Here is a 50,163-nt window from a genome sequence, read left to right as displayed (position 1 = left end):
AAACTAAGTCATTAAGATTTAATTTACCATTTCTAATATTTTGACTCCTTAAAAATGGTATGCCTTTGTTTGTATAGTTTTCACTTCCACCTTTGGGAGTCTTTCCACTACCTATTTTGGTAGTAAGGTCCCCTAACTTCTTCTCTTCCCATTCGCCTTCAAACCCTGGGAACCTCAACTCTGGCACATTTTTCTTTTGTGTATTACTCATCTTTCAACACCCCAAGTTCTTTCAGGTATGCATTGATTTCTTGTTCAACTTCTGCGATTTCTTTGTCGATATTTTTCAAATCTTGTTGGACTTGATCTAAATCAATCGGTGCTTCTTCTTCGAATGTATCGACATATCTCGGTATGTTTAAGTTGTAATCGTTATCGGCGATCTCTTGTAATGTCGCACTGTAGCTATATTTATCAATTGTTTCCTTACGCTTATATGTGTTAATAATGCGTTCGACTTGGGCATCGGTTAAATGGTTTTGATTTTTTCCTTTTTCAAAATCATTGGATGCATCGATAAATAATACATAGTCTTCTTGTTGGCGACATTTTTTAAATACTAAAATACATGTTGGAATACTTGTCCCATAGAAAATATTGGCTGGTAAGCCAATCACGGCTTCTAAGTAGTTCTTTTCTTCAATTAAATAACGACGAATGACACCTTCTGCAGCACCACGGAATAAGACACCATGTGGGAGTACAACGGCCATGGTACCTTCATCGTCTAAGTAATGTACCATGTGTTGAATAAAGGCAAAGTCTGCTTTGGACTTTGGCGCAAGTTTGCCGTATCCGCTGAATCGTTCGTCATTTTCAAATTTTGAATCTGCTGTCCATTTCGCACTGTATGGTGGGTTCGCAATAACCGCATCAAATGTATGTCCTAAAAAGGCTGGATTTTCCAACGTGTCATCATTACGGATATCGAAATTTTCATAACGTACATCATGTAATAACATGTTCATGCGTGCTAAGTTGTAAGTGGTATTGTTACGTTCTTGACCGAAATAACGATACACTTGCGTTTCTTTACCAACACGTAACAATAATGAACCGGAACCACATGTTGGGTCGTACACATGACGTAATTTATCTTTACCGTCTGTGACAATCTTCGCCAGTATCTTAGATACTTGTTGTGGTGTATAGAACTCGCCTGCTTTTTTACCTGCTGTCGCCGCAAAGCGCCCAATTAGGAATTCATATGCATCACCTAACATATCAATTTCCATATCACTGTGAACAAATGGTAAATCGTCAAGATTAACCATGACTTTAGAGATTAAAGCAGTACGTTCTTTGACATTGTTACCTAGTCGCGTTGAACTTAAGTCCATATCGCTGAACAGTCCGATAAAGTCATTTTCACTTTCTTCACCTAATGTTGATGTTTCAACTTTACGAATTGCCGTCGCCAGATGTTCGATATCGAAATCTTGCGTTTCAATTTCACGAATCATCGCACTGAATAAATCTTGTGGTTCAATGAAGTAACCGACTTGATCAATTAATTCAGCTTTTAAGTCTTCACGATATTCTTCATCTGCCCATGTCTCTTGATACGTGATATCTTCACCTGCCAACGCATCTGCATATTCTTGTTCTGCTTTTTCGGATAAGAAGCGATAGAAAATCAAGCCTAAAATGTAATTACGGAATTCACTCGCATCCATGTTCCCTCTTAAATCATTCGCAATCGACCATAATTTTTTATGTAATTCAGCTTGTTGCTGACGTTGTTTTTCAGTAATAGACATGTGATTCCTCCGCCTTTGAATAAGTAATTTATCTCTTTGTGTAATAGATTTATTATAACATTTGGGTATGTTGCGATGTTGAGAATTTTGATGTTGGTGGTGGAATTTTTATATTTATGAAAATTGGGGTAGAATCCATGAAACGTAAACCAAAACAGCTTAACGACGATATCGATTGATGCATCCTTTTGGTAAGGTATGCGCATCAATTTACTTTTCATCGTTAAGCCGCTTCAATTACTTTTTATTATTCGTAATTATTTACTTTAAGTTAACTTCAATATCTTTAATTTGTTTGCTTTCTATGACTTCCCCCATATATTTGAATTTTAATTTAGATCTTAAATCAAGGTTATAAAAACTGCCATCTTTCAAGCTAATTTTGACCCTACCATCTTTTGAGATTGTTTTATAAAGTCCATATTTTTCGATTAGATGCTTTCTCAACTTATAATCCAGCTCTTTTAGTGTTATTTTTTCTTTTTTAATGTAATAAGGGTAACCTTTCACAAAAGCATCTTCACCCTTTTCTTTTGAAATATTTAATATTGGTGCACTGACAACTCCAGATGTTTTATTATTCTGTATTACACCACCAACAGTATAAAATATATCGTGCTTATCTCTTTTTTCTTGAACAAAAAACACATCTAACCCCTCATAACTACGCTGTTGAAATTTACTTTTATCATTTCCAGGCAGTAAAACTTGAATCTTAATACCTCTAAACTTAAAACGCAAGTTATTTTTACCATGTTTCAAAGCACTAATATTTTTCATTTCCATAGTCTTTCCAGTGTAGTATCGGTATAATGCTTCCTTGTCATGTTTATTTACTGACTTTTGATTTTGTTTTGCATGACCTGAATGAACTTCTGTTGTTAAAGTTCCTGTTGTTAAAATTCCTAAAGCTAATGCAGCTTTAGCTATCGCTGTTAATTTCATATTGTTTTGCTCCAATCTTAATATATTGGATTGTTTTCATTACGTAATTTGAATCATACATTTTTATTATAACGTGCATCGTTTCATACGATAATTAACCTCGATTTAAATATACTTGAATTATTCTTAATGAAAAACAAATATATTTTAATGTTCAGGTTAAATGAATTTCATTATTTCATTTAGTTGTTTTACTAGATTATCGTTTACTACAACTGATGATGTTACTCTGTTCTGCTCTTTGAAACGCAAAAAACAACTTAACAACAGTAATGTATTTAACACAGTTCCTTATTTAAGGACATGCATGTCAATTCACATTTTGTCGTTAAGTCGCTTCTTAAGTTATTATACTTAATTAATTCAAATTCACTTCAATATTTTTAATTTGCTTACTATCCATTACATCAAACATACGATCAAAACTTAATTTTTCACTTAAATCAATTACATATTTCTTTTCGTCTTTCATATTAATAACGATTCTACCTTTATCTGACGCGCCTTTATACAATCTATATTTTTCGACTAACATTTTTCTTATTTTAAAATCCAGTTCCTTCAACGATACTTCTTCCTTTTGAATAAAGAACAACTCATTTATCGAAAAGCCATGTTTAGGATCGATTTTTTTAACTTGTAGACTTGGATTACTTACAAATCCAAACACTGATCTCACATTTTTCTTTGTTATACCGCCAACGCTATATATGCCACCTTTTATATCTATTAATTCAGGTACTGCAAAGACATCAAGGCCATGTGTTTTTTCTTTATATTTATTTTTATCGTCACCAAGTAAAAATACTTTAAAAGCTTTATTTCGTTGTTTAAAGTTTAAAACGTTAGAGCCATAGTAATCTTCGCTTTTAACACTAATATTTGTTGGTTCAAAACTTTCTTCAGAATAGTATTGATGTAGCATATTGATATAATATTTGCGTTGTGTCTCATCAAGTTCTACTTTCGCGTGAACAGCTTTACTTTCTGTTGTAAACACACCTGTAGTTAATATTCCTAATGCTAATGTTGCTTTTGCTAATGCTGTAAATTTCATATTTATTTGCTCCAATCTTGATATATTGGATTGTTATTATTACGTAATTTGAACTATCTGTCTTTATTATAAGGTGCATCAAAACAGACTGACATTAACGCTCATTTAAATAAACTTGAATCATTATTAATGAAAATCAAACGTATGTTAACATTCGTATTAACTGATTTTTAATAGCAACATAAATTTTTTTAGGGGAATCATTGTTCTTTCCGATTAGTTTTAGATCTTAAGTTATTCGATACAAAGTGTACAAAAAAGCAGCTTAATAACGTAGTCAATGTTCGATATGTTTTTATTATTAAAACACGTATCAAAATCATTAAACATGGGATTATTAAACCGCTTCTTAAGCTTTCATTCTATATATATCATTGATTATTTCAAATTCACTTCGATGTTTTTAATTTGTTCACTATTAATGACATCTGCCATACGCTCGAAACCTAATTTATCACTTAAATCAATTTCATACTTATTTTCATCTTTCATATTAATAACAATTCTACCTTTATCAGCTGCCCCTTCATACAATTTGTATTTTTTAATTAACAGTTTTCTTATTTTGAAATCAAGTTCCTTCAATGATACTTCTTCCTTTTGAATAAAGAAAAATTCATCATACGAAAAACCGTCTTTATCGTCTATTTTTTTAACTAGTAAGTTCGGCGTTCTTAGAGACTCAAATATTGATTTTACATTTTTCTTTGTTACACCACTAACACTAAATATTCTTCCATCTAAATCTACTAATTCCGGTACCGCAAAGACATCTAAACCATGTGTTTTTTCTTTGTATTTATTTTCATCTTTTCCCAATAAAAACACTTGGAACTTTTGATTTTGTTGGTTAAAAAGCAAAACGTTAGAGTCATAATAACCTTGACTTTGGCCACTAACATTTGTTAACTCATAACTAGGTCCTGAATAGTATTGATGTAACTTGTTTGTATCATATAAACGGTTCATTTTTTCATACTTTCCTTTTGCATTAACCGATTGATTTTCTGTTATCATTACACTTGTTGTTAATATTCCTAATACAAATATCGCTTTAGCTATCGCTGTAAATTTCATATTCATATGCTCCAATCTTAATATATTGGATTGCTTTTATTACGTAATTTGAATAATACACATTTATTATAAAGGGCATTGAGACAGACTGACATTAACACTCGTTTAATTAAAATTAAATCATGGTTAATGAAGAACTAATTAATATTCAATGGACATCACTTTCAGAAGTAATGTGAATTTTTAGTACGCTCATACCCTGCGTTATAAAACGTAAAAAAAGCCTAACGACAAGGTTGTTTTAAATACGCTCCTTTATGTAAGGTGTACGTATCTATTCAACATTTCATCGCTAAGCTGCTTCAAATTTATTACTTTAGAGTCATTGATTACTTACTTTAAATTTGATTAATAGTCACTGCTATATTTTGAATATCCTTACTATTCAACACATCGCCCATGTGCTCGAATTGCAATTTATCACCTAAATCAATTTCTTGCTTTTCTCCATCTTTCAAATTGAAAGTGATCTTACCGTATTTAGTCGTACCTTTATATAAACCATAATTTTTAACTAAATGTTGTCTAATTTTGAAATCAAGTTCTTTCAGTGAAACTTCTTCTTTATTAATTAAAAATGATTCAATTGATGCATCTAAATTTCCGCCATACACTTTTTTTATAAATAAAGGTGTATTAGTTTCAGAAGATTGGTTATTTTTCTTCGTTACACCACCAACAGTAGATAGTCTACCGTTTGGATCAATTAATTCTTTTACCACAAAGACATTCTGGCCTTCAAGGCCTTCTTTATATTTATCTTTATCTTTTCCTGATAAGAATAATTGGTGATTTTGATTTTCTTGGTTAAAGCGTACAACGTTAGAACCGTTATAATTTTCAACCTTACCACTAATATTACTGAATTCAAAACTTTCTGATGAGTAGTATCGATGTAAGTCTTTAATATCATATAAATGTTGTACTCTCTCTTGCTTTTCTTTTGCTTGCACTGCTTGGCCTTCTGATGTAATCACACCAGTAGTTAATAAGCCTAATGCCAATGTTGCTTTAGCTAACGTTTTTAATTTCACAGTACTATTCTCCCAATCTATTTATAAATTTTGTCTTAATATATTTTTATATGATTAATTCAATTACGTAATACGAACAATCTACTATCATTATATAAGTGAGATACTGCGCTATGAATTAACCTCTTTTTAACTATTTTTGAACCAACGTTAAGTTAGTTAATGAAATCCTAACAGTATTAATTATTTTTTATAACACAATACTAATTTTTTAACTATTCACACTTTCCCTCAATTTAATTATGTTTTCCACATTGTTTCATGTCACGAAAAGGACAACGCGCGACTATAAGTATCAACCGTTTTTCCAAAAACTTGATCATAAACCCGCTCCTTTTTTCATCATAACAAAACAAAAAAGAAGCTAAGCAATATGTTATCGCTTAACTTCCCTACAATTACTAGTCTGCTTGTCCAAAGATTATTTATATTCTAGCTCAACATTAATTTCTTTGATTTTGGTACCATCTATCGTGTCACCCATGCGATGCGGTTGTAATTTTTTTGTAAGTTCGAAAGTATAAAACTTATCATCTTCCATTTTAACTACAATTTTACCTTTTCTATGGTTAATTGCATCGTATAAATTCTCTTCTTTCATCAATTTTTGTCTTAATTTAAAATCTAACTCTTTTAACGAGATTTCTTCTTTTGTAATTTTAAATTTACTATCTTTAGTTGATGTAGTATCTCTGTCTGCTTTTCTTGTTACTTTAACATCGACTTCTCTTTCTTTAAATTCTTTACTATTTGTCTTACTTATACCGCCAATTGAATATTGTCTTCCTTTAACAGGTTCTTCTTCTATGACTAAAAATGCATCTAGGTCCCCGTATACATCTGATTTGAATTTCTTACTATCTTCACCTAGTAGCCCAATATAATAATCTTTAAGGTTTTTCCATACATATGCACCTTTATCAGTTAAATGTTGTCTATACAGACCATCTACATTTATTAACTCTATACTTGGCTTGCTATAGTAGTATTTTAATGATTTATAATTGTGTTGACCTTGAGTTGATTCTGCCGCTTTTACTGTTTGACTTTCTGTTGTTATTACACCAGTAGCTAACAATCCCAATACTAATGTTGCTTTAGCTAACTCTTTTAATTTCATAGTACTATTCTCCCAATCTATTTATAAATTTTGTCTTAATATATTTTTATATGATTATTTCAATTACGTAATACGAACAATCTACTATCATTATATAAGCGGAATACTAAGCTATGAATTAACCTCTTTTTAACTATTTTTGAACCAATGTTAAGCTAATTAATAGAATCCTAACAGCGTTAATCTATTTTTTAAACTTAACGCAGCTTTTTTAACTATTCACACTTTCCCTCAATTTAATTATGTTTTCCACATTGTTTCATGTCACGAAAAGGACAACGCGCGACTATAGGTATCAACTATTCCCACAAGTTTTATTGGTGTTTTTATTATTCATCGATACGCTTCTTTTTCATCTCTCCAACACAAAAAAGAAGCTAAGCAACTTATGTTGCCTAACTCCTCTATACTATCCATATTTTACTATTATCCATATTTCATTGCATTATCTAATGTTGGCTTCTATTTTTTCAATATTTCTACCGTCAATGACGTCACTCATGCGATTTGTTTGTAATTTTTTATTAAGTTCAAACGTATAATAGCCGCCATCTTTCATTATCACTTTTATCTTACTATCTTTAGGAAACTTTTTATACAGATCAAAATTTTGAATTAAATACTGTCTCAATTTAAAGTCGAGTTCTTTAAGTGAAATCTCTTCTTTATAAATGTAGTGTACTCTACCGTACGTAGCAATACCGTCACCTTCATCTCTCTTGATTTGAAATCTTGGTGCGTTTATATAATCATAATAAGCGTCTTGATTTTTCTTAGTGACACCACCATATGAAAACACTGTGCCATTACGGTTTTCCGCTTCTTTAACAACAAATATGTCTAATCCCGGATTTTTGCGTGCTTTAAATCTTTCTATATCTTTACCAAAAATTTGTATTCTAGTGAACTTTTGATGTTTATCAAAGATAAGGTAATGCTTGCCACCTTTGCTATAACGATAACCAGTAACATTTTTAAGTTCCTTACTTGCGCCACTATAGTAATCTCTTAAGTCAAAGATATCTTTTGTCACATTTTCATATTTTGCTTCATGTTCACTCGCATTTACAGTTTGATGCAATGACGTTATTGTTCCTGTTGCTAAAATACCTAATGCTAAACTTGCTTTCGCAATTGCTGCCATTTTCATAGTTGTATGCTCCATTCGTAATTATTAGATTTGTTCGCTTACGTCTATTGAATCATACAGCTTTATTATAATTGGCGTATTTGACCTTTCACATTAAACCATGTTTAATAATCATTGAATCATTATTAAGTAAATTAAGGAATCTATAATGTTCGTTAAATAAAACTGATTCCGTTGTGCTCCACACCCGATAGATAGGGATTTACAGATAAATTCAGGACTCTTCCACGTCATATTTGGACCCATCGAAAATTCGGGTTCTCAAATCATCGAACATAACAAAAGAAGCTAAGCAACATGTAGGCCGTTGTCACTTAACTTCTTGTTTTTCCGATGACAGCTTCTATTTAGAGAATGTCATGATTATTTTATATTCACTTCAATGTTATCAATATTAGTGCCATCTATGACATCTGCCATGCGATTTTCTTGTAATTTTTTGTGCAATTCAAACGTGTACTTTCCACCGTTTTTCATTTTAATAACAATTTTACCTGAACCAACGTTACCGTACAGATTATTTTTTTCAATAAGTTGTTTTCTCAATTTAAAATCAAGTTCTTTCAAGGAAATCTGTTCTTTAGTAATCTTGAATTCTGAAACATCATGAGAGATTGTACCTTTATTATCTTCCTTAGTAATTCTTACTCCTGCTTTGTGATCAACTTTTTTACTATTACTCTTTGTGATACCACCGACAGAATATTTTTCGAGATTGTAATTATTTTCTTCTAAAACGACAAATACATCGACATTCCTATGTACTCCTTCACCATATTTTTTATCATCTTTACCAACTAAAGCAATTTTATATATGAAATAATCTGGGACAACATTCATAAATCTTATTGTCGTCCATTTTTTTAAAATAATACCAATCTCATTTTTAAATTCTAAACTTGGTTTCGTATAATACGCTCTTAAATCTTTAAATTTAGGATTTATTTCTGTTGGTACTTGTTTTGTGGTTGGCGATTGTGGTGGTGATGTGTCTACATTAGACGAAGGTGGTGTTGTCGCGTTTGCTGCTTGTTGCGGTGCTTCCACTTTAGTTGAAGATGGTGTTGTCGCGTTTGGTTTTGATTGCGGTGCTTCTACTTTAGTTGAAGATGGTGTTGTCGCGTTTGCTGCTTGTTGCGGTGCTTCCACTTTAGTTGAAGATGGTGTTGTTGCATTTGCTACTTGTTGCGGTGTTTCCACTTTAGTTGAAGGCGGTGTTGTCGCATTTGCTGCTTGCGTTGTCGTTGTGATTACACCTGTTGTTAAAAGGCCTAGTGCTAAACTTGTTTTAGCAATTGTTGTTATTTTCATAGTTGTATGCTCCATTCGTAATTATTAGATTTGTTCGATTACATTCATTGAATCATACAGCTTTATTATAGATGGCGCATTGCTCCATTCACATTAAACCTTGTTTAACTATATTTGAATCATCGTTAAGTAAATTAAGAAATCCATAATGTTCGTTAAATAAAAATGATTTTGATGTGATTCAACACTTGGCACATTTGAAGTTTCGTCACTTTTAAGACATAGAAATGCCACTTTTACAAACAAATGAATATTCGTCTTTTTACATCATTACGCATAATAAAAGAAGCTAAGCAACATGTAAACCGTTGTCACTTAACTTCTTGTTTTTCCGATGACAGCTTCTATTTAGAGAATGTCATGATTATTTTATATTCACTTCAATGTTATCAATATTAGTGCCATCTATGACGTCTGCCATACGATGCTCTTGCAGTTTTTTGTGTAATTCAAACGTATATTTCCCACCGTTTTTCATTTTAATAACGATTGTTCCTGAACCCATGTTACCGTAAAGATTATGTTTTTCAATAAGTTGTTTTCTCAATTTAAAATCAAGCTCTTTCAAGGAAATCTCTTCCTTAGTAATCATGTATTCTGAAACATCGCGTGAAATCATACCTTGATTATCTTTTTTAGTAATGCTTAATTCTACTTTGTGATTAACTTTTTTACTATTAGTCTTCGTGATGCCACCGACAGAATATTTTTTCAATTGATATTTATTGTCTTCTAAAACGATAAATACATCGATATTATCGTAAGGTCCATCTTTATATTTTTTCTCATCTTTTCCAACTAAAGCTATTTTATAGATGAACCTATTTGGAATAACATTCATAAACCTAACCGTCGTCCATGGTTTGAGCAAAAATCCAAACTGCTTTTCAAATTCAAAACTCGGTTTCGTGTAATACGCTCTTAAATCTTCATATTTAGGAGTCATATCTGTTTGTGCTTGTTTTATGGTTGGAGATTGTGGTGTGTCTGATTTAGTAGATTGCATTGGTTGTGGCGTGTTTGTTGATGGAGGTGTTGTCATTTTAGTTTGCTGCGTTGTAGATTCGGTTGTCGTTTGTGATTGTTCTTGTTTAGGCGCTGGCGTTGCTGATATATTAAGCGTTTTCTGCTCTTCTTGTTTAGGTTGTGATATTTTTTCTATTTTGGAAGCTGAGGTTTTTTCCTCATTAGTATTTGGTGCCTTTTCGAGTTTAGGCGTGCGTTCTTGTCTTGTGTTAGCTGCTTGTGTTGTCGCTGAATTTGCACCTGCTGTTATGTTTATCATTGCTAATCGCTCTGCTTTAAGCGTTGGTACTTTGTCAACTTTAGTTGATTGTATTTTTTCTGCTTTGACCGATTGCGTCGTTACTGTAATTGCGCCTGTTGTTAAAAGCCCTAGTGCTAAACTGGTTTTAGCAATTGTTCTCATTTTCATAATTGTATGCTCCAATCTATATTATATTCGATTGTCTTTTTACGTAATTTGAATCATACAACATCATTATAGATGGCATTCTAAGATAATCACATTAAACCCCTTTTAACAATTATTGAAGTATTATTAAGTAATTTAAGCAAAAAATAATGAGTGATTATGAGGTTAATATAGCGTTTCTATGTGCCTTTGAAATGATTTTTAAGCATTAAAAAGAAGTTAAGCAACGTTTGATCGTCACTTAACCTCTCTATTTCAATTTCAAATTATTTCGTCGTCAAGTATGTGTGTTATGCTTTTCTAACTTTGATTTCAATTCTATCAATATCTGTGACATTGATAACATCGGACATCCGGTCTTCTTGTAACTTTTTATCCAATTCAAATGTATACTTTCCGTAGTATTTCTTTTTGACGGTAATTTTCCCTGTACTCATTTCACCGTAAAGACCATAATTATCAATAAGGTATTTTCTTAATTTAAAATCAATCTCTTTCAATGACATTGCTTCTTTATCTATTTTAAATGGGAAAAAGTCATAATCATATTCACCAATATGATCTGCTTTAATAACTCTTGCTTCTGCTATTAGGTCGACAGCTTTATCGTTTGCACTCGTGATACCGCCAATGGAGTACTTTGCACCTTCAAATCTCTTATCCTCATTAACGTAAAATATATTAAGATTACGATGTACACCCGTATGATAATGTTGCTTATCTTTGCCAATTAAAGCAATATTATTAACAGAATTACCATCTATGATATTCATAAATTTAATACTTGGTTGAATGAAACTGATATAACCTGTCACATTTTTATATTCAATACTAGGTTGAGTATAATAAGCTTTTAATTTTTTGCTATTTTCACTTATTACAATAGGTTTCTTTTCGGCATGAACTGGTTTTTCCGTTGTAGTGTTTACACCTGTTGCTAATATTCCTAATAACAAACTTATTTTTACAATTGATTTCATTTTCATAGCTGTATGCTCCAATCTATTATAATTAGATTGTTTTATTACGTAATTTGAACCATACACCCATATTATAGGAGCTGTATTCAGATATTCACATTAACCTGTTTTTAACTATTCATAAAATATGATTAAGCTATTTAAGCAAAAGATAATGCGTGGTGCGACTGTTTGTGTGAGTTTTGTAACTTTTCCCCTCAAAAAAAGAAGCTAAGCAACAGTACGTCGCTTAACTTCCATATATTTCCATAACAAGCACTATTCAACATAGCGCTTTGTTGTTAGAAAGTATTATTTCATTTCTACTAGAATTTTTTGTATTTGTCTGCCATCGATAGACTCGCCCATACGTTCTTTTTCAAGTTTTTGACTTAAATCGATTGTATGTGTTGTGCCATCATTCATTGTAATTGTAATTTGACCTTGTTTAAGACCATTTGAATACAAGCCACTTTGACTAATTAATTGCTTTCTTAATTTAAAATCAAGTTCTTTTAGTGAGATGTCTTCTTTATAAATTTGGTATAGACTACTTTGTGGTTCTTCTTTACCTTTCTTGATTTCAAGGATTGGTGTGTGTATATAGTCATAATACACTCCTCTATTAGTTTTTGTTATGCCACCAATCGAATGATTATCAGCTTGTCTACCGTTTCCTTCTCTAACGACAAACACATCTATATCTGGGTTAACTTCTTCATTATATTTATCTTTATCAGAACCAACTAAAGATATTTTATTATATTGTCCATTGTATATAAAATCAATAAATCTATCTTTACCTTCAATAAATCCATATCCAGTTACTTTTTTATATTCAAAACTTGGTCCATTATAATAAAGTTTTAAATCAGCCTCACTTTGTTGTTTAACTTCTGTTTTCGCTTGTACTGATTGTACATTCGATGTAATTACACCTGTTGCTAACATTCCCAATGCTAAACTTGCTTTTGCTATCGCTTTAAATTTCATAATTTTTAGCCCCAATCTATTTAAATTTGATTTTTCAATTACGTAATATGAACAATCTACCTACATTATATTGAGGCGCTATCCCCTTTCAAATTAAACCTCATTTAACTAAACTTGAATCATTGTTAAGGTAATTAATAAAATGCTAACTGTTATTAATCAATTCTTATCCGTCGAGACTCTTTTTTATACAAATCACACTTTATACCATTTTTATTTTAAAAACTGTAAAACTTTCAGACACAAAACAGACATCATATTGTCGTAGTACCTGATTAAAATTTCCAAAGATATTAGTGATACACATCAACTAAAACGCGTCATTACGGTATTTTCAACATTAATAACATATACGTATTTACTATACACAGCGATAATAAATACAGATTACAATTTTTTATAAAATCAAATGTTTTGAAAACAATCGAATAAGTATTATGTTATGTATATAAAGATTAGGAGATGAAGTGAATGAATATTATGTTAACAGGTGCTACAGGTCATTTAGGCACACATATTACAAATCAAGCCATTGCAAATCACATAGATCATTTTCACATTGGTGTTAGAAATGTTGAGAAAGTTCCAGAAGATTGGCGCGGAAAAGTTCCTGTTCGACAATTAGATTATTTTAATCCCGAAAGCATGGTAGAGGTATTTAAAGGAATGGATACCGTTGTGTTTATTCCAAGTATTATCCATCCATCATTCAAACGTATTCCAGAAGTGGAAAATTTAGTATATGCGGCAAAGCAAAGTGGCGTTGCTCATATCATTTTCATAGGTTATTACGCAGATCAGCATAATAATCCATTCCATATGAGTCCTTATTTTGGTTATGCAGCACGTCTATTGGCAACAAGTGGTATTGACTATACCTATGTAAGAATGGCAATGTACATGGATCCACTTAAACCATATTTACCAGAATTGATGAATATGCATAAACTGATTTATCCAGCTGGTGATGGTCGTATTAATTATATTACTAGAAATGATATTGCTAGAGGTGTCATTGCTATTATTAAAAATCCAGATACTTGGGGCAAACGCTATTTATTATCAGGCTACAGTTATGATATGAAAGAACTTGCTGCAATTTTATCTGAGGCATCAGGCACAGAAATTAAATATGAGCCCGTTTCATTAGAGACATTTGCAGAAATGTACGATGAACCTAAAGGCTTTGGTGCATTATTGGCATCAATGTACGACGCAGGAGCAAGAGGACTATTAGACCAAGAATCCAATGATTTCCAACAATTAGTCAATGATCAACCACAGACACTGCAATCATTTTTACAAGAAAATATTTAATAATAAAGGAGCGTTACAGTGAATATCATCTCAACAATTTTAATCATATTTGTGGCATTAGAGTTTTTCTATATTATGTACCTTGAAACGATTGCTACAACTTCCAAAAAGACTAGCGAGACATTTAATATAAGCGTCGATAAATTGAAAGACAAAAATATTAACCTACTTTTGAAGAACCAAGGCGTATATAACGGTTTAATCGGAATTTTGCTAATATACGGTTTGTTTATCAGCAGTAATCCAAAAGAAATATGCGCAGCTATTTTAGTGTATATCATTGGCGTTGCTATTTATGGTGGCCTTTCAAGCAATATTAGTATCTTTTTCAAACAAGGTACATTGCCAGTATTGGCACTCATATCAATGCTTTGGTAAATATTGGTGTTTGGGGGTTTGGAGGTTTGGAGGTTTGGAGGTTTGGAGGTTTGGAGGTTTGGAGGTTTGGAGGTTTGGAGGTTTGGAGGATGTGAGCGAATTGGGTGTGGACTTTAGACTCAGAGTATTTCATCCTAATTATTTCAAGCAGAGGTGACAGTAACGTTGCCTCTGTTTCCTTATAGAAAAATTATTTAATGACGAAAACCCATATCTGATTTAATTTTTAGCTGATAAATACTAATAGCTATAAACGTCTGTAAAGTAGAAGATGCGTTTTAAAAAAATTATTATTTAAATAGTTGATTTAAATAAAATTTAAATTTTTCATCACAAGTACGCCTACCATCAATGTGTAATGACAAGTTGTTTCTAATATCTGCCCCTAAAGAATCTAATACAAAATCAATTCCTTCTGTTCTTGCTAGTTTAGCAGCAGGTACAAAATCGCTATCACCAGCTATTAAAATAATTTTATCTACTTGATGTTTAAATGATAATGAAGCTATGTCTAAACCTATTTTCATATCAACACCTTTTTGTTGTAATGATAGGGAAAAATCTTTTTCTTTCAAATCATTTAAATCGATACTTCCATTTAATAATTTTTTTGTAATAGAGTATTTTAAGTTGTATTCAACTGAATACTCACTCAACTCTCCTAACCTCAATGCTACCTTTCTTTTTTTGCTCATTTCTTTGAAAAAGTCTTCTGTCCACTTTTTCGTATCAGTATTGGAAAAATTTACATTCTTTTTTAATAAGGGGTGATAAACTATCTTATCAATAGGAGGACAATCATAGTAAAATATTCTGTATAATTTATTATATATTTCTTCTTTGAAATGTGTCTCTTTTAAGTGTCTATTGCAATAACTATATAACTCGTCAGCTCTTTCTTTCGCTGTAACTTTTCCGTAGACTTTTGCGCTTATCTTTCTATAGTATCCACCATCTACTAAAATGGCTACTTTTTCCATTACATCACTCCTTTATATCAAAAAATCCATGATTTCGAAATTCCCGTATGGTGGGGTTCCTACTCTCATGGATCTGTTAACAAAATTATCTGTACCGATATATTATCACAACTTGAATATCATTTCAACGATTTTAAAAAATATTTTATAAAGTATCTTACAACTTAAATGTTTGGTTTATTACGTATATCCTCAATACTTACTTTTCATGTACTATCGTTTCATTCATGTTTTGGTCAAAAAACGTATTTTCATCATAAACTTTTATACCTTCATTAATGAGTAAAGCAGTTGCCACACCTACACCCTTTTTCTTATTTCCTGTAAAATTCCCATCATATATCTCTTGTGATCCACATGATGGGCTATTTGCTTTTAAAATAACTGTATCACATTGATATTTTTTCAAAATTTTTAATGTAACTATTGCTCCATGTTTATAATCGTCAGTTACGTCTTTGTTCGAAATAGTAACAACCTTTGCAGCGTCATTCCATACATCAAAACCATCGCCACCAATAATTTCTGCAGGTTCTCTAGGAATTAATAATCCACCAAGTAATTCTGGACATGCGTGAATAGCTTTTCCGCTGTCTATTAATTTTTTCAATCTAACATTCAATTGATTACCACCATCGTATCTTACATTATCGCCTATCAAACACGAACTAATTAAAATCATCCCAACCACCTATAAATCTATTTGTTTTAATTTATTTGTCGTATCGCTAATGCCCCTTATGCTTCTCTTTTGCTTTAACCTTTTTAATTTCTCTTTTTCTTTTTTGAAATGCATCACGTTTTTCTTTATAGCGCTTCCGCTTTTGCTTTTTCTTTAATTCTAATTCTTTCTTAATAGCTATTTGTGCTTGGGTAGAATATTTAGGTTTCTTTTGCTCCTTAGCAATTTGTCGTTGTAGTTTTTTCGGGTTTACTTTTCTAGAAATATTTTTCGTATAAACAATAGTTTGCACATCATCAATCATTTTCATTAATTGATGATGAATAAAATCCAATACCTCTATATCATCAGGTTCATTCCCAAATGTGTATTGGATAAATTTAGATTTATTTTCCATTTTATATTCTACCAATGCTACAAAAAATTGCCCATTGTAAAAAATAGATAGCTCCATGCTATCCCTCCTCTAGTTTTATTAGAAATGACGGACGACCCGAGGAGGAAGGTTACTGACAGTTTTAAAACTGCATTGGGACTACCAACCCAATTGTGTTTTTACACTTCTATATACAGAATATATTGCACAACGTTACATGTAAACTGTAATTTTAAAAATTCACATTACAGAAGGTATATGTAAATAACGCTAATAAAATATTAACAGGGAAATACTTACACCCCATTAGTGTTGATTGGCATTGCATAATGCTTTTAAACAAATAATTTGGTAACAATAAGAAACGATTTACACAAAGGTAATTGTATAGTAAAATTATTTTATAATACTTAAATTGAATTGTACAAGGAGTGAATATCATGGTACCAGAAGAAAAAGGTTCTATTACTTTGTCAAAAGAAGCAGCTATCATATTTGCAACTGCAAAATTCAAACCATTTCATAATAGAATTAAAAATAACCCACAAAAAACAAATCCATTTCTTAAATTACATGAAAACAAAAAATCTTAATCACTTTATTTATAGCATTTCTGATCTCAGAAATGCTATAAAGGACAACGCCCTCTTTCATAACTATATAAGTCAAGAAACCAAGAAATTCCAAACATCTTTAAACCCTTCAATAGCACATTTCCTAAAACATAAAGCAATAAAAATGAACGATCAAAATTCCATACGTACGTATTTAATTATAGATAAATCAGACCTTGAAATAATGGGATACTTCTGCTTAAAAATTGTAAATATAAAGCTTGAAAAAGACGTTAGTGGAAAAACGAAAAAAGATATTGATTTAGATAAAAATATTCAATATGATTTGAATACTAATACTATGGATGATAAGGGCAGATACGTCGATGAAAATGGAAAACTAATAAATAAGGATTATGACGTTTTCGTAGAACAATTTGAAAATGAAGAATATGAAGCTACATTAATCGACAAAGAAACTGGCGAAATAATAAAATTCAACTCAATTGAAGCTAAATCTTCTGCATTGCCATTAGTAATATTAGCTGCAGTAGCTGATACGGAATAAACTATGCAATTAAAACATATGGAAAAAAAGCAACTCAAACCGCTATCAAAACAAAGAGTTTTGGTAAATTTTTACCTTCTGTAGCCAATCTAGGAGCTAATAAAAGAAAACATATTCTTGCTAGTAAACATAATTGGAATAAAGTTACTAAAAACAATTGGAAAGATGTTTCTAAAGTAATGTCGCATGTTATGAGGTATGGAAAGCAAAGCCGATACAAAAAGTCCGCATACCAAAAAACACTTGTCATGAGTGATAGAACTGTAGTCATAACTTATACACGAAAAAATGGCAATATATATATCGAATGGATGGGTTAAATAAATGAAAAGCGTTAACATTCTATTAAATTTATTACCAACTGAATTAAAAAATATGTTAGAGAATAAAGATATGGAGAATATTCTAACATACTTTATGTCGAACGAAATTTCAGATGAAAAATTAGTATCATATTTATCAAATCTTGCGAATCAAATAAATACAATTGAATATCATGAAATGGTCGCAAGCATCTATCACTTTCATTTCAATTACATAGATAATGCCTATGATTTAGCATACTATCATTATTGGCAATCGTTAGAGATTTCGCAATTTAATAATGCTAATTTATTATACGAATTTTTAGAAATCCTTGGAGAACCAGACTTTAATATGATTTCACATGAGAATATTCAATTGGTCGCAAATAAAATTCTTGAAAGAGACCCTAATAATAAGTTAGCAATTAAATATATTAACTAAAAAACTACTAGGCATAAGGAATGATGGACATTTAATTTCATCGTTCCTTTTGTATTTCTAATATGCTTCGTTGTATCCATCTACAAATATTTCACTTCAAAAATCCAATATTATTTCACTACCTTTAAAAAATAAAACCATACAGTACTTGCTATTACAATAACTACGAAATTGCTAACAAGTCAAATTCTATAACAATTCACAACATACTAATACTACTTGTTTTATATATCATTTTAATATATAAAATTACTCCTTTTTTACCTTTAAAAATGACCTCACTCTTAAATTAATAGGTGCTGTGGTTTGGTCATTTATATTATTATATAAAAATGGCGACCAACAAAGGCCGCCTAAACAATTAAAACAATCTATCCATCGTATCAAACAATTAAATGATGCCATGATTCAATTAGCACAACAACTCAATTATTTTAAAAATATTCATTCGATACCTGGTATTGATATCAATCAGGTAATACACACTTTAAAGATACCATCAACTAGCGTGATAATAAAAAGCAAGATATATCAAACTTATTTATATAATTCTCTAACAACTTCTTCTATTAATTTATCACCACGATTTTTGATCATTTTTATTAAACTATCATATTTTTCATCAATTATATCTATTTCAATAGTATCTATTGTTCTTTTATCTGGATAAAAACTGTTGTTAACATACTGATTTTCTATAGTTCCCGTAATAGATGCCTTATCAATATCTATTGCTGAATAAAGAAATTTTTCTTTTTTTCTTCTATTAATACCAGAGTCAAGTAACATGATGTTACCTAAAGATCCAGCAGGGATTATTGCATTACCTTTATGCAGCTTGTATAATTTTCTTGAAAAAATATGTTCATAATCTAAATTATCATTCAAAGATGAATAGAAGCTTCTAAATTTATTAGCAATAAAAGTAATGATCATCTTCTCATCCGTTTGAATATTAATACTTGTCTTATTTATATTCTCTTCATTCCATCTAAGTAGCTCATTTCTAAACACTTCTTTTGCTAACGGCTTTAAATATCTATTGTTTTGAGATATGTATATATCCATTAATTTTCGATCACCTGTTCCTGACCAGTACTTTCTTATCACATCATAAATTGCATAAATTATGATATTAGACAAAATCACTTGTTGATTTTTTTTCAAAGATTTAGTTTGTTTAATAGAAAATGTGTTTTTATTTTCATCTAATTCAATACTATACGATGAGATCCATAAAGATGAAAAGAATGACATTATTTGTAATCTAGTAAAAGATTTAGTTTCATATTTATCTTCTCTTGACGATACTACCATAGAGAAAGCTTCTTTAAACTTGTTATTTATTATTTTATATATCTTCACAATTTTTTCAAACAAGATTTCTATATTATTTTTATTCTTCATATATTGATATTTATATGGTAACTCATTCATCTTATTTGTAGGAATGCCAAATACAATTAGCATTGTTTGAAATCCTAATTCATTGCATATATCTTCTGTTGACTCTTTAAAAAATGCTTGTAATTCATCAGAAATCACTTTACCAAGTCCATAACATAATTCAGATAAATTAATTACTCTTGACGTCTCCATTTCTTTAGGGTCAAAATTTTCAATTAAGATACCTCTATCATTATTTAATCTTTCGTACCTTTCTATTACATTTTTAAGTATCTCATCACTATACTTTAAATCTCCCAATTCAACTTCATATCTGTCCCAATGTGCAGCAAAAACTTGATACTTCGATAACTTTTTACCTCCACTGTTTAACCTTTGAAAAACTTCTGCCAATTCAGTCTCTTCTCCTTCAAAGAAGATACACGGAATCTTGACATTACTAATATCTAGTTGATTATTAAAATAAGTAATAACATCTGACTGTATTTGAGTGATTTCATCTCTAATATCTGTTTCACCTAATACTGGAAATTTATCCACCATTTTTTTAGCTAGTTCATTTACTTTTACATTTTCTTTTGTAGAATCAATATATTTTTCAATAATTTTCAGCAGAATATCTTCGGCATAATTAACTACTTCTGCTTTTGTACTCTCTGATGCCCCTTTATACAATTCAGCAATTTTCAATGTAAAATCTTCAAATTCAATATAGTTTGTTGGATTCTCCATGAAATCTACCATTGTAGAATACCTTTGCAGGCCATCAATAAGACTGTATTTATTATCATTTTCATATTCGTATAACAGAATAGAACCAAAAGGAAAACCATCTTTCAGCGTTGAGAAAAATTCTTGCTTTTGATTATTAGACCAAACTAGTGCTCTTTGAAAAGTTGGTAACTTTAATTTTCCTTCTAACTCTTCAAACGTTCTTGTTTCTATTCTATATCCCATCCAAACCTCTCCTTTTATCTCAAATACGAATTAAATAGCTATAAAACTATAAAAATTGCTAGAAATATGACATACAAATATATTATAAATTGAAATGTTGTTAAAATACAATATCTTTTCCATTTACATCTTATGTTTAAAGATCAATAGTACTACAACTATTTAAGGATAGATATACATTCTAAGTTTTTAAATACATTCTTCAGTTATATTTGTATATTCCAAATGTTTATTAATAGCATTTCTGATCTCAGAAATGCCATTAAGGACAACGCCCTCTTTCTAACTATATAAGTCAAGAAACCAAGAAATTCCAATCATCTTTAAACCTTTCAATAGCACATTTCCTAAAACATAAAACAATAACAATGAACGATCAAAATTACTTACGTGCGTATTTAATTATAGATTTGTCAATTTCAAGTGATTTAGCCATAACTATAAATTTTCCTATTACAAAAAAAGGCCAGCTATGTTTCGCATTGTTAAGAGGCGTTAGCTGACTTCTGATAAATTAATATTAATCTAAGTGTTATTAATTTTCAAATATAATTCCATTAATATTTGAAATAAATCATCAATTCTATAATTTAAAATACATCTATCCTCAAATCTCACTATATCTTCAATAAATATAGGTACTAATATTGGAATATCAACAATTAAAAGTAAAAAGCTATTTACAATCTATTCGTCTTATTATATATATGTCTGACATTATGACTTATTCACATAAGTATAATAGATTTCTTCCGAGACATACTCTGTTGATTGGAGAACATGTTCATACTCATTTTCAATTACAAAATAATTTACAAATAAAAAATAGCTCTACATCTATATAAACTTATATATGTTCGAGAGAAAGACAAAATCGACTTTCTTTATACTTGTTTACTGATCGCCACTGTTTTTTTGAAACGAATGAACTTAACTAAATATAGTAAATAAGCAATAAATATAAACAGATTAGAAATTAATATTTGCATCGTGCTGATATTACCAAATTTTATACTAATTATTACCCATGATATTATTACTAAAAATAAGAACGAACATACCCATAGATTAAAAAATTTTTTCATGGTATCACTCCTACACTATTAGCAGAATGTGGCTCCACCGGTTAGACCACCGCCGACAGCACCACCAACAGCTCCAACTACGCCTCCACTAACTGTCCCAATTACTGGAATAGTAACTGTTCCTACTCCTGCACCTGCAAGACCTAAAGTAGTGCCTCCTGTCACTGCGCCACCCGCTATACCAGAAACGCATTTCCCTACTCCACGTTCTTTTTGTGTTTTCTGCACATAAAAACCTAATTTACCGTCTTTTTCAAAATAAATTAACGTAACATTTTTACCATTTTTATCTTTTGCAGTTGATGGCAAAATTTCCTTTTTACCAGTCTTTACATCTTTTAGTGTTGCCACTCCGAACTCCTTTTATATAAAGAAAGAATCCCACATATACTCAAAAGGCATACTAGAGTTCTCTACATAATCTATAGACTCATTTTAACCATTTACAATATACAAGTAAATAAATCAAATAAACCTTTTCGTTTTTAGTAAGTTTTTATTTCTCCGAAAAATTTTATTAAACGATATGCATGATTTCAATCTAGATTGATTTTTCAACTACTTACCGAGCTTTCCATAAACTATGTCGTTTTCTTACATATGTTTCAATCTTCGACCAATCTCAAAGATAGATTGATCGAAGATGTTGAAGTCGTGTTTCACGACGCCACATTTACGATTAACATATCTAGTTATCCAAATTCCTCTTCCACTGTAACAGTGGCGTTTCCCAGCGCATAATAATCTCTAACAATCTTAATAGATTTAAATAAATTAACGACTCTTAACAGTTAAGAATAATATTCTGACACTTATGCAAAACAATTAAATTTAATAGCAATCTCTTCTAAACTATTTTATGAACGGGATGGCAATATGGTAATCAAGTTCATGTGAAAAATTTATTAGTTACTGGCTACACAACTGGAATTTTGAAAATCATAGGGCAAATGTTACTTGCTGTAGCAATTTTTTCACTAACTATTTATTTTGCTTATATAATGGAATCTTTACTTTTTGGGTTCTTACAAACAGTCACTTCATTAGTACTTTTAATATGTTCACTTGTATTAGCTTGGACTTCTTTCATAGTTACATTACTTTTAATAATTGTGTTAAGTGGCATTTTCTATTTTGGTGAAAACGATTAATTAAATTATTAAATGCTAGTTATACGAATTAGGACCTTTCACTCACTTTGTTTTTTTAATGATTATTTACTTATATTTCAAACATTTGGTTTTGCAAATTCACTATTAAAGGAGATAAATGTATAATGAAAATCACAAAAGCTATTGGTTCACTAGTCTTGACTGCCGTTTTATTAACGTCTGTTTCACCTTTAACTAACGCAAATGAAATACAGACAAACAATACAAAAACTGCTCACCAAAGTTATGAAAATATAAATGGTGTGAAAATTAATCGCAATCCTAACTTGCCAATGAATCCAGAAGCACAACAACGAATTGGCGGAACAAAAGTAGTTAAAACTGCTATAAAGCTAATTATTAATAATAGGGGCAAAGCAAAAAATGTCATACAACAAGTTGGTGGCAAAAAAGCTGCAACTATTTTTGATAAAGGGTATTCAGGTATTGTAAAAGAATTGAAACCATTGCTAAAATGGTCAGAAGTACCAGCTAACGCTGTCGGTGATGCAGTTAAACGAGGCGCAATAAATGCCGGTCTAAGTAAAAGTGATGCTGGAATAATCTCAACTGTAGTCAAAGAAGCCATTGCATGGTTATTCTAAAATGTTAAAGGAGTGTTTCATATGCTTGAAGATAACGGCGATATCAGATTGCTATATCAATCAATAGAAGAACTTGCTTCAGTTTTGGGTCAAAGTCAATTCGAAACTAAAACTGTCAGCTTAATATTTGTACAAATGGACTTAAGATATAGTGTTTTCGAAAAAGTGCAAACTGATTTTATGAAGTATTTAGCACATAAAAATTCTGATGAAATAAAATATATAGACTTAATCAAAATAATAGAAAATGCATTACCTGAAGATAAAGAACTTAGTATCAATGTGATTAATTCCATTATTATTGGTTTCGCTAATAACTATTACCCAATATTGCAAAGTTTAGTACCGGAAATACAAAGTAGTTATGGCATAACCATAAATAAAAATTTCAATATAGATAGTATAGATTTTTAAATACTATTTAATAAGAATAGGAAACCGATCCCAGGACATAAAATCCAAATCGTAGGCTCTACAATCTTATATTGGTAGTAGTTGACTGCGGAGCCCCAACATAAAGAAATTGGTACGCCAATTTCTACAGATATAACTCCCATCATTTCATCACATGATGTTGCCCATACCAATCGCACCAAAAAAGGCTAGAAACCGCGTAATAACGGTACTTCTAGCCTATCATTTGCTATATATAATTATTCCCACTCGATGACAAGAGTACTTTTCGTTAATTTGTACCAGTTTATAACTATTGATATATCAAGATTTTCAATGCTCTATACTTCTCAACAGTTCATGTCACTGCATAATTTACGTATTCATTGCCTACAACGTATGAGATGATATATCAAATCAACTCTACAAGGTTGTAAAATATCAACATTGAAAGCAAGGTACATTTACTCATTATTTGTGGCGGATAAAAGATAAATGCTTTTTATTACTCCTATAAAATAAACCGACCATATTATAATTCAACATTTTTATAAATATAGTGTTATTTGAAAATCTTTCTAACTACAACACAGGGCATTATTCAGCATAAAAAGACAATCACTTAGTTATTAGTGTGCGCTATTTTTTATTTAGTTATTTTAAAGTAAGAAAGGTTATTTTCAATAACTCCTAACCTAGAAAGTTTAATAAAGTTATGTTCTGAACATTTATTCTCTATCTTAGTTAGAGTCTCATTCCATTCAATAATATTATTTTCTGGCATACTCATAAATATTTTCTTCATAGCTAATAAAAATGTAACTAACCTTTGCTGATATTTATACTTTTCTATATTTACATACATTTCCTCATCACTATGATGTTTTGCACAGGTGTTTGTAAAATTAATTCCATAAATTATATCTGTGTGAGCTATTCTATTTCTCAAAAACCTGATACTATTCAACCATGCACACAATAACTTTTCTGGAAGTTTTATGCTTATACCAGTATTTTTTTCTATTAAATTTTCAATTCGCTTACTTACTTTATTTCTATAAGTTGGTAATGTAGTTCTATAAAAAGTAGACAAATCTCCAAAACTAAAATTTTGGAATAAAACCCAAGCTGGTATAATATTGTATTTTTTAATATTATGTTTAACGTTATCGTTACTTTTCTTTTTTTCTATAGCTCTCCAAAAAACATTTTGTAACCTATTGAACTCTTTTAGCTTTTTGGCAGAATATTTATACTCATCATTAACTTTCTCAAAATATAAATCTTTATCTAAATAGAACAGTGTCGAAGGCTTGTTATTATACTCAATTTCTAACATATATACTTCTAAAATAATATTTCTTATATGAGTTTCCAACATATTTACTAAACTAAATAATTGTTTCAATAAATATCTATCAAATTTATAAAGTATATATACTTCATCAAAATTTTTCGGCTCATCTTTACCAAATTCATTATACATAAAATGCTTCAAATTATAATAGCCAACACTATGTAAAAGCTCCACACATTTTTCTTTTGACTTAATTTCAGGAAAATATAAATTTTTAGTTTCTAATTTATATAACATTTGTTCTATTGTAAAGGGAGTGGGTATTTCACTTTTAGGAGCATCGTTTAGTGTCTCAAAAGTTACTTTTAAATTATCATACTCTTTAACGTCGATTACTTTTTCTTTATACATTATGCCTTCTAATTCTTTTAAGTTAATTTCAAGTGATTTATCCATAACTATAAATTCTCCTATTACAAAAAAAAGGCCAACTGTGTTTCGCATTGCTAAGAGGCGTTAGTTGACTTCTAATAAATTAATATTAATCTAAGGGGTGTCAATTGTCAATTGTAATTCAATCATTCTTGTCTTCTCAAACCTCACTAAATCATCAATAAATATAGGTTCTAACATAATCAGATTTACCTTATCGCCAAATATTCTATGATAACGACCACTTTCTTTTATGTAGTACAAAAGATATTTATTTAAAACTCTTGTCTCTTAGTAACAAATAAATTTTCTCTCACTCCTCTAACGGATATCATCTACAATCATTGTATGACTAGGATTGTCGTTAAATACTTCTTCTACATTTTTGTCTAACTTCTCATCATCTCCGTCTCAAAATATAAGAAAGAGATGATTCCCATTATTTCACGTCATGATGTTGCCCATGCCAAGCACACCAAAAAGGCTGGAAACCGCATAGTAACGGTAACTCCAGCCTATCATTTGCTATATATAATTATTCCCACTCAATTGTGCTTGGTGGTTTTGATGTAATGTCATAGACTACGCGGTTGACGTGATCTACTTCGTTTACGATACGACTAGAAATCTTTTGTAAGACTTCCCAATCGATGCGTGCGAAGTCACTTGTCATACCGTCGATAGATGTTACTGCACGAATACCTACTGTGTGATCATACGTACGGTAGTCTCCCATAACACCTACTGATTGAATGTTTGGTAACACTGTGAAGTATTGCCAAATTTCTCTTTCAAGACCTTCTTCTCTAATCACTTGGCGTAAAATCGCGTCTGATTCTCTAACGATTTCTAGTTTATCTTCAGTAATTTCTCCAAGTACACGAATACCAAGACCAGGTCCTGGGAATGGTTGTCTCCACACTAAATGTTCTGGAATACCTAATTCAATACCTAATTTACGTACTTCATCTTTAAACAATGTATTGATTGGTTCGATTAATTCGAATTCCATGTCTTCTGGTAATCCACCAACATTGTGATGTGATTTGATTGTTTGTGCTGTCTTGGTACCTGATTCGATAACGTCTGTATAAAGTGTTCCTTGCGCAAGGAAGTCTACACCTTTCAGTTTTGATGCTTCATCATCAAATACATATACAAATTCATTACCAATGATTTTACGTTTTTGTTCAGGATCTGAAACACCTTTTAATTTATTCATAAAACGATCTTTCGCATTAACACGAATAATATTCATGTTGAACCCTTCACCGAATTGTTCCATAACCATGTCGCCTTCACCTTTACGAAGTAAGCCATGGTCTACAAAGATACATGTTAGTTGATCCCCAATTGCTTTATGCAATAATACAGCAACAACAGATGAATCTACGCCACCACTCATCGCACATAATACACGACGGTCGCCTACGCGTTGACGAATCTTTTCAATTTCAATTTCGATAAAGTTTTCCATTGTCCATTGACCTTTACACTCACAAACACGACGTACGAAGTTGTTTAACAAATCATTACCATATTCTGTATGACGTACTTCTGGATGGAATTGAACACCATAAATGCGACGTTTCTTATCTTCGATTGCTGCATAGTCTGTACTTGGGCTATCAGCGATAACTTCAAAGCCTTCTGGAATTTCAATAACTTTATCAGAATGACTCATCCAAACAGTTTGTTCTGCTGGTAAGCCAGCGAATAACTCATCTGACTTCGCATTAATGATTGCTTTACCGTATTCACGTTCATTGGCACGCTCAACTTTACCACCTAGTAATTTAGTAGTTAATTGCATGCCGTAACAAATACCAAGTACTGGAATTCCTAAATTATATATTTCCGGATCAATTGTAAATGAACCTTCTTCATAAACTGAATTTGGACCACCTGATAAGATAATACCTTTTGGATTCATTTTCTTAATTTCTTTAATTGAAATTTCATGATCGTGTAATTCACTATAAACGCCCATTTCACGAATTCGGCGTGTAATTAATTGGTTGTATTGGCTACCAAAGTCTAAGACAAGGATTAACTCTTGTTCTTTTGCCATTTCCATATTTGTCGTTCTCCTTTATCTTAATTAGAATGAGTAGTTCGGTGATTCTTTCGTAATTTGAATATTATGTGGGTGACTTTCTGCTAAACCAGCAGGGCCCATACGTGTGAATTGTGCTTCTTCGCGTAATTCTCTTAAATCGTGTGAACCAGTATAACCCATACCAGCACGCACACCGCCCATTAATTGGTAAATTGTATCTTGTAACGCACCTTTATATGCCGTACGTCCTTCGATACCTTCAGGAACAAATTTCTTAGGCGCTTTGTCTTCTTGGAAGTAACGGTCGTTTGAACCTTTTTCCATCGCACCTAAAGAGCCCATACCGCGGTATACTTTATATTGTCTACCTTGGAAAATTTCTGTTGCGCCTGGGCTTTCTTCAGTACCTGCTAATAAGCTACCTAACATAACCGCATGTCCACCAGCAGCTAATGCTTTAATGATATCTCCTGAGAATTTAATACCACCATCAGCAATGATAGCTTTACCATGTTTGCGTGCTTCAGTTGCACAATCATAAATTGCTGTAATTTGTGGTACACCAACACCTGCTACAACACGCGTCGTACAAATTGAACCTGGGCCAATACCAACTTTAACAATATCTGCACCCGCTTCAAATAAATCTTTTGTTGCTTCTGCAGTTGCTACGTTACCAGCTACTAATGTGATTTCTGGGTAAGTCTTCTTAATATGTTTCACTTGATCGATAACGCCTTTAGAGTGACCATGTGCTGTATCGATAACTAAGACATCCACACCTGCTTCGACTAATTTTTGAGCACGAATATCAGTGTCTTTTGAAATACCGATTGCTGCGGCTACAAGTAGACGACCATGTTCATCTTTTGCTGCATTAGGGAATTCGATTACTTTTTCAATATCTTTAATAGTAATAAGACCTTCTAGACGTCCGTCTTTAACTAATGGTAACTTTTCAATCTTATGTTTTTGGAGAATTTTTTCTGCTTCTTCAAGTGTTGTATTCACTGGAGCTGTAATTAAATTTTCTTGCGTCATTACATCTACAATTTTAATCGAGAAGTCTTCAATAAAACGTAAGTCACGGTTTGTTAAAATACCTACTAAGTTGCGATCTTCTTTATTATCAACAATTGGTACACCTGAAATACGGTATTTACCCATTAATGCTTCTGCTTCATAAACGCTTTCTTCTGGCGTTAAGAAAAATGGGTTTGAAATGACACCATTTTCTGAGCGTTTTACTTTTTGAACTTCGTCCGCTTGTTCTTCAACGCCCATATTTTTATGAATAACACCTAAACCACCTTGACGAGCCATAGCAATCGCCATTTTAGATTCAGTTACAGTATCCATACCAGCAGAAATAACTGGAATATTTAATTTAACTTTGTCTGATAATTGTACGCTTAAATCAACGTCTTTCGGTAAAATATCAGATTGTGCTGGAATTAATAACACATCATCAAACGTTAATGATTCTTTTGCAAATTTACTTTCCCACATTAAAAACAGCCTCCATTTTTCAAATTAATTAGTTATATTATTTCACATTTTCTTCCGTTTGTTTATACTTTATTCCATTAAAAAAGAAATTAAGAATAATTGCAGAGATTGCGCCTAAAACAATTCCGTTTTGAGTCAACCATGCAAATTGTTCACCTAAACCTTTAAATGCTTGTGGTACAGCGCTTATACCAGTACCTAATCCTACTGATACAGCGATAATTAATAAATTGTTTTGATTTTTAAAATCGATATGACCTAATATACTAACACCATATGCCATTACCATGCCAAACATAGCTATCATCGCACCACCTAACACAGGTAGCGGTATGATATTTGCTAATGCACCAAGCTTAGGTATACAACCACATATAAGTAATAACACGACCATGCCGTATATAACATTATTTTTCTTAGCGCCGGATAAAGAAACAAGTCCTACATTTTGCGAATAGGCTGTATACGGAAATGAATTGAATATAGAACCTAACACTATCGCTAGACCTTCCGCAGTATAACCTTTACGAAAATCTTTTCTTTCTAACTTCTTACCGGTAATTTCACTTAACGCATGATAGACACCTGTCGACTCAATTAAACTAACGATAGCTACAATAAAGAACACTAACGTCGATGTCACATCAAAGCTAAATCCAGAGAATCTAAACGGCACTGGGATGCCTAACCAACCGGCATGATTGACTTGATTAATATCGACCATCCCAAGTAAGCCAGCACCTATCGTTCCTAAAACGAGTCCAATTAATATGGCAATACTCTTAATAAATCCAGTTGTGAATCTTTGTAAAACAAGAATAATGATTAATGTCATTAAACCTAACAAAATGTTCTTAACATCTCCATAGTCCTTTGCACCTTGACCTCCAGCTAAGTAATTCATTGCTACTGGCATTAAATTGATACCAATGATAGTAACAACACTACCCGTTACTACTGGTGGGAAGAATTTTACAAGATGTGAAAAGAAAGGCGCGATGATAATAACTAATATCCCTGATAAAAATAGCGAACCATAAAGTACATCTATTCCTTTCGTTTGACCAATTAAAATCATGGGCGCAACAGCCGTGAATGTACATCCAAGAACGATTGGTAATCCTGTTCCTGTTACTTTATTGGCTTGTAAAAATGTGGCAACCCCACACATAAATATATCTACTGTAACTAAGTAAGCGATTTGTTCAGGTGTAAACTTCAAACTTGTACCAACAATGATTGGAACTAAGATGGCACCTGCGTACATAGCTAAAAGATGTTGAACACTTAGGATTAAATTTTTCATTATTCTTCTCCCACCAATGTCACTTTGTTTCCTTCTAGTGAAGCAACCTTGCAGAGAGAAGAAACTGTTAAACCTGCTTCTTCTAAACGTTGATGCCCATTTTGGAAACTCTTTTCAACAACAATACCAATACCAGCTGTCTTAGCATTCGCTTGCTGTGCGATATCGTATAATCCTAATGAAGCATCACCATTTGCTAAAAAGTCATCGATGATGAGTACAGTATCTTCTTCTGATAAAAATTCTTTTGAAACAATGACCGTACTTGTTTTATTTTTAGTAAATGAATGAATAGATGTTTCATAATAACCATCCGTCAAAGTGCTAGGTTTTGCTTTTTTCGCAAATAAACATGGCACATCAAAATGCAGTGCAGCCATGATTGCAGGTGCGATACCGGAAGCTTCAATGGTTAAGATTTTAGTAATCCCTTTATCTTTAAATTGCTCGTAAAAAGTGCGACCAACTTCATTCATTAACTTTGCATCAATTTGATGATTTAAAAATCCATCGACTTTTAAAATCTTCTCATCAATGACAACGCCGTCTTCCTTTACTTTTTGTCCTAGTAACTCCACTCTTAAAACCTCCTCAGATTTGTGTGAAACATTTTGCTCTTAAATTGGTGCTAGATACAAAAAAATCCCCAAACTAAATAATAGTTTCAGGGTTTATGAGTGAACGAACATGCATAACGAATTTGTCATGCAATCAATGTAAAAGAAGTTTCATCAAATAAACTGTGACCATCATATAAAATGATATAAATCACCCACCATGGTTACAATTTAATGGCTGAAGCTACTCCTAGTATTGTGTTGTTACTCATAGTCATGTCGTTCAAGGCAACATGGTAGAAACTTCTAAAGCCATATTCTTTAGATTATATGAGTTTATGTAAATTATTTAACGATAATAGCAAATTTTCGGCATTTTTTCAATAACTGCTTAGGTAATCTTTTAATAGTTTTATAAATGTACAGAGACGTTTAATGCGAATGAAGACTTATAACTTAATAATGTAAGGGTTTTACTTTATAATAAGAAGGGTAAAAGATTAAATAAACAAATTTTTAAAGGGGCGACAACTATGGCAGATATTACTGTAGTAAATGACACTGGCGAATTATACAACGTAATCAATCAAAAGAAATCTGAAGGTTATTTAGAATCAGAGCTAACAATTATTAGTAAAAGTAAATTACACCTAAATGACTTACACGACTCTGAAATCTCCCTTATCTCAACAAGTGGAACATTTAGTGATAGAATGACTAAACTGTTAACAGGAGAAGATGGTGAACATGCAGTTTTATCACGTTACAACTTAGCGCCTGATGAATTAGAAAAATATAAACAACTTATTTTAGACGATAAAATGTTAGTTGTAGCGGTTCGTGACAAATCATCACATCAAGAAGTGCATGAAAATAATTCAGCTTATGAAGAGATTGATATTACACATTTTGCTGAAGCATCTAAAGGTCCCAAAGCTTAGTTATCACACTGAATTCAAAATGAGATTACTGTACTGTCTAATTTAAGATAGTACAGTTTTTTATACCATTTAAAAGTTTATGAACAGTCTTTTACAGCAGGCGATTATGCTATAATATTATTTAAATTGGGGAGGTGTTCTTATGGAATTTAAAACCATTCAATCTGTCAAAGATCCACATTACAACGAAGCACTTAAACTTTACGATACTAAGTTAAATTTATCTTTAACTGAAGATAAACGTATCATCAAACGCTCATTAGAAAACAACAAAACCGAAAACGATTATGTCTTTATCGTAGGCTTAGAAAACGATGTTGTTGTCAGTCTAGCAACTGCACATTATGAAGCCACAACCAATTCAGCATTTTTAATTTATTTATTCGCAAAAGACCTACCCAACCATGATGAGTTAATGACGCAAACATTACATCAAATTGAACATGAACTAAACTTATTATCAAACCTTGTTCATTCTAGAAGTATTAACTTTTTAATGATGGAAGTCCCTAAAGAACCTGCAGATTTAACACAAGATAATGGACTCATTATTGAACACCGTAGACAGTTTTTATACGAACATCAATTTGAAAGACAAACTGAAATTGATTACATTCATCCAACTAATGATGGTCACACTAAAAAAGTGGACTTATTTTTAAAGAAAAATATTAAACTGACAAAGGATATCTACGGTACAAGTGTTAAATCAAATTATATTTTGAAGTATGTATTTGCAAATGGTATCGCACGTGAAATTATTTATGCTTTATTAGAAGAAATGGATTTACGTAAACCATTTTAAACAAACTTGAAATCACTAACAATAACGTTTAAACTATGTATGAAGCAAGACTGACGTTTCACTGCCCGTAGACAAACGTCAGTATACATAAAGCATATGCAGAAAGGACTTTAAAGTATGTTAACTAAAGAATTTGCACAACGCGTAGAACTAAGTGAGAAGCAAGTCCGTAAAATTGTTCAACATTTAGAAGAACGTGGTTACCAACTAAGCAAGACTGAATATCGTGGTCGTGAAGCAACTGATTTCAAAGAAGAAGATATCGAGCTTTTCAAAGACATTGCCGACAAAGTAAAACAAACAAATAGTTATGATCTAGCGTTTGATGAATTAGAAAAAGAAAAAGACTTCCTGCAAGTCATTGTCAAAAACGATGACAAAAACTTACCTACTAATCAAAATGTCGCTCAATTAGTAGAAGATTTACGCCTAGAAATCCAGAAAATGCGCGAAGAACGTCACCTACTTGGTCAAATGATGAATCAAGTACATCAGCAACAACAAGAATTAAAAGAACTTCAAAATCAACTTACATCTAAAATCGATTCAAATAGCGAATCCTTAAAAGCTATCCAAACATCACAAGAGGCTATCCAAGAAGCACAAGCATCTCAAGCTAAAGTATTGGCTGAATCAACAAATAAAGTTGAAAAGAATGCTGTTACTGAAGATAAAGCTGACAGTAAAGATTCGAAGGTTGCTGGAGTGAATACGTCAACAGACGCTAAGACGGATACTAAAGCAGACAATGCAGGCGATGGCACTACTACTAAAGTAGATAAAGAGGATCAAATTTCTGCAACTGAAGCAATTGAAAAAGCCAGCGTTGAGCAGTCTAAAAATGGCAATGCAGCTGAGACTTCAAATAAAGAAGCTACAATAGATGCAGAAGCGCAACATGATGCTGAACAACAAGTAGCAGAAGCCCATGCAGAAGCTTCTAAACAAGCTACTTCGAACGATTCATTGGAAGCGAAAGCAGAAAATGACAGCACAGCTTCACAGTCTGAAATGTCAGAACCAAAACCTCAAGAAGAGAAAAAAGGTTTCTTCGCACGTTTATTCAACTTGTAGGGAGTGGGACAGAAATGATATTTTCGCAAAATTTATTTCGTCGTCCCACCCCAACTTGCATTGTCTGTAGAAATCGGGAATCCAATTTCTCTTTGTTGGGGCCCCGCCGGCAAGGTTGACTAGAATTGAAAAAAGCTTGTTACAAGCGCATTTTCGTTCAGTCAACTACTGCCAATATAACTTCGTAGAGCATAGAACATTGATTTATGTCCCAGCCTGTAATACTCAATAATATATAGCTTTGATTTAAAAACTGATCTTTTATAAAACTATAGAACTGTAATTTACTTTCAAATTTAATACTCAATTCATAAAACCTGAAACAAGCTGATATACTCCTTTCAATATCTACTTTGAAGAGAGCATATCAAACTAATTTGTTTCAGGTTTTTTAATTATTCATTATGATTAATATTGAATTTTGAATAAATTTTTGTAGTATGTTACTTTTAAATGGGATGGCTTCTGTGTATTCCTAAATTAATTCATCTTATAAGCCCATTCAATTTAAATGTTTGGCTGTGTTAGTAACTGACGAATCGCACAAGGGCACACTCATATTCACATTTTCTACAAACGCCTTTTTGCTCAAACAAAAATATTTGTTTTACGGTAGCTTTTGAACTACCACCTGCACACACGAACCCTCAAAAGATGCTAATTTTGATTCGACAGAATTTTTTACAACGTGTTTGTTCGAAGTGTCTTTTCAAGGTTGATCATTTATTATCTTTTTATTCAATAAATATGAGGTTAGCAATTTTTATTAAACCGCCATAGCCACATCTCGATTCAAGGATACATTTGTTTTCTCATATCTTATCTCTCATGACAGTACACGATATATATCTTTTCCAAATATTCATCACTTTTTTCCCGTTAAAATCATTTCTATTATTAACGCTGTAATGACAACTTATTTAATTTATTGCGTTTAATTCCCTGCTTCATTTTCAAATATCAACTTTAATCGACTAGGTCATAACACTATTAACCCTTTTCACCTTTCTCTACTAAATTCAAAACGATTTGTTTACAAATTCCCTTATGCCAACGGTCGAATTTCATCATGTTTACATTTAATTGCAAATGCCCTCTTGAAATATTTTAAAATTAATATTATTCTTAGCATACTAGTCGGAATTATATTCAAAAATTTGAGGAGTGACGTTCATGAATGCTTTTCTTACACTGATTAATATTATTGTATTGGTGATTTTCATCGTAATATTGCACATGATGGCTCGCAAACATATATCTTTTGCGAAACGTGTGTTTACAGCTTTAGGTATCGGCATTGTATTTGGCGTGTTATTACATCTTGTCTATGGAACACATTCGAATGTTATTACATCAACAAGTGACTGGTTCAACATTGTCGGACAAGGTTACGTTGCATTGTTGCAAATGATTGTGATGCCTTTAATTTTCATTTCTATTGTCGCTGCATTCACTAAAATTCAAATCGGAGAAAAGTTTGCTAAAATTGGTAGTCTCATTTTTATCTTTTTAATTGGCACTGTCACCATTGCTGCAATTGTTGGTGTTGTTTATGCCTTGGTGTTTGGTTTAGATGCATCAACAATTAACCTTGGTAACGCTGAACAAGCGCGTGGAAGCGAAATTGCTAAACAAGCGAAAGATTTAACAGCACATACGTTACCACAACAAATTTTGGAATTATTGCCTAAAAATCCATTCTTAGATTTCACTGGACAACGTGCAACTTCCACGATTGCTGTCGTGATATTTGCTTCGTTTATAGGATTTGCTTATTTACGCGTAGCACGCAAACAACCTGATCATGGTGAATTGCTTAAGCGTGCGATTGACGCTATCTATTCACTAGTAATGGCGATTGTGACGTTCGTCTTACGTTTAACGCCATACGGTGTATTAGCAATTATGGCCAACACATTATCGACAAGTGACTTTGGCGCCATTTGGACTTTAGGAAAATTCTTAATCGCATCGTACGCTGCATTAATTACGATGTATATCATTCACTTAATTATTTTAAGCCTGTTAGGTATTAGCCCAATTCGCTATGTTAAAAAGACTTTGGAAGTATTAATCTTTGCATTCACATCACGCTCAAGCGCGGGTGCCTTACCATTGAATGTACAAACACAAACAAGACGTCTAGGCGTGCCAGAAGGTATTGCCAATTTCGCTGCGACATTTGGATTGTCGATTGGACAAAATGGTTGTGCAGGCATTTACCCTGCCATGCTTGCAATTATGGTCGCACCCGTCGCTAATGTAGAAATTGATTTACAATTTATTGTAACGTTAATCGCTGTCGTGATTATTAGTTCATTCGGCGTTGCTGGCGTCGGTGGCGGGGCTACATTTGCATCCATATTGGTGTTGTCAACGTTAAACTTGCCAGTCGCTTTAGCCGGCGTGCTCATCTCCGTTGAACCATTGATTGACATGGGTAGAACAGCATTAAACGTGAACGATTCAATGCTAGCTGGTACAGGTACCGCCAAGTTAACTAAACATTGGGATAAAGATACTTTCGATTCAAATGATAATGCTGCATTAACTTCACACTAATTCATTGCAAGAAATACCCGCCCCCTCTAGCTATACTTATCATTTTAAGCTAGAGGGGGGCGGGTTATTTTGGTATCTTGCTATCGCTGTATTAAGCCTGATTTTTGCAATTGTTCTAACATATCTAATCTTGCTTTGTTTCCTAGGAACATCTCAATTTGCTGCGACCATGTTTCTTTGCGATTCCCGTTTGTACGTTGATTATAGTACTCGCTGATTGTCTGGTCGTAATCTGCCATTTGTGCATACTGTGTTTCCTTATCAGCATGATACTTATTATGATGGAAGACATGGTCAAATGGTAAGCGTGGCTTGGCTGCACCATTTTCGTCATCTGCGGGTTCCCCTACTGCCATACCAAATACCGGGAAGACATAGTCAGGTAAGTCTAAAATTTCTCGAACTCGTTCAACATCATTTCTTAATGATCCTAAAAAGACAATGCCATACCCCATATCTTCAGCAGTTACCGCAATATTTTCGGCAACTAATGCTGCATCGATTGCACCTACTAGCAAACCTTCCGTTGAACCATATGCATTTTCCATATCAGTTTCAGCATGTTGATCAACTAAATGATGACGATAATAATCAATAACAAAGACGAATAAATAGCCATTTTCTACAACATAAGGTTGTCCAGAAACTTCTCGTAAATTTTCTTTAATCTTCTCATCGTCGATACCAATAATTGAGTATGCTTGCAGGAAACTTGACGTCGAAGCGCTTTGTCCAGCTTCTACCAATTTCTTAACAACGTCTTCACTTAAAGGTTTATTCTTAAATTTTCTAACAGAATGATGCTTTTTCACAAGATTATATACATGTTCTGACACGTTACCCACTCCTCGATACTTTACAATTAATTTAAAATCTTCATATTGCAATTGTACACGTCCAAACTTTTTTATAGCAATTATTTGCTTATAAGTTAATAATTGAACTTTTAAAAATATTGTCTCATACTTTAAAAATCCAGTTTCTCACTCATTACCTTCATCCATCTCGAACAAATATTCTCACACCATTATCAATAAGGTTGACTTAGTTGAGAATACAAATCTTCTTTTTTTACATTTTTTACATTAAAATCAAGATATTAAATATAGACACAACCTTTTAAATCATCAACTACAAAATCCATTATCAAAGCACTTTATATTATCTTTCTTTATTTTAAAAGTAATCATTCACTTTACAAAGTTATCCAGTTGACTATTCTGGATCAAAATGTAATAATGCTAACTAAGAGATTAGAATTATTATAATTAAGCACAATCAATTGATAGTTCTAATTCATACTTAAATTCTTAGGAGGAAGATATTTATGTCATTAATTAACAAAGAAATCTTACCATTTACAGCGCAAGCTTTCGATCCAAAAAAAGATCAATTTAAAGAAGTTACACAAGAAGATTTAAAAGGTTCTTGGAGCGTAGTATGCTTCTATCCTGCTGACTTCTCATTCGTTTGTCCAACTGAATTAGAAGACTTACAAAACCAATATGAAGAATTACAAAAATTAGGCGTAAATGTATTCTCAGTATCAACTGATACTCACTTCGTACACAAAGCATGGCATGACCATTCAGATGCAATTAGCAAAATCACTTACACTATGATTGGTGACCCATCACAAACAATCACTCGTAATTTTGATGTATTAGATGAAGCTACTGGTTTAGCTCAACGTGGTACATTCATTATCGACCCAGACGGTGTTGTACAAGCATCTGAAATTAACGCTGACGGAATTGGCCGTGACGCTAGTACATTAGCTCACAAAATCAAAGCAGCTCAATATGTTCGTAAAAACCCTGGCGAAGTATGCCCAGCTAAATGGGAAGAAGGCGCTAAAACATTGCAACCTGGTTTAGATTTAGTAGGTAAAATCTAAGGAGGCATTACAACCATGCTTAATGCTGATTTAAAACAACAACTTAAACAATTATTAGAACTAATGGAGGGCAACGTTGAATTCGTTGCCAGCCTTGGTTCAGATGAAAAATCTAAGGAACTCAAAGAATTATTAACAGAAATTTCTGATATGTCACCTAGACTTTCACTTTCTGAAAAGTCTTTAAAGCGTACACCAAGTTTCTCAGTCAATCGTCCTGGCGAAGAAACAGGTGTAACATTTGCAGGTATTCCATTAGGTCACGAGTTTAACTCACTTGTTTTAGCAATTTTACAGGTTAGTGGTCGTGCACCTAAAGAAAAACAGTCAATCATTGACCAAATTAAAAACTTAGAAGGTTCATTCCATTTTGAAACATTCATTAGTTTAACGTGTCAAAAATGTCCTGATGTCGTTCAAGCACTTAACTTAATGAGTGTGATCAACCCTAACATCACGCATTCTATGATTGATGGTGCAGTGTTCCGTGAAGAATCTGAAAACATCATGGCAGTCCCTGCTGTCTTTTTAAATGGCGAAGAATTTGGCAATGGTCGTATGACAATCCAAGATATTCTTTCGAAACTAGGCAGTACGGCAGATGCATCTGAGTTTGAAAATAAAGAACCTTATGATGTCTTAATCGTTGGTGGTGGTCCTGCTAGTGGTAGTGCAGCGATTTACACAGCACGTAAAGGTTTACGTACTGGTATAGTTGCTGATCGTATCGGTGGCCAAGTTAATGATACTGCTGGTATTGAGAACTTCATTACTGTTAAAGAAACAACTGGTTCTGAATTTTCTTCTAACTTAGCAGCGCACATTGATCAATATGACATTGATGCAATGACAGGTATACGTGCTACAGATATCGAAAAGACTGACGAAGCAATTAAAGTTACGTCAGAAAACGGTGCTGTCTTAGAAAGTAAAACAGTCATTATTGCTACTGGTGCAGGTTGGCGTAAGCTAAACATTCCAGGTGAAGAGCAATTGATTAATAAAGGTGTTGCATTCTGCCCTCACTGTGACGGACCTCTATTTGAAAATAAAGACGTAGCAGTTATCGGTGGCGGTAACTCTGGGGTTGAAGCAGCAATTGACCTTGCTGGTATCGTTAATCATGTTACATTATTCGAATTCGCTAGCGAATTAAAAGCAGACAACGTGTTACAAGATCGTTTACGTTCTTTATCAAATGTTGATATCAAAACAAATGCCAAAACTACTGAAGTTGTCGGAGAAGACCATGTTACAGGTATACGTTACGAAGACATGAGCACCGGCGAAGAACATCTACTTAACTTAGATGGTATCTTTGTTCAAATTGGTTTACTTCCAAACACATCATGGTTAAAAGATGCTGTTGAATTAAACGAACGTGGTGAAATTGTTATTGATCGTAACAATAATACTAACGTACCTGGAATATTTGCTGCTGGCGATGTCACAGATCAGAAGAACAAACAAATTATTATTTCAATGGGCGCTGGTGCAAATGCAGCATTAAATGCCTTTGACTATATTATCAGAAACTAAAGTTTCATTCATTTCACTGACAGTATCTTACATTTGTTAAGATGCTGTTATTTTTTTATCCCGACATAAAATCATGTTATGATAAACTTAATATATACAACGAGGTGTGCAAAAATGCTTGATGTTCATTTTATATACCCAAGAAAATTACAAAACGCATGCGAATATTTTAATTTACCGACCCAAAAAGAAGGATTTGAAGTCACGATGCATGCTTTACGCCCTGAAAATATACATAAAATTTATCATGATATGGATAAGACAGAACAAAAATTTATAGAAACACTTATATCTAATGGTAATCCTGTCACAATTATAAATAAACGCGATGTTAATATTTTAAAGCTAACAAATCATCTAGGTTTTGTTTATCAACTTAACGAAGATGAGTTCTTTGTAAATAATTTCTTTTTAAGATATATCAATTCAGAGGTACTAGATAATGCATATGGTGAATTCGAATCGCTAGATACAATAAACCATATGAATTTAAATGAAGAAGTGTTACGTGTAAGACAACATACGCGCTTAAACGATGTCACATTAGAACATGCTTTACTGTTAAAAACTAATGACGAGCTAAAAACAATATGCAGGCAGTATGGTATCAAAGGATTCTCAAATAAAAACAAACAAAATCTTGTTGAATTAATTATGACAGCATTTTTCAATAATAATCACATCATTGAACAAGTGTTTTCTAATGCTACTCTATTTGAGTTTGATATTCTTTCTAGCATACTTGAAAGTGATGATAACTACCGATTAAACAATGAACTAACTAAATTTGAAAAGCTGCAATTAATAAATTTTGATAACTTTTTAACTATTCATTTTTATTATTATTACGACTTTGAATATGATTGTCTTATTTTGCCAAATGATGTGCGTAAACATATTGAAAATTTCGTGAATCAAGTCGGCAATGGTGATTTTGAGAAAGCTGTAAATCAATTTGTTAATGAGCAAACAATTGAGAATAGTTTAGCAGAGTTTAAAAACGCGTTAGAATTATCATTTATGGAAGACGAAGTTGACTTAGATATGTTACTTGAAGATGAAGATTTTGGTACAACCGATAGCTTAAGAAGTGATGCAATCACTCAATTGATTTCTGAGATTAAGAAAGGATTAATAGATAAAAAAGATATTTTACCTCTTCGTATTATACTTGGTTCTGTAAACTTGTATGGTATTTTATCAACTAATCATCTACTATATCTTTTACAAAGATTTTATGACGCTACTTTTAGTAAAGAAGAGTTACAATATAGCTTAGATACTTTAGCTGGTACTGAGCTATATTATGTTGAAGATGACTTCGTGTTTCATCCTGTGTTATTTGATGTTGTCGAGTCTGAGGCGTCTGGCATTGATATTTCTGATGATGGATATTATGTACCAGCTTCGGTTGAAGAATTAATCTATTATGATAGACATCACTATTTGAAATCTGATCAAGCAATTAAAGAGATCACCAGTTATCTACGCAAACAAATCAATATGAAAAATGATATTGAGAAGGAAAAGTATGTGAACGAAATCATTATGCTTTTACGTACGATACCTACGTCTAAATTGATACAACCAATTATGCAGTTATTTATAGATAATGCTATCCTTAACAACGTTCAAAACGACGCATTATTGATTGAAAAAGCAACTCATGCACGTAATCATTTACGTCTATGGTCATTGCAAGGTCATCGTGACATTCCAAACTAATTCAATGTTACTCTATTAAACATGAATACACATTTTTTCAATTAAAGATAAACTAAGGAGTTATATTACATTATGAAAAAGAGATTACTACTAAGTACATTTTTAGCATCTGCATTAATTCTTACAGGTTGCGCGTCCGATCAATCTGATAACGAAGATCATCACACAAGTACTGGCATCCATGCACCTAAAAGCGCTAAAAAATTAGAAACAAAAGATATCTTTAACTCAGATAAGAAAAATAGTGATATTAGTGATGCAGAGATGAAGCAAGCTATAGAAAAGTATTTGTCTGTAAATAGCGATATACTTGAGAACAAATATATTATGCAACATAAACTAGATAAACAAATTGACAGTCAAACAAAAGTGACTGAAAAACAAGCAGAAACACTTAGCCACTTATCTAACTTAGCTGTTAAAAACGATTTGCATTTCAAGAAATTTGTCACTGAAAACAATATTCCTAAAGAATATAAGAAACCCGTTGAATTAATGATGAATTACTTCAAAGCTTTAAATAGTACAATCGCCAATGTTGATGAAGATATTGAAAAGCTTAGCTATCAACCGCAAAATAAAATCAATGTAGTCGACGTGCCAACAAAATATGCCGGTGATGTTAATAAAAAGCAACAAGATAAAATTAAAGATTTCTTAAAATCTAAAGGTATCAAGAGTGATGTTATCGATAAATAACTGAAAGCCATCATTGCGACATGTAACACATCATTACATGAGCTTTAATTCATGACAATTCTTTATCTTTAAAAGTGACTAATCAATTTAGCTAAAGTCATCATTTGGGCATCAAGCAGCATATTACTGTTTGATGCTTTTTTAATTGCCTTAAATTCACTATCCATCCTAAAATTCCCATTAGTTGACGCATTTGACTATATACCTAACATATTCCATACTTATATTGACTCTATAAACAAAGGATGATCATGATGAAAGTTCGAATTACTTTTATTATTTTAGCAATTTTATCGACGATTGTTTGCTTGTTCTTAACAGCAATGCATCCAACAGGACCAAACACAGTAACTTTTGAACAGCCATATTTATTCACCCTCAACATCATTATAATGGTATTAGTCGCATTACCTTCACTTGTTTTAGCTATATATGATTATATGAGTTTTAGAATTTCTTCTGCTATTTTACAATTTCTAGGGGCTATCTCTTGGTTCTTTTTATCATTGATATTATCGCTCACACAATTTACACCTTTTACATTAGCGTCATTTATAACTTCAATTATTTTGTTCGTAAGCGCAATTATCACATTAGCTATTGGTGGTAAGTCTGTTGATAAGAATGACTTCCATTAAATTCCAAATACAAAAAAGGTTCTGAAGGCAGCTATAAAACACAGCTTTTCAGAACCTCTATACTTCTATTCAATGATATATGGTTTGCAATTTTCAACTTTTAAATCCACAGCTTCTTCCCTTGAAACTTTGTTAAAATAAACCATCAAACAACGAATGACAACTTGATGTGCAACAATGACGATATCATCTTTTTGTGTATCTTCATTGACAACATGATTCATAAAATGTTCGACGCGTTGATATACATCTTCATAACTTTCTCCTTCAGGCGCTTTTTGTGAAAAACTATGACGAAAGTCTTTAAAGTTTGGATCATTGAAATATTTTTCATATTTCGGATTCGCACTGATTTCATCTTTATATTCACCCTCAAATACGCCAAGTGAACGTTCTCTTAATAGAGGCGTAGTCGTTGATGCAATGTCATATGGAAAAATATGTTCAAACGTTTGCTGTGTTCTTAATAAGTCTGAAACATATACATGTTTAATCTGTTTCTCTTTAAAATAATCACATAAATCGTCTGCACTTTTTGTGCCAGTATCCGTTAACGGCACATCTAATTGTCCACAAAAATAAGATCGAAAATGTTTATTATCATAATTCGATTTTGATTCGCCATGTCTAACTAAATAAATCGTCATAATATTACTCCTTACCTTATGTATTTCATATCTACCATAACACTTTGACTACTAATTCGATATCAATCTTAATATTCTATTCTAAAAAAAGAATTAATTCATATTTTAAATTAATGACTCTAAAAATAGTATTGTCTTTAATCAAGTGATGTGTTACTATATGGGTGTAGTTCTTAAATGACTACACAGTCTTTTATATTCATGAACATAATACTCCTGGATGGCGCAACCCAACGTCATCCTTTTTTTATTTGTCAAATACTCGCTTTTTTATTTCCAAAATTTCCTCATATTAATTTATTACTTTTTAATCCTATCTTATCTACATTTTCAAATATTATAATACATATTGACCATTTTCACGCAAATAAAAAAGATGACAACTGAATGCCATCTTTATTTCAATTTCCAATTGAATTTTTTTATTATTTACGCATAGCTCTTAAAATTAACGTTACGATTGCAATTAAGATAATTGAACCAATTAATGCTGGCAAGATGTAAATACTTCCTAATTCAGGACCCCATTGTCCGAATAGTTTGCCACCTACCCATGATCCAATAATACCTGCGATAATATTGCCTAAAATACCACCTGGGATATCTTTACCCATAATAGCACCAGCAGCCCATCCAATTAAGCCACCGATAATTAACATTCCAATAAATCCAAACATAATTTTCAGTCTCCTTTTTCTATTTATTTTGCGTTATTCTAAGTAGTACCCCTTATTTACAATTCTAAAACAAATTCAAATTATTTTTATCCAAATATTTTTAAAAGTAGTAATTGAATATCAATTTTATTCAATGTAGCTATCGTTATTTAAAGTCTCTGTACCGGCAATATCATATACATTATTTTTTCTGCCGAATTCATAGCTTGATTATTTTATGTTATAGGACTAGAATATACACATATTATTAGAGCATCTTTGAATTTTAAATCAAGAAGCGAGGTTAATGAACAATGAATATGCATATTTTATATAACTTACGAACTAAACATAATTTAGAAATTGACGAATTAGCACAACAATTAAATGAGAAATATGGTACTAAATATGAAGCACATCAAATTTGGGAATGGGAGAATCATCACCATGAACCTAAATTTAAAGACGCCATGCATTTAGCTGATTTCTTTGATGCACCATATGAAATGTTTTTAGAAAGTAAGGTTAAAGAATATCAGAAACATTTAGAAGAAGTCGATATTCGCATGGATAAATAGATGCAAATAAACCCTCACAACACGTTAGGCATATATCCTTTCAAATCTATACTGGATATATTACATTGCGTTGTGAGGGTATTTTAATAATTAATATGAATTAAGACATTTTACAAGCGTTAATGCAACGAATCTTTTTAGTGATCTTGCTCACTCTTTAATACTTTACCGTTCTTAGCATCAACAGTAACTTCTTGTTTTTTATTACCTTTTTTCAAATCGATATTGTAAACAAGTTTGCCATCATCTTTTTCAAGTGACCATTCTTTAATATCACCATCAAATTCTTTTTGTCCTTCTTTAATGGCTTTTTTGTAATCTATAGCATCGCTATATTTAAAGTTATCATTTTCATTCACTGTATCTTCTTTTTCAGTCTTTTTGTTAATCACTTTTTTATTTTTATCAGCAACAAGTACTTCTGACTCTTCACCAGATTTTTGTTGCGTCACTTTATAAGCCCATTCACCATTAGAATTTTCAAATGAAATTCCTTTCAACTTTTGGCCTTTGTAGGTTTCTTCAGCTTTTTTCACAGCATCTTCTGGGCTTGTTTTAACATCTTTTAATGCAATAACATCTTTTGTTGTATTAGTGTCTTGATTAGTATTTGACTCTGTTGATTTTGTTTCATCTTTTGGAGTATCATTGCCACATGCAGTAAGCACCACCGCTGACATTGATAACACTGCTAATGATTTTAATTTCATAATATCACTCTCTCTTCCTTTTTTGAAACTCATAACAAAAGCTTATATGCTATATAGATTGTATTACCCCTTGTTTTTAATTTTATTCATAATTATTACAAATATTTTTAAATTAATCATCATGTGTTACTTTCGTTCGTACTCATTTTATAATTGAACCATGTAATATAAGCACGCTATAATCGACTCAATTTGTCTAATGCTTTTTTTAGGTACTTGCCCCTTTTCAACTTCTTCAAAAGTTTCTACGTGATGACCTTTATGTGTAATTTTCAAGTATCTATGCGGTTTAACATCAAATGTAGCAGTATACATTAATTGCGTCTCTTTCCCTTCTTTATTAAAAGCACTTTGACTATAACTTCGGAGTTGATCATCCATTCTAGTAGACACCTCAGTCGTTTTAACATAAGAAACATCTTCCTTTACTAATGGGTTAAATTGATCTGTTATACCATGAGAGTCTATTGTTTTTAAAATGAATAAAGCAGCATAAGCGCCAATGATAGTAAGTGCTAGATATGTTATTGTTTTTAAAATCGTTTTCAAAAGATCACCTCTGACAAAATATAAAATAGGATGTCTCTGAAAACAACTTACATAATTGTAATTAAAGTGTAAGTATTAGTAGAAAATGATGGTATTTGAATCTGAAAGATATGAATCGTTTTTAAACTAAGTTATTTTATAGAGACTTTATTATGGAATTGAAAGAAGTTAATTTTAAGGTTGTCGAATGTAAAAACATATTGATTAACCATAAAAGAGAAATTATTTTTGTAGATTTCGGCATAAACGTCATTAAAGAATTTTCTATATGATGGTGCTAATCATAACAAAGAAAGTTAGGCACCTTTAGATACCTAACTTTCAAAGTATTAGCAATAAAACACTGTATATACTAATTCAACTTAATTTCAAACTTGTTCAATGTCATTAACACTTTTCACAAGTTTGAAAGTTACATTTTTTATATCGGCTGTATTAATTTTTACATTTTCCCTATCTTTTTGTAGCTCTTTATGCGACTCTAATGTATATTTACCGCCATCTTTTGTATTTATGACGATGTTACCTTTAGGCAAATGTTCTCCCATATATAAGCCATAAGAAATATGAGCAAATCTTATGATATGATCCAATTCCTTTAAAGTGACAACTTCTTTATTAAGAGTAATATTTCTCTTAGGTGTATATACTCTATCAGCAACTCTGTATGTTCCTTCTAAATTTATACGAACTTGGTTTTCATTTAAAGGTCTCTCTGAATAAACCCAATTCCTAGATTTATTAGATTTTCCGTTTATTGTATTTTGGCTGTATCTATCGTAAAGTTTTTTAACCAAAGCTTTTTCTGAATTATTTGGTACTTCTTCAACTTTTTGGAATTGTTTATCTTGTACACTTGGGGAATTTTGTGTTGACGCGTCTGCTTTTGGATATATTCCAAATGTTCCCCCATAGATGATACCTAGCGATAGAATAGATTTTAATAGAATTGAATTTTTCGAGTCATTTTTTTTGAACATATTTAATTACCTCCTTGAAGTAAAACTTTATTTTCTTCAATTATAAAAATAATAGACGTGCTCATGAATTAAATTCATCTTAACTCTTGATTAACTTTAATTTGCTACCACTCTGAATTTAATAACTATAAATCGTCTACACATAATTGGACTAAATCTAAGAGAATAGAATTTGTTAATTTAAAATAGTAAGCAATTCAAAGTTATATGTGTAATAGATAAAATAGATATCCCTATAGTGATGCGTTACTAGCTAAACGTAATAACACTTTAGAAGATAATGAAGATAAGGAGTTACTGGATTGTTTCGACTATGTAATTAAGTATAAAAATATCCAACGACAAAACGTAATTATAAAATGGTAAAAGCTATGGTACAGTTTCAAATTGCTAATGACATGCGTATCGGTGAGCTACTTGCAATAAAGAGAGTAAATATAAACTATGAAGATAAAACGCTAGATATCGACGGTAAAGTTAATTGGATAACTGAAAAATGACGGGAGCATCCGGAGTAAAAGAGACAACTAGAACAAGTAACAGCTATAGGGCTATAGGCCTCACTATCCATAGCATCGACTTACTAAGAACACTTATGCTTGTAATGATAAGTTTATTAATATAGGGTACATATTCACAAATGCAGCTGGTGGCCCTATCGACTCGAACAAAATTAGCAACATTATTAAAGGGGGCACTATCAAAGAGACAACTGAGATTAGTTCTATTAAGAAACCTGTAACGACGCATACATTACATCATTCGCATATATCTACACTTGCTCAATTAGGAATTAACTTAAAAGCAATGCAAGAGCATGTAGGTCATTCAGATTATAAAAAAATCTAGAGATATACACACATGTTACTAATCAGATGGCGAAAGATATGATGAATAAATTTGAATGATTGGGGAGTTAAAATTGGAAAAAGATGATACACTAGCAGAAATTAAGCCTATGCTCAATTTTGATGAGCAAATAGCGAAATTAAAACAGATGAATATATTTTTTAATATTATTGACACCGAAAAAGCAAATGAAATTCTTAGAAAAAATAATCACTTCTTCAAACTAGCTTATTTCCGAAAAAATTTCGAAAAAAAGAATGGCGGCTATTTCATAGAATTTGCTTATTTATCAGATTTAGCAACTATAGATATGAAATTAAGATACACAATGTTGCATTTAACTTTAGATATTGAACATAGTTTAAAGTGTCTAGTCTTAAAACTAATAACAGAAAATAACCAAGAAGATGGTTATAAAATAATAGATGAGTTCTTATGTATTGATAAATCATATAGCAATTCAAATTTTGACACAAATTCAAGAACACCAGAAGAAGTTATGGAAACCAAAATCAAAAATAAAAACGAAATATTCAAGCATATGAATAAACGAGGACAACTACCCGAGAAGTTGAATAAATACTATCAAAATCCACCCGCATGGGTTTGCATTGAATTCATGCAACTAGGTCAATTCGTTTCGTTTCTCAACTTCTATTACAAGAAGTACAATGACGAAGAATTGAGAGTTGCTAATATTTTAATGCCTTTAGTTAAAAATATAAGAAACAAATCAGCTCATAACCAACCCATCATAGCAAATCTAAATTATGACAGTAGATCTCCTCAATATTTATTTGAAAAAGGGAATAATATAGGCATATCTAGAAACATGTTCGGAATAAAAAATTTCATAGATACTTTCGCTACGCTAGAATTACATAATCAAGTTTGTAGTAATGCAATTATCCAAGCAAGATATCACGATTTGGACCAACTTCAAAAGCGATATAAAAGAAACGAAAGCTATTATAATAATGCATTAGCTATCAAAAGATTTTTTATAGCTTTAGATAAAATTATTGACTTCAACAGACCAAAAGTATAAACTATCTAGTGAGGAAAGAGACTTATAGGTCTCGCGAGTTATTTTAATTCGTATGCAAGAAAAAGAAGAGCTATGCATTTTATTTAAAATGCGTAGTTCTTTTTTTATGCATCTAAATTCATATTATTTTTGCAATATAAACATATCTTTGTGCAAATTCCGAACACAAAACATTCACATCATCCTTTTTTGCCCTTTTTCTATACCCCAAAACACAAAAAGCCCCGTAAGCCTATGCCTACGGGGTTTGACAATAAATTATATATTATTGTTCTTCTTTAACATATGGTAATAATGCCATATGACGAGAACGTTTGATAGCTGTAGTCAACATACGTTGATATTTAGCTGAAGTACCAGTTACACGACGTGGTAAAATTTTACCGCGTTCTGAGATAAAACGTTTTAATAATTCAGTGTCTTTGTAGTCGATATGTGTAATACCATTTGCTGTGAAATAGCATACTTTTTTACGACGACGTCCGCCTCTTCTTGGTCCACCTGCCATGATTGTGTGCCTCCTTTGATAATTTTTTCGCTTTAATTTCGTTAATTTTTATTAGAATGGTAAGTCATCATCACTTATATCAATCGGTCCGTTTGCATTTGCAAATGGATTATCAGATTGTTTCGTGTTTGATGAATTATTGTACGAATTGTTTTGTCCTGATTGTTGACCACCGAATCCTTGACCGTAATCTTGGAATTCATTTTGTTGACGTTGGCCACCATTTTGTTGCGCATTTTTAGGTTCAAGGAATTGAACACTATCACACACAACTTCAGTAACAAACACACGACGACCTTCTTGATTTTCATAATTACGGGATTGTAAGCGACCATCTACACCAGCTAAACTACCTTTAGATAAATAGTTATTTACATTATCTGCTTGTCTTCTAAAAACAACACAGTTAATAAAATCTGCTTCGCGCTCCCCTTGAGCATTCGTGAACGTACGATTTACTGCAAGAGTGAATGTCGCTACACTCACACCTGAGGGAGTGGTTCTGTATTCCGGATCTTTCGTTAAACGACCTACTAATACAACTCTATTTAGCATTT

General features: G+C 31.8%; 47 protein-coding genes, 5 pseudogenes and 1 riboswitch. Of the genes and pseudogenes, 20 read left to right on the top strand and 32 right to left on the bottom strand.

Features of this window, described 5'->3' with window-relative positions:
* The 13 genes and pseudogenes from IDG66_RS07315 to IDG66_RS07255 all read right to left on the bottom strand — a co-directional run.
* Nucleotides 1-211, bottom strand: a pseudogene (locus IDG66_RS07315) (restriction endonuclease subunit S); the annotation flags it as partial.
* Nucleotides 204-1,760, bottom strand: coding sequence for a type I restriction-modification system subunit M (locus IDG66_RS07310; RefSeq protein ID WP_000028610.1), 1,557 nt, complete (start codon nt 1,758-1,760; stop codon nt 204-206). The pseudogene IDG66_RS07315 and the gene IDG66_RS07310, both read right to left, overlap by 8 nt.
* A gap of 261 nt (nt 1,761-2,021) precedes the next feature.
* Complete coding sequence (locus IDG66_RS07305) at nt 2,022-2,705, bottom strand: superantigen-like protein SSL10 (RefSeq protein WP_000778477.1); 684 nt, start codon at nt 2,703-2,705, stop codon at nt 2,022-2,024.
* Between the two features lie 358 nt (nt 2,706-3,063).
* Nucleotides 3,064-3,762, bottom strand: coding sequence for a superantigen-like protein SSL9 (locus tag IDG66_RS07300; RefSeq protein ID WP_000673059.1), 699 nt, complete (start codon nt 3,760-3,762; stop codon nt 3,064-3,066).
* A 378-nt stretch (nt 3,763-4,140) separates the two neighbouring features.
* Complete coding sequence (locus IDG66_RS07295) at nt 4,141-4,839, bottom strand: superantigen-like protein SSL8 (RefSeq protein ID WP_000673035.1); 699 nt, start codon at nt 4,837-4,839, stop codon at nt 4,141-4,143.
* 338 nt (nt 4,840-5,177) lie between these two features.
* Nucleotides 5,178-5,873, bottom strand: a complete 696-nt coding sequence (locus IDG66_RS07290; RefSeq protein ID WP_000769837.1) for a superantigen-like protein SSL7 — start codon at nt 5,871-5,873, stop codon at nt 5,178-5,180.
* A 421-nt stretch (nt 5,874-6,294) separates the two neighbouring features.
* Nucleotides 6,295-6,993, bottom strand: a complete 699-nt coding sequence (locus tag IDG66_RS07285; protein WP_206172182.1) for a superantigen-like protein SSL6 — start codon at nt 6,991-6,993, stop codon at nt 6,295-6,297.
* A 445-nt stretch (nt 6,994-7,438) separates the two neighbouring features.
* A complete protein-coding gene (locus IDG66_RS07280) occupies nt 7,439-8,143 on the bottom strand; it encodes a superantigen-like protein SSL5 (protein WP_000781345.1) in 705 nt (234 codons plus the stop codon).
* Between the two features lie 363 nt (nt 8,144-8,506).
* Complete coding sequence (locus IDG66_RS07275) at nt 8,507-9,454, bottom strand: superantigen-like protein SSL4 (RefSeq protein ID WP_000705630.1); 948 nt, start codon at nt 9,452-9,454, stop codon at nt 8,507-8,509.
* 108 nt (nt 9,455-9,562) lie between these two features.
* Complete coding sequence (locus IDG66_RS07270; protein WP_001791691.1) at nt 9,563-9,700, bottom strand: hypothetical protein; 138 nt, start codon at nt 9,698-9,700, stop codon at nt 9,563-9,565.
* A gap of 118 nt (nt 9,701-9,818) precedes the next feature.
* On the bottom strand, nt 9,819-10,889 hold the full coding sequence (locus IDG66_RS07265) for a superantigen-like protein SSL3 (RefSeq protein ID WP_000784029.1): 1,071 nt from the start codon (nt 10,887-10,889) through the stop codon (nt 9,819-9,821).
* Nucleotides 10,890-11,179: 290 nt separating this feature from the next.
* Nucleotides 11,180-11,875, bottom strand: coding sequence for a superantigen-like protein SSL2 (locus IDG66_RS07260; protein ID WP_000782839.1), 696 nt, complete (start codon nt 11,873-11,875; stop codon nt 11,180-11,182).
* A gap of 285 nt (nt 11,876-12,160) precedes the next feature.
* The gene (locus tag IDG66_RS07255) at nt 12,161-12,841 is read right to left on the bottom strand and encodes a superantigen-like protein SSL1 (RefSeq protein ID WP_000669009.1); all 681 of its coding nucleotides are present in this window, start codon (nt 12,839-12,841) and stop codon (nt 12,161-12,163) included.
* A gap of 471 nt (nt 12,842-13,312) precedes the next feature.
* Between IDG66_RS07255 and IDG66_RS07250 the strand changes: the two genes are divergently transcribed.
* Nucleotides 13,313-14,158, top strand: coding sequence for an SDR family oxidoreductase (locus tag IDG66_RS07250; RefSeq protein ID WP_001024374.1), 846 nt, complete (start codon nt 13,313-13,315; stop codon nt 14,156-14,158).
* A gap of 18 nt (nt 14,159-14,176) precedes the next feature.
* Nucleotides 14,177-14,536 carry a DUF1304 domain-containing protein gene (locus IDG66_RS07245; RefSeq protein WP_001021621.1) on the top strand — a complete coding sequence of 120 codons (360 nt, stop codon included), beginning with the start codon at nt 14,177-14,179 and terminating at the stop codon, nt 14,534-14,536.
* 290 nt (nt 14,537-14,826) lie between these two features.
* Here IDG66_RS07245 and IDG66_RS07240 read toward each other — a convergent pair whose 3' ends face one another.
* The 3 genes from IDG66_RS07240 to IDG66_RS07230 form a co-directional block, all read right to left on the bottom strand.
* Nucleotides 14,827-15,516, bottom strand: a complete 690-nt coding sequence (locus IDG66_RS07240) for an NYN domain-containing protein (protein ID WP_000416469.1) — start codon at nt 15,514-15,516, stop codon at nt 14,827-14,829.
* A 199-nt stretch (nt 15,517-15,715) separates the two neighbouring features.
* Nucleotides 15,716-16,198, bottom strand: coding sequence for a 2-thiouracil desulfurase family protein (locus tag IDG66_RS07235; RefSeq protein WP_000600865.1), 483 nt, complete (start codon nt 16,196-16,198; stop codon nt 15,716-15,718).
* 46 nt (nt 16,199-16,244) lie between these two features.
* On the bottom strand, nt 16,245-16,652 hold the full coding sequence (locus IDG66_RS07230; RefSeq protein ID WP_000423526.1) for a DUF2992 family protein: 408 nt from the start codon (nt 16,650-16,652) through the stop codon (nt 16,245-16,247).
* Between the two features lie 362 nt (nt 16,653-17,014).
* On the opposite strand from IDG66_RS07230, the gene IDG66_RS07225 reads away from it, so the two are divergent.
* From IDG66_RS07225 to IDG66_RS07215, 3 genes and pseudogenes are all read left to right on the top strand, one after another.
* Entirely contained in the window at nt 17,015-17,167 is a 153-nt protein-coding gene (locus IDG66_RS07225; protein WP_000248840.1) for a hypothetical protein, read from the top strand.
* 268 nt (nt 17,168-17,435) lie between these two features.
* Nucleotides 17,436-18,020: pseudogene (locus IDG66_RS07220) on the top strand (SAR2788 family putative toxin); the annotation flags it as partial.
* Nucleotides 18,021-18,443 (top strand): hypothetical protein, encoded by a 423-nt coding sequence (locus tag IDG66_RS07215; RefSeq protein ID WP_000843946.1) that lies wholly within the window; start codon nt 18,021-18,023, stop codon nt 18,441-18,443.
* 537 nt (nt 18,444-18,980) lie between these two features.
* Here IDG66_RS07215 and IDG66_RS07210 read toward each other — a convergent pair.
* On the bottom strand, nt 18,981-20,807 hold the full coding sequence (locus IDG66_RS07210; protein ID WP_000542272.1) for a DUF262 domain-containing protein: 1,827 nt from the start codon (nt 20,805-20,807) through the stop codon (nt 18,981-18,983).
* Between the two features lie 1,103 nt (nt 20,808-21,910).
* Nucleotides 21,911-22,246 (bottom strand): annotated as a pseudogene (locus tag IDG66_RS07205) (hypothetical protein); the annotation flags it as partial.
* A gap of 922 nt (nt 22,247-23,168) precedes the next feature.
* On the opposite strand from IDG66_RS07205, the gene IDG66_RS07200 reads away from it, so the two are divergent.
* Together IDG66_RS07200 and IDG66_RS07195 are read left to right on the top strand one after the other, a co-directional pair.
* Nucleotides 23,169-23,648 carry a hypothetical protein gene (locus tag IDG66_RS07200; RefSeq protein WP_000704946.1) on the top strand — a complete coding sequence of 160 codons (480 nt, stop codon included), beginning with the start codon at nt 23,169-23,171 and terminating at the stop codon, nt 23,646-23,648.
* 21 nt (nt 23,649-23,669) lie between these two features.
* Nucleotides 23,670-24,062 carry a hypothetical protein gene (locus IDG66_RS07195; RefSeq protein WP_000888757.1) on the top strand — a complete coding sequence of 131 codons (393 nt, stop codon included), beginning with the start codon at nt 23,670-23,672 and terminating at the stop codon, nt 24,060-24,062.
* A 625-nt stretch (nt 24,063-24,687) separates the two neighbouring features.
* On the opposite strand, the gene IDG66_RS07190 is transcribed toward IDG66_RS07195, so the two are convergent.
* The 5 genes from IDG66_RS07190 to xpt form a co-directional block, all read right to left on the bottom strand.
* Nucleotides 24,688-25,794, bottom strand: coding sequence for an Abi family protein (locus IDG66_RS07190; protein WP_000361524.1), 1,107 nt, complete (start codon nt 25,792-25,794; stop codon nt 24,688-24,690).
* 511 nt (nt 25,795-26,305) lie between these two features.
* Nucleotides 26,306-27,847 carry a glutamine-hydrolyzing GMP synthase gene (gene guaA, locus IDG66_RS07185; protein WP_032099408.1) on the bottom strand — a complete coding sequence of 514 codons (1,542 nt, stop codon included), beginning with the start codon at nt 27,845-27,847 and terminating at the stop codon, nt 26,306-26,308.
* Between the two features lie 24 nt (nt 27,848-27,871).
* Complete coding sequence (guaB, locus tag IDG66_RS07180; RefSeq protein ID WP_000264071.1) at nt 27,872-29,338, bottom strand: IMP dehydrogenase; 1,467 nt, start codon at nt 29,336-29,338, stop codon at nt 27,872-27,874.
* Between the two features lie 37 nt (nt 29,339-29,375).
* On the bottom strand, nt 29,376-30,644 hold the full coding sequence (pbuX, locus tag IDG66_RS07175; RefSeq protein ID WP_000793023.1) for a xanthine permease PbuX: 1,269 nt from the start codon (nt 30,642-30,644) through the stop codon (nt 29,376-29,378).
* Nucleotides 30,644-31,222 carry a xanthine phosphoribosyltransferase gene (gene xpt, locus IDG66_RS07170; RefSeq protein WP_000421410.1) on the bottom strand — a complete coding sequence of 193 codons (579 nt, stop codon included), beginning with the start codon at nt 31,220-31,222 and terminating at the stop codon, nt 30,644-30,646. The genes pbuX and xpt overlap by 1 nt, the downstream gene beginning before the upstream one ends.
* A gap of 230 nt (nt 31,223-31,452) precedes the next feature.
* A riboswitch (purine riboswitch) is annotated at nt 31,453-31,555 on the bottom strand.
* 179 nt (nt 31,556-31,734) lie between these two features.
* Between xpt and IDG66_RS07165 the strand changes: the two genes are divergently transcribed.
* From IDG66_RS07165 to IDG66_RS07155, 3 genes are all read left to right on the top strand, one after another.
* Nucleotides 31,735-32,142 (top strand): general stress protein, encoded by a 408-nt coding sequence (locus IDG66_RS07165; RefSeq protein WP_000763768.1) that lies wholly within the window; start codon nt 31,735-31,737, stop codon nt 32,140-32,142.
* A gap of 142 nt (nt 32,143-32,284) precedes the next feature.
* Nucleotides 32,285-32,947 carry a hypothetical protein gene (locus IDG66_RS07160; RefSeq protein WP_000394698.1) on the top strand — a complete coding sequence of 221 codons (663 nt, stop codon included), beginning with the start codon at nt 32,285-32,287 and terminating at the stop codon, nt 32,945-32,947.
* A 117-nt stretch (nt 32,948-33,064) separates the two neighbouring features.
* Nucleotides 33,065-34,021 carry a prolipoprotein diacylglyceryl transferase gene (locus IDG66_RS07155; protein ID WP_000956135.1) on the top strand — a complete coding sequence of 319 codons (957 nt, stop codon included), beginning with the start codon at nt 33,065-33,067 and terminating at the stop codon, nt 34,019-34,021.
* Nucleotides 34,022-35,011: 990 nt separating this feature from the next.
* On the opposite strand, the gene IDG66_RS07150 is transcribed toward IDG66_RS07155, so the two are convergent.
* Nucleotides 35,012-35,110 carry a hypothetical protein gene (locus IDG66_RS07150; protein ID WP_001792089.1) on the bottom strand — a complete coding sequence of 33 codons (99 nt, stop codon included), beginning with the start codon at nt 35,108-35,110 and terminating at the stop codon, nt 35,012-35,014.
* A gap of 84 nt (nt 35,111-35,194) precedes the next feature.
* Here IDG66_RS07150 and IDG66_RS07145 point away from each other — a divergent pair, with 84 nt between their 5' ends.
* Nucleotides 35,195-36,583, top strand: a complete 1,389-nt coding sequence (locus IDG66_RS07145) for an L-cystine transporter (RefSeq protein ID WP_000991017.1) — start codon at nt 35,195-35,197, stop codon at nt 36,581-36,583.
* A gap of 80 nt (nt 36,584-36,663) precedes the next feature.
* On the opposite strand, the gene nfsA is transcribed toward IDG66_RS07145, so the two are convergent.
* Nucleotides 36,664-37,419, bottom strand: coding sequence for an oxygen-insensitive NADPH nitroreductase (gene nfsA, locus IDG66_RS07140; RefSeq protein ID WP_001289312.1), 756 nt, complete (start codon nt 37,417-37,419; stop codon nt 36,664-36,666).
* 491 nt (nt 37,420-37,910) lie between these two features.
* Here nfsA and ahpC point away from each other — a divergent pair, with 491 nt between their 5' ends.
* The 5 genes from ahpC to IDG66_RS07115 all read left to right on the top strand — a co-directional run bounded on the left by ahpC (nt 37,911) and on the right by IDG66_RS07115 (nt 43,081).
* Nucleotides 37,911-38,480, top strand: coding sequence for an alkyl hydroperoxide reductase subunit C (gene ahpC, locus IDG66_RS07135; RefSeq protein ID WP_000052781.1), 570 nt, complete (start codon nt 37,911-37,913; stop codon nt 38,478-38,480).
* 15 nt (nt 38,481-38,495) lie between these two features.
* Nucleotides 38,496-40,019 (top strand): alkyl hydroperoxide reductase subunit F, encoded by a 1,524-nt coding sequence (ahpF, locus tag IDG66_RS07130; RefSeq protein ID WP_103143680.1) that lies wholly within the window; start codon nt 38,496-38,498, stop codon nt 40,017-40,019.
* 114 nt (nt 40,020-40,133) lie between these two features.
* Complete coding sequence (locus IDG66_RS07125) at nt 40,134-41,744, top strand: hypothetical protein (RefSeq protein WP_000887776.1); 1,611 nt, start codon at nt 40,134-40,136, stop codon at nt 41,742-41,744.
* Between the two features lie 72 nt (nt 41,745-41,816).
* The gene (locus IDG66_RS07120) at nt 41,817-42,443 is read left to right on the top strand and encodes an NDxxF motif lipoprotein (protein ID WP_000746680.1); all 627 of its coding nucleotides are present in this window, start codon (nt 41,817-41,819) and stop codon (nt 42,441-42,443) included.
* Between the two features lie 254 nt (nt 42,444-42,697).
* Nucleotides 42,698-43,081, top strand: a complete 384-nt coding sequence (locus tag IDG66_RS07115) for a hypothetical protein (protein WP_000868260.1) — start codon at nt 42,698-42,700, stop codon at nt 43,079-43,081.
* 65 nt (nt 43,082-43,146) lie between these two features.
* On the opposite strand, the gene IDG66_RS07110 is transcribed toward IDG66_RS07115, so the two are convergent.
* Nucleotides 43,147-43,728 (bottom strand): histidine phosphatase family protein, encoded by a 582-nt coding sequence (locus IDG66_RS07110; RefSeq protein ID WP_000158375.1) that lies wholly within the window; start codon nt 43,726-43,728, stop codon nt 43,147-43,149.
* A 177-nt stretch (nt 43,729-43,905) separates the two neighbouring features.
* On the opposite strand from IDG66_RS07110, the gene IDG66_RS07105 reads away from it, so the two are divergent.
* Entirely contained in the window at nt 43,906-44,115 is a 210-nt protein-coding gene (locus IDG66_RS07105; protein ID WP_000211676.1) for a hypothetical protein, read from the top strand.
* A gap of 38 nt (nt 44,116-44,153) precedes the next feature.
* On the opposite strand, the gene IDG66_RS07100 is transcribed toward IDG66_RS07105, so the two are convergent.
* Nucleotides 44,154-44,405: a GlsB/YeaQ/YmgE family stress response membrane protein gene (locus IDG66_RS07100; RefSeq protein ID WP_000466739.1), complete on the bottom strand. Its 252-nt coding sequence runs from the start codon at nt 44,403-44,405 to the stop codon at nt 44,154-44,156.
* A 293-nt stretch (nt 44,406-44,698) separates the two neighbouring features.
* Between IDG66_RS07100 and IDG66_RS07095 the strand changes: the two genes are divergently transcribed.
* A complete protein-coding gene (locus IDG66_RS07095; protein ID WP_001055897.1) occupies nt 44,699-44,962 on the top strand; it encodes a helix-turn-helix domain-containing protein in 264 nt (87 codons plus the stop codon).
* A 137-nt stretch (nt 44,963-45,099) separates the two neighbouring features.
* Here IDG66_RS07095 and IDG66_RS07090 read toward each other — a convergent pair whose 3' ends face one another.
* The 3 genes and pseudogenes from IDG66_RS07090 to selX form a co-directional block, all read right to left on the bottom strand.
* Nucleotides 45,100-45,672: a PepSY domain-containing protein gene (locus IDG66_RS07090; RefSeq protein WP_000769722.1), complete on the bottom strand. Its 573-nt coding sequence runs from the start codon at nt 45,670-45,672 to the stop codon at nt 45,100-45,102.
* A gap of 176 nt (nt 45,673-45,848) precedes the next feature.
* Nucleotides 45,849-46,221: pseudogene (locus tag IDG66_RS07085) on the bottom strand (YxeA family protein).
* A 368-nt stretch (nt 46,222-46,589) separates the two neighbouring features.
* Nucleotides 46,590-47,201: an enterotoxin-like toxin X gene (gene selX / locus IDG66_RS07080; protein WP_000473942.1), complete on the bottom strand. Its 612-nt coding sequence runs from the start codon at nt 47,199-47,201 to the stop codon at nt 46,590-46,592.
* Between the two features lie 205 nt (nt 47,202-47,406).
* Between selX and IDG66_RS07075 the strand changes: the two are divergent.
* A pseudogene (locus tag IDG66_RS07075) lies at nt 47,407-48,109 on the top strand (tyrosine-type recombinase/integrase); the annotation flags it as partial.
* Nucleotides 48,110-48,159: 50 nt separating this feature from the next.
* A complete protein-coding gene (locus IDG66_RS07070; protein WP_072419886.1) occupies nt 48,160-49,098 on the top strand; it encodes an Abi family protein in 939 nt (312 codons plus the stop codon).
* Between the two features lie 265 nt (nt 49,099-49,363).
* On the opposite strand, the gene rpsR is transcribed toward IDG66_RS07070, so the two are convergent.
* Entirely contained in the window at nt 49,364-49,606 is a 243-nt protein-coding gene (gene rpsR, locus IDG66_RS07065; RefSeq protein ID WP_000897044.1) for a 30S ribosomal protein S18, read from the bottom strand.
* A 51-nt stretch (nt 49,607-49,657) separates the two neighbouring features.
* Nucleotides 49,658-50,161 carry a single-stranded DNA-binding protein gene (gene ssb, locus IDG66_RS07060; protein WP_000934799.1) on the bottom strand — a complete coding sequence of 168 codons (504 nt, stop codon included), beginning with the start codon at nt 50,159-50,161 and terminating at the stop codon, nt 49,658-49,660.
* Nucleotides 50,162-50,163: the final 2 nt, after the last annotated feature.

Origin of the sequence: Staphylococcus sp. EG-SA-18 (assembly GCF_017151825.1) — a bacterium.
In the GTDB taxonomy this organism is placed as follows: Bacteria; Bacillota; Bacilli; order Staphylococcales; family Staphylococcaceae; genus Staphylococcus; species Staphylococcus aureus.
The sequence above is the reverse complement of the archived record's forward strand: the minus strand, read 5'-3'. Positions and strand labels throughout refer to the sequence as shown.

Coding starts and splice junctions, on each gene's coding strand:
- IDG66_RS07310 (WP_000028610.1), bottom strand. CDS start 1,760: ATGTCTATTACTGAAAAACAACGTCAGCAACAAGCTGAATTACATAAA.
- IDG66_RS07305 (WP_000778477.1), bottom strand. CDS start 2,705: ATGAAATTAACAGCGATAGCTAAAGCTGCATTAGCTTTAGGAATTTTA.
- IDG66_RS07300 (WP_000673059.1), bottom strand. CDS start 3,762: ATGAAATTTACAGCATTAGCAAAAGCAACATTAGCATTAGGAATATTA.
- IDG66_RS07295 (WP_000673035.1), bottom strand. CDS start 4,839: ATGAAATTTACAGCGATAGCTAAAGCGATATTTGTATTAGGAATATTA.
- IDG66_RS07285 (WP_206172182.1), bottom strand. CDS start 6,993: ATGAAATTAAAAGAGTTAGCTAAAGCAACATTAGTATTGGGATTGTTA.
- IDG66_RS07280 (WP_000781345.1), bottom strand. CDS start 8,143: ATGAAAATGGCAGCAATTGCGAAAGCAAGTTTAGCATTAGGTATTTTA.
- IDG66_RS07275 (WP_000705630.1), bottom strand. CDS start 9,454: ATGAAAATAACAACAATTGCTAAAACAAGTTTAGCACTAGGCCTTTTA.
- IDG66_RS07265 (WP_000784029.1), bottom strand. CDS start 10,889: ATGAAAATGAGAACAATTGCTAAAACCAGTTTAGCACTAGGGCTTTTA.
- IDG66_RS07260 (WP_000782839.1), bottom strand. CDS start 11,875: ATGAAAATGAAATCAATTGTAAAAATAAGTTTGTTATTAGGAATATTA.
- IDG66_RS07255 (WP_000669009.1), bottom strand. CDS start 12,841: ATGAAATTTAAAGCGATAGCAAAAGCAAGTTTAGCATTGGGAATGTTA.
- IDG66_RS07250 (WP_001024374.1), top strand. CDS start 13,313: ATGAATATTATGTTAACAGGTGCTACAGGTCATTTAGGCACACATATT.
- IDG66_RS07240 (WP_000416469.1), bottom strand. CDS start 15,516: ATGGAAAAAGTAGCCATTTTAGTAGATGGTGGATACTATAGAAAGATA.
- IDG66_RS07235 (WP_000600865.1), bottom strand. CDS start 16,198: ATGATTTTAATTAGTTCGTGTTTGATAGGCGATAATGTAAGATACGAT.
- IDG66_RS07230 (WP_000423526.1), bottom strand. CDS start 16,652: ATGGAGCTATCTATTTTTTACAATGGGCAATTTTTTGTAGCATTGGTA.
- IDG66_RS07225 (WP_000248840.1), top strand. CDS start 17,015: ATGGTACCAGAAGAAAAAGGTTCTATTACTTTGTCAAAAGAAGCAGCT.
- IDG66_RS07215 (WP_000843946.1), top strand. CDS start 18,021: ATGAAAAGCGTTAACATTCTATTAAATTTATTACCAACTGAATTAAAA.
- IDG66_RS07210 (WP_000542272.1), bottom strand. CDS start 20,807: ATGGGATATAGAATAGAAACAAGAACGTTTGAAGAGTTAGAAGGAAAA.
- IDG66_RS07200 (WP_000704946.1), top strand. CDS start 23,169: ATGAAAATCACAAAAGCTATTGGTTCACTAGTCTTGACTGCCGTTTTA.
- IDG66_RS07195 (WP_000888757.1), top strand. CDS start 23,670: ATGCTTGAAGATAACGGCGATATCAGATTGCTATATCAATCAATAGAA.
- IDG66_RS07190 (WP_000361524.1), bottom strand. CDS start 25,794: ATGGATAAATCACTTGAAATTAACTTAAAAGAATTAGAAGGCATAATG.
- guaA (WP_032099408.1), bottom strand. CDS start 27,847: ATGGAAATGGCAAAAGAACAAGAGTTAATCCTTGTCTTAGACTTTGGT.
- guaB (WP_000264071.1), bottom strand. CDS start 29,338: ATGTGGGAAAGTAAATTTGCAAAAGAATCATTAACGTTTGATGATGTG.
- pbuX (WP_000793023.1), bottom strand. CDS start 30,644: ATGAAAAATTTAATCCTAAGTGTTCAACATCTTTTAGCTATGTACGCA.
- IDG66_RS07165 (WP_000763768.1), top strand. CDS start 31,735: ATGGCAGATATTACTGTAGTAAATGACACTGGCGAATTATACAACGTA.
- IDG66_RS07160 (WP_000394698.1), top strand. CDS start 32,285: ATGGAATTTAAAACCATTCAATCTGTCAAAGATCCACATTACAACGAA.
- IDG66_RS07155 (WP_000956135.1), top strand. CDS start 33,065: ATGTTAACTAAAGAATTTGCACAACGCGTAGAACTAAGTGAGAAGCAA.
- IDG66_RS07145 (WP_000991017.1), top strand. CDS start 35,195: ATGAATGCTTTTCTTACACTGATTAATATTATTGTATTGGTGATTTTC.
- ahpC (WP_000052781.1), top strand. CDS start 37,911: ATGTCATTAATTAACAAAGAAATCTTACCATTTACAGCGCAAGCTTTC.
- ahpF (WP_103143680.1), top strand. CDS start 38,496: ATGCTTAATGCTGATTTAAAACAACAACTTAAACAATTATTAGAACTA.
- IDG66_RS07125 (WP_000887776.1), top strand. CDS start 40,134: ATGCTTGATGTTCATTTTATATACCCAAGAAAATTACAAAACGCATGC.
- IDG66_RS07120 (WP_000746680.1), top strand. CDS start 41,817: ATGAAAAAGAGATTACTACTAAGTACATTTTTAGCATCTGCATTAATT.
- IDG66_RS07115 (WP_000868260.1), top strand. CDS start 42,698: ATGAAAGTTCGAATTACTTTTATTATTTTAGCAATTTTATCGACGATT.
- IDG66_RS07110 (WP_000158375.1), bottom strand. CDS start 43,728: ATGACGATTTATTTAGTTAGACATGGCGAATCAAAATCGAATTATGAT.
- IDG66_RS07105 (WP_000211676.1), top strand. CDS start 43,906: ATGACTACACAGTCTTTTATATTCATGAACATAATACTCCTGGATGGC.
- IDG66_RS07100 (WP_000466739.1), bottom strand. CDS start 44,405: ATGTTTGGATTTATTGGAATGTTAATTATCGGTGGCTTAATTGGATGG.
- IDG66_RS07095 (WP_001055897.1), top strand. CDS start 44,699: ATGAATATGCATATTTTATATAACTTACGAACTAAACATAATTTAGAA.
- IDG66_RS07090 (WP_000769722.1), bottom strand. CDS start 45,672: ATGAAATTAAAATCATTAGCAGTGTTATCAATGTCAGCGGTGGTGCTT.
- selX (WP_000473942.1), bottom strand. CDS start 47,201: ATGTTCAAAAAAAATGACTCGAAAAATTCAATTCTATTAAAATCTATT.
- IDG66_RS07070 (WP_072419886.1), top strand. CDS start 48,160: ATGCTCAATTTTGATGAGCAAATAGCGAAATTAAAACAGATGAATATA.
- rpsR (WP_000897044.1), bottom strand. CDS start 49,606: ATGGCAGGTGGACCAAGAAGAGGCGGACGTCGTCGTAAAAAAGTATGC.
- ssb (WP_000934799.1), bottom strand. CDS start 50,161: ATGCTAAATAGAGTTGTATTAGTAGGTCGTTTAACGAAAGATCCGGAA.